The organism is Streptomyces sp. NPDC001156 (assembly GCF_053598275.1).
In genome coordinates this window covers 1-47,178 of sequence record NZ_JBSFJX010000061.1, presented here as the reverse complement: position 1 = coordinate 47,178, position 47,178 = coordinate 1, and the positions used below count along the sequence as shown (strand labels likewise).

General features: G+C 68.1%; 35 protein-coding genes and 3 pseudogenes. 14 read left to right on the top strand and 24 right to left on the bottom strand.

The genetic code is table 11. From position 1 onward, the window contains the following. Window positions 1–242 precede the first annotated feature (242 nt). Complete coding sequence (merB, locus tag ACWDA7_RS26125) at window positions 243–599, bottom strand: organomercurial lyase (protein ID WP_450606748.1); 357 nt, start codon at window positions 597–599, stop codon at window positions 243–245. Between the two features lie 111 nt (window positions 600–710). Here merB and ACWDA7_RS26120 point away from each other — a divergent pair. Together ACWDA7_RS26120 and ACWDA7_RS26115 are read left to right on the top strand one after the other, a co-directional pair. Beyond that, window positions 711–1,521: pseudogene (locus ACWDA7_RS26120) on the top strand (aldo/keto reductase). A gap of 48 nt (window positions 1,522–1,569) precedes the next feature. Further along, entirely contained in the window at window positions 1,570–2,502 is a 933-nt protein-coding gene (locus ACWDA7_RS26115) for an aldo/keto reductase (protein ID WP_450606743.1), read from the top strand. Between the two features lie 298 nt (window positions 2,503–2,800). On the opposite strand, the gene ACWDA7_RS26110 is transcribed toward ACWDA7_RS26115, so the two are convergent. The 3 genes from ACWDA7_RS26110 to ACWDA7_RS26100 form a co-directional block, all read right to left on the bottom strand. Beyond that, a complete protein-coding gene (locus ACWDA7_RS26110) occupies window positions 2,801–3,007 on the bottom strand; it encodes a hypothetical protein (RefSeq protein WP_450606742.1) in 207 nt (68 codons plus the stop codon). Window positions 3,008–3,029: 22 nt separating this feature from the next. Further along, a complete protein-coding gene (locus ACWDA7_RS26105) occupies window positions 3,030–3,350 on the bottom strand; it encodes a DUF6368 family protein (RefSeq protein ID WP_450606740.1) in 321 nt (106 codons plus the stop codon). A gap of 848 nt (window positions 3,351–4,198) precedes the next feature. Next, window positions 4,199–4,471, bottom strand: a complete 273-nt coding sequence (locus ACWDA7_RS26100; protein ID WP_450606738.1) for a hypothetical protein — start codon at window positions 4,469–4,471, stop codon at window positions 4,199–4,201. A gap of 243 nt (window positions 4,472–4,714) precedes the next feature. Here ACWDA7_RS26100 and ACWDA7_RS26095 point away from each other — a divergent pair, with 243 nt between their 5' ends. Next, complete coding sequence (locus ACWDA7_RS26095; protein WP_450606736.1) at window positions 4,715–5,956, top strand: PP2C family protein-serine/threonine phosphatase; 1,242 nt, start codon at window positions 4,715–4,717, stop codon at window positions 5,954–5,956. Window positions 5,957–6,016: 60 nt separating this feature from the next. Continuing rightward, window positions 6,017–6,376 (top strand): hypothetical protein, encoded by a 360-nt coding sequence (locus tag ACWDA7_RS26090; RefSeq protein ID WP_450606734.1) that lies wholly within the window; start codon window positions 6,017–6,019, stop codon window positions 6,374–6,376. A gap of 33 nt (window positions 6,377–6,409) precedes the next feature. Here the strand turns inward: ACWDA7_RS26090 and ACWDA7_RS26085 are convergent, their stop codons facing one another. Genes ACWDA7_RS26085 through ACWDA7_RS26065 form a run of 5 tightly spaced genes read right to left on the bottom strand, consistent with a single transcriptional unit; the run spans window position 6,410 to window position 13,631 of the window. Further along, complete coding sequence (locus ACWDA7_RS26085; RefSeq protein WP_450606732.1) at window positions 6,410–7,336, bottom strand: ROK family protein; 927 nt, start codon at window positions 7,334–7,336, stop codon at window positions 6,410–6,412. After that, a complete protein-coding gene (locus ACWDA7_RS26080; protein ID WP_450606730.1) occupies window positions 7,333–10,392 on the bottom strand; it encodes an alpha-mannosidase in 3,060 nt (1,019 codons plus the stop codon). The genes ACWDA7_RS26085 and ACWDA7_RS26080 overlap by 4 nt, the downstream gene beginning before the upstream one ends. A 28-nt stretch (window positions 10,393–10,420) precedes the next feature. Continuing rightward, window positions 10,421–11,338 (bottom strand): carbohydrate ABC transporter permease, encoded by a 918-nt coding sequence (locus ACWDA7_RS26075; protein WP_450606728.1) that lies wholly within the window; start codon window positions 11,336–11,338, stop codon window positions 10,421–10,423. Further along, a complete protein-coding gene (locus ACWDA7_RS26070) occupies window positions 11,338–12,261 on the bottom strand; it encodes a carbohydrate ABC transporter permease (RefSeq protein ID WP_450606726.1) in 924 nt (307 codons plus the stop codon). Before ACWDA7_RS26070 ends, ACWDA7_RS26075 begins: the two co-directional genes overlap by 1 nt. After that, a complete protein-coding gene (locus ACWDA7_RS26065; RefSeq protein ID WP_450606724.1) occupies window positions 12,261–13,631 on the bottom strand; it encodes an extracellular solute-binding protein in 1,371 nt (456 codons plus the stop codon). The genes ACWDA7_RS26070 and ACWDA7_RS26065 overlap by 1 nt, the downstream gene beginning before the upstream one ends. Before the next feature lie 412 nt (window positions 13,632–14,043). Here ACWDA7_RS26065 and ACWDA7_RS26060 point away from each other — a divergent pair, with 412 nt between their 5' ends. Together ACWDA7_RS26060 and ACWDA7_RS26055 are read left to right on the top strand one after the other, a co-directional pair. After that, window positions 14,044–15,285 carry an ROK family protein gene (locus tag ACWDA7_RS26060; RefSeq protein WP_450606722.1) on the top strand — a complete coding sequence of 414 codons (1,242 nt, stop codon included), beginning with the start codon at window positions 14,044–14,046 and terminating at the stop codon, window positions 15,283–15,285. A gap of 266 nt (window positions 15,286–15,551) precedes the next feature. After that, window positions 15,552–15,761, top strand: a complete 210-nt coding sequence (locus ACWDA7_RS26055) for a hypothetical protein (protein WP_450606721.1) — start codon at window positions 15,552–15,554, stop codon at window positions 15,759–15,761. An 884-nt stretch (window positions 15,762–16,645) separates the two neighbouring features. Here ACWDA7_RS26055 and ACWDA7_RS26050 read toward each other — a convergent pair. The 8 genes and pseudogenes from ACWDA7_RS26050 to ACWDA7_RS26015 all read right to left on the bottom strand — a co-directional run bounded on the left by ACWDA7_RS26050 (window position 16,646) and on the right by ACWDA7_RS26015 (window position 29,426). Then, entirely contained in the window at window positions 16,646–18,232 is a 1,587-nt protein-coding gene (locus ACWDA7_RS26050; RefSeq protein WP_450606719.1) for an APC family permease, read from the bottom strand. A 578-nt stretch (window positions 18,233–18,810) separates the two neighbouring features. After that, window positions 18,811–20,074 (bottom strand): annotated as a pseudogene (locus ACWDA7_RS26045) (beta-ketoacyl-[acyl-carrier-protein] synthase family protein). A 126-nt stretch (window positions 20,075–20,200) separates the two neighbouring features. Next, on the bottom strand, window positions 20,201–21,121 hold the full coding sequence (purU, locus tag ACWDA7_RS26040; protein WP_450606717.1) for a formyltetrahydrofolate deformylase: 921 nt from the start codon (window positions 21,119–21,121) through the stop codon (window positions 20,201–20,203). A 100-nt stretch (window positions 21,122–21,221) separates the two neighbouring features. Next, window positions 21,222–22,550 (bottom strand): beta-ketoacyl-[acyl-carrier-protein] synthase family protein, encoded by a 1,329-nt coding sequence (locus tag ACWDA7_RS26035; RefSeq protein WP_450606715.1) that lies wholly within the window; start codon window positions 22,548–22,550, stop codon window positions 21,222–21,224. Window positions 22,551–22,782: 232 nt separating this feature from the next. Further along, complete coding sequence (locus ACWDA7_RS26030; RefSeq protein WP_450606713.1) at window positions 22,783–23,235, bottom strand: SRPBCC family protein; 453 nt, start codon at window positions 23,233–23,235, stop codon at window positions 22,783–22,785. Next, on the bottom strand, window positions 23,222–27,241 hold the full coding sequence (locus ACWDA7_RS26025) for a non-ribosomal peptide synthetase (RefSeq protein ID WP_450606711.1): 4,020 nt from the start codon (window positions 27,239–27,241) through the stop codon (window positions 23,222–23,224). Before ACWDA7_RS26025 ends, ACWDA7_RS26030 begins: the two co-directional genes overlap by 14 nt. Then, the gene (locus ACWDA7_RS26020) at window positions 27,241–27,531 is read right to left on the bottom strand and encodes an acyl carrier protein (protein WP_450606709.1); all 291 of its coding nucleotides are present in this window, start codon (window positions 27,529–27,531) and stop codon (window positions 27,241–27,243) included. Before ACWDA7_RS26020 ends, ACWDA7_RS26025 begins: the two co-directional genes overlap by 1 nt. Before the next feature lie 50 nt (window positions 27,532–27,581). Continuing rightward, complete coding sequence (locus ACWDA7_RS26015; protein ID WP_450606707.1) at window positions 27,582–29,426, bottom strand: acyl-CoA dehydrogenase family protein; 1,845 nt, start codon at window positions 29,424–29,426, stop codon at window positions 27,582–27,584. 738 nt (window positions 29,427–30,164) lie between these two features. Here ACWDA7_RS26015 and ACWDA7_RS26010 point away from each other — a divergent pair. Together ACWDA7_RS26010 and ACWDA7_RS26005 are read left to right on the top strand one after the other, a co-directional pair. Next, window positions 30,165–30,662: a MarR family winged helix-turn-helix transcriptional regulator gene (locus ACWDA7_RS26010; protein WP_450606705.1), complete on the top strand. Its 498-nt coding sequence runs from the start codon at window positions 30,165–30,167 to the stop codon at window positions 30,660–30,662. Window positions 30,663–30,880: 218 nt separating this feature from the next. Beyond that, complete coding sequence (locus ACWDA7_RS26005; protein WP_450606703.1) at window positions 30,881–32,485, top strand: MFS transporter; 1,605 nt, start codon at window positions 30,881–30,883, stop codon at window positions 32,483–32,485. An 88-nt stretch (window positions 32,486–32,573) separates the two neighbouring features. Here the strand turns inward: ACWDA7_RS26005 and ACWDA7_RS26000 are convergent, their stop codons facing one another. From ACWDA7_RS26000 to ACWDA7_RS25985, 4 genes and pseudogenes are all read right to left on the bottom strand, one after another. Continuing rightward, entirely contained in the window at window positions 32,574–32,921 is a 348-nt protein-coding gene (locus ACWDA7_RS26000; protein WP_450606701.1) for an IS66 family transposase, read from the bottom strand. Window positions 32,922–33,038: 117 nt separating this feature from the next. Then, a pseudogene (locus ACWDA7_RS25995) lies at window positions 33,039–33,340 on the bottom strand (kinase); the annotation flags it as partial. Then, entirely contained in the window at window positions 33,337–34,119 is a 783-nt protein-coding gene (locus tag ACWDA7_RS25990) for a hypothetical protein (protein WP_450606747.1), read from the bottom strand. The gene ACWDA7_RS25990 and the pseudogene ACWDA7_RS25995, both read right to left, overlap by 4 nt. Before the next feature lie 988 nt (window positions 34,120–35,107). Continuing rightward, window positions 35,108–35,803 (bottom strand): alpha/beta fold hydrolase, encoded by a 696-nt coding sequence (locus ACWDA7_RS25985; RefSeq protein ID WP_450606699.1) that lies wholly within the window; start codon window positions 35,801–35,803, stop codon window positions 35,108–35,110. A gap of 193 nt (window positions 35,804–35,996) precedes the next feature. Here ACWDA7_RS25985 and ACWDA7_RS25980 point away from each other — a divergent pair, with 193 nt between their 5' ends. Both ACWDA7_RS25980 and ACWDA7_RS25975 read left to right on the top strand, forming a co-directional pair. Further along, window positions 35,997–36,611, top strand: coding sequence for a hypothetical protein (locus ACWDA7_RS25980; protein ID WP_450606697.1), 615 nt, complete (start codon window positions 35,997–35,999; stop codon window positions 36,609–36,611). A 634-nt stretch (window positions 36,612–37,245) separates the two neighbouring features. Next, window positions 37,246–38,475 carry an IS110 family transposase gene (locus ACWDA7_RS25975; protein WP_450606695.1) on the top strand — a complete coding sequence of 410 codons (1,230 nt, stop codon included), beginning with the start codon at window positions 37,246–37,248 and terminating at the stop codon, window positions 38,473–38,475. A 780-nt stretch (window positions 38,476–39,255) separates the two neighbouring features. Here ACWDA7_RS25975 and ACWDA7_RS25970 read toward each other — a convergent pair. Beyond that, window positions 39,256–39,534, bottom strand: a complete 279-nt coding sequence (locus ACWDA7_RS25970; protein ID WP_450606693.1) for a hypothetical protein — start codon at window positions 39,532–39,534, stop codon at window positions 39,256–39,258. Between the two features lie 1,199 nt (window positions 39,535–40,733). Here ACWDA7_RS25970 and ACWDA7_RS25965 point away from each other — a divergent pair. From ACWDA7_RS25965 to ACWDA7_RS25950, 4 genes are all read left to right on the top strand, one after another. Further along, window positions 40,734–41,942, top strand: coding sequence for a hypothetical protein (locus tag ACWDA7_RS25965; RefSeq protein WP_450606691.1), 1,209 nt, complete (start codon window positions 40,734–40,736; stop codon window positions 41,940–41,942). 239 nt (window positions 41,943–42,181) lie between these two features. Next, window positions 42,182–42,337 carry a response regulator transcription factor gene (locus tag ACWDA7_RS25960; protein WP_450606689.1) on the top strand — a complete coding sequence of 52 codons (156 nt, stop codon included), beginning with the start codon at window positions 42,182–42,184 and terminating at the stop codon, window positions 42,335–42,337. Window positions 42,338–42,700: 363 nt separating this feature from the next. Beyond that, window positions 42,701–44,476 (top strand): hypothetical protein, encoded by a 1,776-nt coding sequence (locus tag ACWDA7_RS25955; RefSeq protein WP_450606687.1) that lies wholly within the window; start codon window positions 42,701–42,703, stop codon window positions 44,474–44,476. A gap of 975 nt (window positions 44,477–45,451) precedes the next feature. After that, on the top strand, window positions 45,452–45,778 hold the full coding sequence (locus ACWDA7_RS25950) for an ANTAR domain-containing protein (RefSeq protein WP_450606686.1): 327 nt from the start codon (window positions 45,452–45,454) through the stop codon (window positions 45,776–45,778). Between the two features lie 191 nt (window positions 45,779–45,969). Here ACWDA7_RS25950 and ACWDA7_RS25945 read toward each other — a convergent pair whose 3' ends face one another. After that, the gene (locus ACWDA7_RS25945) at window positions 45,970–46,404 is read right to left on the bottom strand and encodes a GntR family transcriptional regulator (protein WP_450606684.1); all 435 of its coding nucleotides are present in this window, start codon (window positions 46,402–46,404) and stop codon (window positions 45,970–45,972) included. A gap of 134 nt (window positions 46,405–46,538) precedes the next feature. Further along, on the bottom strand, window positions 46,539–47,159 hold the full coding sequence (locus ACWDA7_RS25940) for an aminoglycoside phosphotransferase family protein (RefSeq protein WP_450606745.1): 621 nt from the start codon (window positions 47,157–47,159) through the stop codon (window positions 46,539–46,541). Window positions 47,160–47,178 lie beyond the last annotated feature (19 nt).

Genomic DNA, 47,178 nt, shown 5'->3' with positions numbered 1-47,178 from the left:
GGGCGTCAGGGAGGTACCGAGCAGAGCAACGAGCGCGCGTCGGCCCAAAATCTCAAACCACCGCCTGACATCCATCGTTGACATCAACGAACGCGGACAGTGGCGCACCTCCTGGATAACCGGCGTACGGCGCGCACCAGTAAGACGCCGAGTCCGCAGAGGCCGGACCGAACTCCTAAAGAGGGTGTCGCAGGTTCGAATCTTGCCGGGGCACACGATAAAGGGCCAGTTCAGGGGCTCGATCATTCGAAGGGCTCCGGATAAGTGAGCTGTGCGGCGGGCTCTGATGCTGCCCGCAGGGAGCCCAAGATGGAGCGCCCCAGCGCCTCAGCTTGGGCATGATCGACGGCCTTGCCCGTGTAGTCGGGGTGCCGTTCAGCCCAACTGCGAACCGTCCCGGGACTGGTGAAGAAGTTCAGGGCGCCGCAGGCAACGTCGGCCGCGGGACCGTCGCAGGAACATTGGCCGAAGCAGGCCACGGCGGTGGTCGGACGCCAAGTCATGCGCCCCTGGGTGGAGGGGACGGTGATGGTGTCGCCAGTCACCGGGTCAGTGCATCTGCCGCAGATCCATTCATCTATTCCATTTCTCAATGTCATGACCAACAACTGTTGGACTTCTGGATTAGCTGTTCCTAGGCTCGGGCAGGACCGGCCTTCCGTGCGAGAAGACCTCGACCACCCGTCTTCCACTACCGGAGCAGATATCCGATGAAGCAACGCACGATCGGCGGACAGGCCGTTTCGGCGATCGGGCTCGGTGGCATGCCGATGACCATCGAAGGACGCTCCGACGCCCGCAGATCGATCGCGACGATCTACGCGGCGCTCGACGCCGGTCACGCTCCTCGGCAGGGCGGACGCATCTCACCGCGACGTCGGCGAGGTCGGACACAACGAGGAGCTCATCGCCCTGGCTCTGCGCGCGTATGGCCGGGGCCCGGACGACGTGCTGGTCGCGACGAAGGGGGGCCACCAGCGGTGCGGCACCGGCAGCTGGACCGTGAACGGCGATCCGGCCCATCTCGAGCAGGCCGCGAAGGAGTCGGCCAAGCGCGTGGGCGTCGAGGCGATCGGTCTCTACCAGTTCCACCGCCCCGACCCAAGTGTGCGGTACGCCGATTCGATCGGTGCGATCCGTGACCTGCTCGACGAGGGCGTGATCCTCATGGCGGACATTTCGAGCGCGCCTGTGGACCAGATCGACGGGGTGAACGAGATCCTGTCCAGCCTGCGCGAGTTGGAGCGCTGCGCCGAGCTGGGCATCGCGTTCCTGCCATGGAGCCCGCTGGGCGGCATCGCGAACGCGCCCGAACTCTCGGCGCGCCACGTCGCTTTCCGCGAGGTCGCGGACGAGGCAGGCGTCAGCGTCTACTTCGTGACCCTGGCCTGGGAGCTTGCCCTCACGCCCGTGGTCGTCCCGATTGCCGGGTTCTCTCGCCCCGAAAGCATCCGTGACTCGGCGGCCGCCACCGGCGTCATGCTGACCTCCGAGCAGATTTCCCGTCTGTCGGCGGCCTGAGGCGCCCCGTACCTGCACCGAATACCACTTACCGACAAGGACCCTACCGTGAAGACTTTCAACCTGCCCGGCACCGACATGGTCGTCCCGAACATCGTGCTCGGCCTGATGCGCATCCAGGACAAGAGCGACGAGGAGGTGCGAGAACTCCTCGCCACTGCGATGGACGCCGGCATCACGTTCCTCGATCACGCCGACGTGTACGGCAGTGAGCTGCACGGCTGTGAGCGCCGCTTCGCCGAGGCGATGGCACTGAGCCCCTCGCAGCGCGAACAGCTGATCATCCAGTCGAAGGTGGGCATCGTCCCCGAAGGCCCGTACTTCGACTTCTCCTACGAGCACATCGTCGAGTCGGTGGACGGTTCGCTCAAGGCTCTTGGCACCGACTACCTCGACATCCTGCTGCTGCACCGCCCCGACGCCCTGGTCGAACCCGAAGAAGTCGCGCGTGCGTTCGACCAGCTGGCCACGGCAGGCAAGGTACGGGCCTTCGGTGTCTCGAACCACACCCCCCGGCAGATCGACCTGCTGCGCCGCCACGTCAGTCAGCCGCTGGTGGTGAACCAGCTCCAGCTGTCGATCACGCACGCCCCGCTCGTCGCGCAAGGCGTCGCGGCCAATATGCAGGGCATGGAGCAGTCGGTCAGCCGTGACGACGGGCTCCTGGACTACTGCCGGTTGCACGACATCACCGTGCAGGCCTGGTCACCGTTCCAGGCCGGCTTCTTCGACGGCCCGTTCCTCGGCTCGGCGCGCCACCCCGAGCTCAACGCCGTCATCGACCGCCTAGCGGCGAAGTACGGTGTGCCGTCCCTGGCGATCGCGACGGCCTGGATCACCCGGCATCCCGCCCGGATGCAGGTGGTCATCGGTACCACCACACCGCAGCGTGTCGCGGACGCCGCCCTCGGATCGGACGTGCCACTGACCCGCGCAGAATGGTACGAACTGTTCCGCGCCGCCGGCTACATCGTGCCCTGACCGCCGTCCCGGCCTGACGGCCCTGCCGGCTCGGGGCCGGGCTCAGTTCACCCAAGCGGATCGCCGCAATCACGCCGCCGTCGATCGGGCCCGAGAGCAACGGTCTTCGCGGATATGAAAGACACGACAATCCTGGTCTGATTACGCACAGCCGAGGAGTGACCAGCTCACCGCGAAGGAGTTGGTGTGCAGGGACCGCGTCACTCCTCGAGTACGGGGGCATAGCCTTGGTGGACGGTCGGGCCCGCTGCCTCAGGGCTCGCGGTCCCCTACCGTTGGCAACCGTCCCGCCAACGATTCAGCCGTCTATCGGGGCCGGATACGGCAGGCGCGGCACCGGCCAGGCCGGGCCCCACCGCCAGGACATCCACGTGGTGGCGTGGGCGAACGGGCCGGTGCGGTCGATCGCGAAGTTGCTCGGGGTCTCCGGTACGACCCTGTACAAGTACGTGCCGGAGTTGGCGGCTGGCCGGCGCTCCCCGGTGACCAGTGACGCGCCCGCCACGTTGCCTGCTCCGCGCTGACCGTCAGGACCGAGAACACGGGAGCCCCGGCATCCTGATGCCGGGGCTCCCGTGTGTGCCGTTCCAGTTGCCGCGGGTCCGGCGAGGGCTATTTGACCAGCCGAAAGGCACAGTGCCCGACCAGGCCCGCAGGAACTCCGCTGTTCCCAGCGCCATCCAGTCGTCGTCCGCGATCCCCAACACCCCCGGAAGGCCAGCGACGACCGACGCCTGCCCCTCCAGCAGCTCGGCTTTGGCCACGCCCCCGATGACGTCCATGAGAGCTGCGGTCAGGCAGGACCGTGGCGACGTGGTCGATCTCGCGATTGCAGCGGGCGCTGACATGGACGGCATGGGTCAATAACGTCACACGCCACCCCGACCGCCGCTGTCAAGAAAGCTGCGACCAGCGCCGGAACCGAGCGTGACCTCCCCGCCTCCTGGATCTCACCGCTGGCGGTACGGCTTTGTCAGGCTGCCGCCGCCGGGCGGTGAAGCGCCCGACGGCGGCCCGCCACGCCGTGGCCCGCCGAACAGGCCACGGGGGGCACCCCGGTGCGAGACCGGGCCTTCGTCGGCTGGGCGTAGCCATCCAGCCCGGATGGACCGCGCCTACACCGGAATGTCGTGTCCACGCCTCGGCCCCGTCGACCGCGGCAGCGCACGACCAACAGAATGAGCCATTTGGAGGCTGCGAGGCCACGCTGAGGATGGTGGACGTCGCGGCTGCGGGCGCCGAGTGCGCGCCCCTGACCAGCTGGGCCTGCTCCTGGCCTCTGTTCGAGTCGCTGACCTGCTCCGGGTCGAACTGTTCGCGCCGACGCTGGAGCTCGGCGTTTCGCCACGTCACGCCGTGCCGGATCTCGTCGGGAGTCAGCCCGGTTTCCTTGGCCAGGTCTTCCTCGCTGATTCCCTTGGGATGCTGCCGCAACACCCGGGTGATCTTCCCGGCCCACAGTTCGGCGTACATGAACGGTCGGCGTTTGTACTGCTCGACCAGTTCCACCAGATGCTCGCACGAACACCCGACCACCAGGCGCTTCCCGTCGAACCTGCATCACCGGCGTTGACCGCTGACGAGTCCCGCACCAGCGCGTTCCACTGCGTGCCATCCAAGACCAGCGTCCCGCACAGATCACACAGATCTGCCTGAGCGCCTTCCCCACCGTCGATGTCCGGCCCACCGTCCATACTCACTGACCGCCGGCCTCGCTCGCCGACGGCGGGAGTTCGCTGGACGCCCGCACCACCACCGGCGCCACCGCGGACGCATCTCCGCTGGCCACCCACCGGTAGCGGGCCACCAGCATCAGGCCGTCGACACTCTCCCGCACGAACCCGTCCATAACACCGAACCCGCCCGGGCGGTCACGGAACACGACCTCGCCCGGCTCTTCCTCACCTGCGCTGTCCTCGAAGTCCCCCGTGTCCGGACCACCTGCAAACTCGTACACCCAGTGAGTCATGCCTGCCATCCTCCCCGGATCAGCTATCGGTCTCTGATAAGACGCGGAGGTGGGAGGGGATCCGCCCTAAAGGCTCACAGACCGACGGCGGTGGAGGTCGCACGACAACCCTGCCTCGGATGTCCCAGCATCGTCCCGACCAGCGGCTCTCCGACACTCCGGGCGCAGCAAAGCAGTGTGGCAATCGGTAACGCGCATAGTAGGAGTGGAGAAGGGGCCACCGGACGGGAGCGGAGTGCGCCTGTGACCACACCGCCGATCGACTATCGAGCGTTGTTCGCCGCCACACTCAGTTCGTACATGGTGCTGGGCCCCGAACTAGTGATCCTCGATGTCAACGAGGCGTTCTGCCGTGACGTCCGCCGCCCTCGGGAAGACCTGGTCGGGCGGTTTCTCTTCGACGCGTTCCCCGAGAATCCCGCAGACCCCGATCCCGAGGGGCTGCGAAACCTGCGCGTTTCCCTGCACCGGGTTCTGTGCACGGGGAAGTCGGAGACGCTGGTGGTGCAGAAGTTCGACATCCCCGTGGCCGACCGCCCAGGGCTGTTCGAGGAACGGTGGGGGTCCCCGACCAACGTCCCCGTGCGCGGGCCGGACGGACAGGTGGCGTGGATCCTGCACCGGATGGAGGACGTGACCGACTTCGTACTCTCCCATGCCGACCGCCCGCGGCCGGATCAAGCGCTCAGCGAGCTTCAGGCCATGGAGACCGAACTCTACGTGCGGGCCCAGGATCTCCAGCGGCTCAATGAGCAATTGCGGCAGGCGCATGCCAGAGAACGGAAGGTCGCTGTCACCCTCCAGGAGGCCATGATGCAGGCCCCGGACCTGGCCCGGCATCCCAACATCGCGGTGCGCTACCTGCCCGCCGCCAAAAGCCTCAACGTATGCGGCGACTGGTACGACGTGGTGGACCTGCCCGACAAGTGCTTCTCCGTCGCGGTCGGCGACGTCGTCGGGCACGGCCTGGAGGCCGCCGCCGCCATGGGCATGCTCCGCAGCGCCCTGTCCGCCGCCGTCCGCGCCCTGTGCGAGCCCGCCCCCGCCATGAACGCCGTGGGCCTGTATGCCCGCTCGGTGGAAGGGGCACTGGCCAGTACCGCGGTCAAAGCCGTCATCGACACCCACCGCCAGCACATCACCTACAGCAGCGCCGGGCACCCCCCACCGGTCCTCACCCACGCCGACGGCACCTTCGTCCTGCTCGACCAGGCCACCGATCCACCATTGGGAGCCCGCCCGCAGCATGTCTCGCGCCCCCAGGCTGCCGTGCCCTACACCCCCGGCGACACCCTCGTGCTCTACACCGACGGACTCGTCGAACGCCGCGGCGAGGACATCGACGCCGGCCTGCACCGGCTCTCCGATGCTCTCGCCGCCAACGTCCGCCTCGACCCAGAACCCTTGGCCGACGTCCTGCTCTCCCGCCTCGGCGTGAGCGGCGGCGGAAACGACGACATCGCCCTGATCGTCGTCCGCCTGTAAACCTATTAACGGCATTTTCTGGATCCAGGCGGGCCCCCTGAGGCCTCCGGGTGCGGCGCAGTGAAAGCCAAGCTGCTGCTGCACGTTCGGACCTACGAATGCGACGTCTGCGGCCTGGTCCTCGACCGGGACGGCAATGCCGCACTCGACCTCGCCGCTCTCGCAGCGGCCAGTACCACCGGTACCGGAGTGGCCGGAGACCGGGACACCCCGCAGGCGGTGTCGAAGCCTCGTGGAGCCGACCGTATGACCCGCGCCACCCGCCCCCGTCGCAAGACGGAGACGGGGCGGGCAGCGGCGCAACCCTGCCGCACCAGCGGCGGGCAGAAGCGAGAGACCGTCCTCAAGCCGAAGCCCTCACGCTTTGGTGATGTGATGGACCTTCCGGGCCGAAATGCCTGGAATACTCAGAACCGCTGAGGCTCTGAGCAACGGAGCGCAGCTCTGGTCTCCCTAAAGATCGCGGGCCAGGGCTGCAGCACCTATAATGCCGGCCTGCTCGCCCAGAGCTGCCGGGCGGACGGTGACGCCACGGACGAAGCTGAGACGCGTGACCCTGTCGATGTGCGAGCGGAGCGGGCGGAACAGGACGTCACCGGCGTGCGCCACACCACCGCCGATGACGGCGAGCCGGGCCTCGGTAAGGTTGGCAACGGCACCGACGGCGACCGCAACGGCTCTGGCGGCGCGGTCGAAGGCCGCGAGGGCGACGGGGTCACCCGCACCTGCGGCTTCGGCAACCGCCGCCGTGGTCGCAGCCCCCGGATCATGGGGGCGCCAGCCGCGACGCAACGCCCAGGCCAGGATCGCCGGCCCCGCGGCCGCCGTCTCCACACACCCCCTGGCTCCGCAGGAGCACGGCTCGCCGTCGGGCTCGGCGATGATGTGGCCCAGGTGACCCGCGTTGCCGGTGGGCCCGGCACACAGGGAGCCGCCGAGGATCAGGCCGCCGCCGACACCTGTGGAGACCACGAGGCAGACCGCGTCCTGGGCCCCGGCTGCGGCACCGCGCCAGTGCTCGCCCGCGGCCATCGCCGCACCGTCCCCGACGAGACGGACCGGACGCTCGCCGACGAGCGCCCGCACGCCGTCGACCAGCGGGAAGTCACGCCAGGCGGGAATGTTGATGGGACTCACCGTGCCCCGCGAGGCATCGAGCGGTCCGGCGCTGCCGATGCCGACGGTCCGGACCGCCGCCCATTCCGGGCGGGCGGCGAGTTCACCGATCACCTCGCCCAGAGCGGCCATCACGACGGCGGCGTCCTCACCGGCCGGGGTCGGGCGGCGGGCACCGAAGAGAACGGTGCCCGCCATGTCGGTGATCCCTGCCGCGATCTTGGTGCCGCCGATGTCGATCCCGGCTACCAGGGTGGGCTTCACCGCAATCCTCGTACGCTCAGCCGCAAGGTGACGATCTGGAACGGACGCAGCGCCAACTGGATCCCCTCGCCCGTGACTTCGTAGGCTCCGGGTTCGTCCAGCGGGCGTTCCAGCAGGTCCGTGGAGACCGCCGATTCCAGCTCGAACCCGGTGACCAGTCGTGCCCGGGCACGGCCGCCGTGGGCTTCGTAGAGTCGGACGACGACATCGCCGGAGAGGTCGTCGGCGAGCTTGACCGCCTCGATCACGACCGCCTCGTTGTCCACGGAGACGAGCGGAGCGACCTGTGCGGTGCCGGGGAGGGTCCGCTCGGGCAGGTTGAGGTGGTAGCCCTCGCGCACCGCGTCGGCGATGTCCGAGCCGATGACGAACGCGTACCGCAGCCGGTGGCTGCCCTGGTCGGCCTCGGGGTCGGGGAAGCGCGCCGCACGCACCAGCGACAGCCGGACGGTGGTGGTGGTCCCGCCGTCGGCACGCATGTCGCGGGTCACGTCATGGCCGTACGTCGAATCGTTGACCAGGGCCGCTCCCCAGCCGCGTTCACCGACGTGCAGGAAGCGGTGGGCGCAGATCTCGAACTTGGCCGCGTCCCAGCTGGTGTTGGTGTGCGTGGGCCGCTGGATATGGCCGAAGGGGATCTCGGCGCTGGAGTGGTCGGCGCGCACATCGAGTGGGAAGGCGGCCTTGAGCAGCTTCTCCGTCTCGTGCCAGTCGATGCGCGTGTCGATGTCCAGGCGGCGGGCACCGGCGCGCAGGCTGAGCCGCTGCTCGATGCGTGAGGCTCCGAAGGTCCGTACGACGTGCACGGCCGAGCCGGTGCTGTACACCTCGTCGGCGTCGGTCAGGTCGCGCACCGAGTTGCGGTAGAAGGCTTCGATGTCCCAGGCGTCGTACTGGTTGGGGAAGTCCTGGTGCAACTGGAGCAGGTTCGCGACGCTCCCGGGTGCGAGGGCCTCCCGTTCGGCGGCGAGGTCGTAGGCGGAGGTCACCAGGCCGCGGGCGTCGATCGCGATGCGCACCAGGCCGTTGTCCAGGACGAAGCCGGCGTCCTCGCCTGCCGAGGGAGCGACCGCGTCGGTGTCCGCGGCGGCCTTGCGGGGCGCGGCTGCGAACGCGGCGATGCCGCCGCGGGCGTGCGGTGCGCCGTTGAACACCACCACGCTGTCGTCGGAGGCGGGCCCGGCCAGGGCGCGCTGGGCCGTGTCGATCAGCCCGTTCAGCTCTTCGGTGACCTCGGCGTAGGTCTGCTCAGCCTCCTGGTGGACCCAGGCGATGGAGGAGCCCGGCAGGATGTCGTGGAACTGGTGCGTCAGCACGATCTTCCACAGCCGGTCCAGGGCCTCGTACGGGTACGGTGCCCCACTGCGCACCGCGGCGGTGGCGGCCCACAGCTCTGCCTCGCGCAGCAGATGCTCACTGCGCCGGTTGCCCTGCTTGGTGCCGAGCTGGCTCGTCAGGGTGCCTCGATGGAATTCCAGGTAGAGCTCGCCGACCCAGACCGGCGCGTCGGGGTATTCGGCATGGGCCTGGGCGAAGAAGTCGGCCGGCTTCTCGATGGCGATCCGGGCAGAGCCCTCCAGGTCGGCGAGCCGGGCGGCACGCGCCAGCATCTCCCGGGTGGGGCCGCCACCGCCGTCCCCGTAGCCGAAGGGGATCATGGAGCGGTTCGCGGCACCCTTGTCCTGGAAGTTGCGGACGGTGTGGGCGATTTCCGCACCGGACAGTTCGCTGTTGTACGTGTCGACGGACGGGAAGTGGCTGAAGATGCGCGTGCCGTCGATGCCCTCCCACCAGAAGGTGTGGTGCGGGAACTTGTTGTTGGTGTTCCAGGAGATCTTCTGGGTGAGGAACCAGCGGACACCCGCGAGCTTCATCAACTGCGGCAGCGCCGCGTTGTAGCCGAAGGTGTCGGGCAGCCACATCTCCTCGGTCTCGACGCCGAACTCGTCGAGGTAGAAGCGCTTGGCGTGCACGAACTGGCGGGCGAGCGACTCACCGCCGGTGATGTTGGTGTCGGGCTCCACCCACAGGCTGCCGGTGGGCAGGAACTGCCCCGTTTTGGCCTTCTCCACCGCTCGGGCATACACCTCGGGGCGGGACTCCTTCAGCCAGGCCAGTTGCTGGGCCTGGGACATCACGAAGCGGAATTCCGGGTGGTCGTCCATCAGCGCCGTGACGTTGGAGACCGTACGGGCGACCTTGCGGACGGTCTCGCGCAGGGGCCACAGCCACGCGGTGTCGATGTGGGCGTGTCCGATCGCCGAGACGCGGTGCGCACTGGCGTGCGCGGGTGCGGCCAGAGCCGGGGTCAGAACCCGGCGGGCGGCGGTGGCGCTGCCGCTGATGTCCTGCAGGTCGACGGCATCCATCGCGCGGTCGAGGGTCTTGAGGATCTGCCAGCGCCGCGGGGACTCCAGCGGCAGCTCACGCATCAGCTGGGACAGGACCTCGATGTCCTGCACGAGCTCCCACACCTCCTCGTCGAAGACGACGAGGTCCATCCGGCTGAGCACGTACTGGGGTTCACCGGTCGGGGCGTTCTCGTCGAGGAGCCAAGCCGCCCGGTCTCCGGCCCGCGTGGGGAGGAACTCGTTGCCCCAGGGTGGCAGGATGAGCGGGTTGGCGGCGGCCTCGATGAAGTACGTGAACGTCTCGCCACCGGCCGCGGGCGCGGCGATCGGCACGTGCGTGTTGCGAGGGTTGAGTGCCTTGACCGCGCTGCCGTCCGGCCGGTAGATGAGCCCTTCGGCGGACATTCCCGGCGAGATGGTGTCGAAGCCGAGGTCCAGGATCGCCTCGACGGTTCGTCCGGCCCACTCCTCGGGGACGGTGCCGCTGACCTTGAACCATCGAGTGGCCCAGGCGGGTCCCCACGGCTCACCGATCCGCGTGGGCCGGTAGGTCGCCGCCAGACCGGTTTCGACCGGGACGGGTTCGCCGGGTACGTCCCACACTCCGACGTCGAGCGGGAGGGACCGGGCGTGGACGGCGGGCCGCATGCGCTGGTTCAGCACCCGGTCGATGCGCCGCTCTGTGACTTCGCGCTCGTCGTGCAAGGTCGTGCTCCGTTCCTGGTGAGGATCGTCAGCCCTTGAGGGCTCCGCCGAGTGCGAATCCACCGCCGAGCTTGCGGGCGAGCAGCAGGTAGAGCATCACGACGGGAATGCAGTAGAGGATCGAGAAGGCGGACAACTGCCCGTACTGGCTCGAGGAGTGGGAACTGAGGAAGGTGAAGACGCTGATCGACGCCGGGAGCTTCTCGGGGGACAGCAGCAGTGCGAAGGGGACGAAGAAGTTGCCCCACATCCCGATGAAGGTGAAGATCGTCACCACGGTGACGCCCGGCCACATCAGCGGCAGCACCACGCGCCACAGCACCTGCATGGTGTTGGCCCCGTCGATCCGGGCGGCCTCCTCCAGGACGATCGGCACCCCGTCCATGAAGCTCTTCATCAGCCAGATGCCGAACGGAAGCGCCGACGCCGCCAGGAACAGCGTGGTGGCCGGGATCGAGTCGATGAGGTTCACCTGCACGAACATGCTGTACACGGGGATCATGACCGCCGTGATCGGCAACCCGGTGGAAAACAGGATCGTGTAGAGGAACGGCCGCCGCATCCGCGACCGGTAGCGCGACAGCGGATAGGCGGCCAGGATCGAGCACACCACGCACAGCAGGGTGCCCCCGCCGCACAGCAGAAGGCTGTTGAGCATGGGCCGGAACGTGGTGTCCACGTTCAGCACCGCGTCGAAGTTGGAGAGCGTGAACGGCGAGGGCAGTGAGAGCTGGAAGGTGGCGTGCTCGTTCACCGATGCCAGCACCATCCACAGCAGCGGCAGGACGTACACCAGGGAGATGGCGAGCAGCACGGTGTTGGCGGCGATGCGGCCGAGACGGGAGCGCCGTGCGCGGCTGGAGGCGGGCAGGATCCTGACGGGCGTCTTTCCCGTGCCGGCCGCCTGCGTCGCGGAGGCGGTGCCGGGGGCGTCGGTGAGGGCCATCAGGAGTCCTCCAGCTTGAGAATCCGGACGTAGATGGCGGAGAACAGCGCACCGACGACCAGCAGGACGAGCGCGATGGCCGTTCCGTAACCGATGAGGCTGTTCTGGAACGCCTGCCGGTACATGAAGATCGGCAACGTCTCGCTCTTGTTGCCCGGTCCGCCACGGGTCATGGTGTAGATCAGCCCGAAGACCGAGAGGGTCTGGAGCGTGATCAGCATCAGGTTGGTCGTGATGGTGCGGCGGATGACCGGCAGGGTGACCAGCCGCAGCCGCTGCCAGGGGCCCGCGCCGTCCATCTCGGCGGCCTCGACCAGCTCCCGCGGGACGTCGTTGAGAGCGGCGGTGTACACCATCATCGAGAACGCCGTCCCCCGCCAGACGTTGGCGAGGCACACGGCCAGGATCGGCAGGTTGACGAGCCAGTCCTGCTGCGGCAGGTGCAGACCCGAGAGGATGGCATCGAGGGTGCCCTGGTCGTAGAAGAACGCGTACATCAGGTAGCCGGAGACCACCTCGGGCAGGACCCAGGCGGCGATGACGACCGTGTTCGTCACCGCTTTGACCGGCTTGGAGGCCTTCTCCATCAGGACGGCCAGGGCAAGTCCCAGCGTGTTCTGCCCGATGACGGCGGATCCGACGGTGAACACCACGGTCAGGACGACCGAGTTGATGAAGTCGGGATCCGCGAAGGCGCGGCTGAAGTTGTCCAGGCCCACGAATTGGCTGGACGAGGCGCCCGTGAGCTGGAGGTTCGTGAACGCGTAGTAGATGCAGTAGGCGATGGGTCCCGCCATGAAGACCAGCAGCAGGACGACCGAGGGAAGGACCGGTATCCCGCGCAGCAGGTTCTGCACGAAGGGCGGGGCCTGCCCGGCCGTCGTCCTGGGACGACGGCCGGGGGCCTGGGTTGCCGCACTCATCACGAACCCTTGACCGTGCTGTCGCCTCCGACCGCGGCCGCGACCTCACTGTCGTACGACGAGGCCGCCTTGTCGACCGAGCCCTGGCCGCTGGCCACGGACTCCATGGCCTTCTGGGTGGCCGTGGAGACCTGGTTGTACGCGGGCAGGCTGGGCCGGTAGAAGGTGTCGGGCACCAGGTCGGTGAAGAACTTGTTGCTCGGCAGGCCCTTGATGAAGGTCGGGTCCGCGGCCACGTCCTTGCGCACCGGGATCTGGGCGTTCACGACGTCCCACTTGGCCGCGGCGGACTCCGTCTGGATGGACTTGAGGAACTTGAAGGCCAGGTCGGGGTTCTTGGCCTTGGCGGGAATGGACCAGGCGAAGCCGCCAGACATGCTGATCTTGCCACTGCCCTGGCCGTGCTGGGTCGGCATCGGCGCCACACCCAGCACCGAGCTCCACTCCTTCCACGGCGCGCCGCCGGACGGCAGCCAGTTGTTCGGCATCCATGAGCCGTCGATGTCCATCGCGAGCTTGCCCTGGGGCAGCAGCTGGGTGGCGACGGTGTCGCTGAAGTTGGCACCGAGCGCCTGCTGGAGCGAGGGACCGAGGCCTCCGCCGTAGACGCTGTGGACGAAGTCGAGGGCATCCTTGAAGCCCTGGCTGCCCGTCACCCACTTCTTCTTGGTCCAGTCGTACTGGGAGTTCTTGGCGGCGGGCGTGCCGTACAGGAGCATCTCCATGCCCTGCATGGAGGACGCCTCGCCGCTGGCGACGCTGCTGTAGAGGTTCAGCGGGGCGACGCCGGGGACCTTGGCCTTGACCTGCTTCGCGGCGGCCAGCACGTCGTCCCAGGTCTTGGGCTGCCACGGGACCGATATGCCAGCCTTGGCGAAGATCTGCTTGTTGTACCAGATCCCACGGGTGTCGGTGCCGTCCGGCACCCCGTAGGTCTTGCCGTCCGAGAAGCCCTTGACCGAGCCCTTGGAGACGTCCTCGAACTGCGCCCAGTCGGACCACGTGGAGACATAGGGGTCCAGCGGCTTGAGCAGGCCGGCAGCGATGTCGGAATTGATGACCGCGGTGTCCTCGTAGACCAGGTCGGGCGCCGTGGCCGGGGACTTCATCAGCAGGTCGATCTTGGTGAAGTAGTCGCTGTCGGAGGCCGTGACGGGCACCAGCTGGACGTGGGTGCCCGGGTTGGCCTTCTCGAACGCCTTGACCATCGGGCCCAGGTAGTTCGCCTGGACCTTGTTGCCGTTGTTCGGGTTCTGCTTGTAGACGACCTTGATCGTCTTGGAATTGCTGCCACCGGAGGTACTGCAACCCGTAATGGCCAGGGCTGTGGCGGCGGCGAGGGCCGCGCCGGTGAGAAGCCTAGAACGCACTGCAATCCTCCGAAAGGAGTGGGATGCGGGTGGGAAACAGCGTCGAACGCGTGCACGGACGACTCTCGGGCGCACGCCGGCCGCCGGGGGCCGTCGGGGCCGGGCGGGTGTCGGCTAGCTAAATCCAATGGATTGATGGAGTCAACACCTGGGGTTGAATTGAATACTTGTATGCAAGCCCTGAGCGGTGCACCGGGATGGATGCCTGGCGGCCGACACCCCGATGAGCTACGGTCCGCTTGGCCCTGGATGCAAAACGTGCGCCCACCGCCGGTCGGCGATCACGGCCTGCTTCCGCCTGCACCACTTACCGCTTCCGCACCGGCCCTGACCAGCCTTGCCACACGAACCCATACCCGACAGGCCGGCGGCACCTGTCACCCCAGACAGACCCAGACAGAGGAGACGACGAGTGATTCCAGGGGGGACGAACCTGCCGCGGGTCGGGGGGTACAACCAGACGGTGGTCCTGGACGCGATCCGCGCACGCGGGCCGATCAGCCGCGTCGAACTCGTCCCGCTCACGGGACTGACAGCCCAGACCATCTCCAACGTCGTCCGCCGACTCCTCAACGAAGGTCTGGTCGAAGAGTCGGGCCACTCCTACTCCGACGGCGGCAAGCGCAGGACCCTGCTGTCGATGCGCGCGTGCGGCGCCTACGCCGTGGGCGTGCATCTCGACCCGGACTTCGTCGTGGTCGCTCTGGTGAATCTGGCCGGCGAAGTGGTGCGCAGCCGTCGCATTCGGCTCTTCGGGCCGGTCGACCCCGCCGATCTCGTCGAACAGGTCGCACGTACCGTGAAACGCCTGGTCAGGGACGCCGCGGTGGATCCGGCCCGGGTCCTCGGGGCAGGCATCGCCACCCCCGGCCCGATTGACGGCGCCCGGGGCGCCATCGTGGATCCACCCAACTTCCTCGGCTGGGGTCAGGTCCCGCTCGCAAAAATGTTCGGGGAGGCGACAGGCATGCCGGTCGCCATGGACAAGGACGCCACCGCCGCGGCCATAGGTGAGCGCTGGATTGGGGGCGCCGAACGCTCCGGCAGCTTCCTGTTCATCTACATCGGCACCGGCATCGGCGGTGGCGTCAGCCTGGACAGCGCCATCCTGCACGGCGAATCGGGCAATGCGGGAGAATTTGGCCATATCGTCGTCGAACCCGGAGGTCGCAGCTGCAGCTGCGGCGGCACAGGCTGCCTGGAGACCTACTGCTCCCCCGCCGCCATCCTCGCCGACCTGTCCCAACGCCATGGAGAACAAACGGTGTCCCGCCTCGGACTCACCGCCACCCCCGAGTCCCTGCACAGCGACTGGACACTGCTCCGACAAGCCGTCCGGCAGGGCGACCCGGCCGCCACCGACACCGTGCGCCAGGCCGCTCGGCGGATCGGCCAAGCCTCCCGCAGCGCCGTCAACCTGCTCGACGTCGGCCGCATTATCCTCGGCGGCGAAGCCGTCAAGGGAATCGAACCCATCCTGTCCGAGGAGATCGACGCCGCGGTCAATGGCGCGTCCATAGCGCGCGTCGTCCGCCGCGTCAGAATCGAACCCAGCCTCATCGGAGACACAGTCGGCGCCGTGGGCGCCGCCTCCCTGGTTCTGCACGGCAACTACGCTCCGGGTTGGCAGCAACTCACGGAAGCCCCGAGGTAACTTGGCCTCATCTGTGTGACCGCGCCGAGACGGCAGAGGCCGGCCCTGTAGATGTCAGTAACTCCCGTGCGAGGAGCTGCACATCGATCGGCCCTGCCTCACTTCAGGTGGTAACACGGCCTGGTGTCATCCGAGACGGATGCGGTGGCGGAGGAGGGGAAGCCGGCTCTGCCGTACATCTGTCGTGCGAGCAGTTGGACTTGGTGTTGACGTCGGGGAGCCGAAACCCCTTCCGTGGCCTGGACGTGCAGGAGCCTGGCGCCTCGATGCCCACGGCAATCCATGCGGCGAACCGCGCCGGTTCCTCTACGACCTGTCCCGGACGCGCCTGCTACGGCTACACCGGCCGCATGGGCGACGCGGAATATGACCACCTGATCAGCCTGCAGCTGGGGCGGGCCCGGCTCGTCAGCATGGCGGCCGAACCGGGGGTACACGCCGGGTCCTCCAGCGGCTCGCCCTTCTCCGTGCGGTAGTGGCAACTGCCCGCCGGGGGCTGCTGTTGCACGGTGAACGTCTTCTGCGGCCCGGGACCGACGGGGATTTGCCGATCGGAGGTACCTCCTGCGGCTGCCGAACCTGATGATCCTGCCGCCGGACTCGCCTTCCCGGACGAGGTCGTGCCGCTGATGGAGGTGATGGATGAGCAGCTGACCAGAACGAGGCAGGCGAGCAGTACCGAGGAAGCGGCTCTGTGGGTGGAACGCACAACGCCCCTCTAGTAATAACGCGGTTGCTTGAGCAGATGCTCCCCCACCGAGCTGACGGTCTACCGGACAGGGTGCAGCGCGGAGGCGCACAATGGCATACAGCACTGCGCCCGCGCGCACAACAGACGCCCCCAGGGCCCAGGGCGAAATAAACGAGTCGGGCTGGCTGTTCCGCCCGCTGCACGTCACCACTCCATTGGTCGTTGAGCCCCTGGCGGCGGGCTGACGGTCGCATCGACCGTGTGACGTCCAGCCGGTCCGCCCGCACCCTGCTCACTCATGCTTCCGTCAACAACGGCGCGGTCGTTAGCTCTTCCGGTTTCCTGGCTGTGCAGGGAACCGTTGATGATCACGATGGTGTGGTGGGACCGGGCACGGTGGCATGCACGTCGACGTTCGACGCCCATCGTGGGAGCCAGGGCCGTACACGACGGGTCGCCAAAGCACCCACAACGGACCCCCTCAGGTTTGGCATTCGGTCGCGCGTATACGGTCAGGGTCGGGTGGCCGTGTCCTGTTGACGTGGTGCGGCCACCCGACCGTGTGAGGATGTGAAGTGGCGGACCGGGTGTGCGGATTGGCTGCACAGGCCAGGGCTTTTCCGGACCATCACTGAAAAGGGGCGTGAGGCGCTTGCTGTGGAGTATGGCTCACAGTTTGCGCTGTGCACCGTCGAGATGCTCGCGGACGTGTCGGTCGGGGTGGCCGAGGAGGAAGCAGATCCCGCCGACGACCGCCACCGCGGCCATCACCAGCAGCGTGATCCAGTCGAGGTTGAAGTATCCGCGCGGGCTGGTCAGCCCTGTCGGCGCCACCACGTTGACCAGCATCGCCACCAGGTACAAGGTGGCCAGCACGGTCACCGGCCAGCCCCAGCGGCCGAGACGGAACCGGCCCTCGGGAACCCAGCCGCGTTTCCGCGCCACGATCGCACCGACGACGGTGAGCAGGAAGGACAGGTAGATGCCGCTCACCCCGAAGGACACCAGAGAGACCAGAACGTTGGTGTTCGCCGGGTAGGTGATGAAGCCGAGCTTGATGTCGTGGCTCGGCGAGGCGAACTCCAGCAGCACGAACAGCGCGGTCACCACCGCACCGGCGAGTAGCGCGTTGACCGGCGTACGGAAGCGGGAGTGGACCTTGGAGACCCAGGCCGAACGGGGGAGCGCGCCGTCGCGCGCGTAGGAGAACATCAGGCGGCTGCCCGCGCCCTGCACCGAACTGCCGCAGGAGAAGAACGCAAAGACGATCAACAGCAACAGTACGTCCTGCAGCCAGCTGGGCAGCTGGCCCAGGACGAAGGGGACGCCGCCGCCCTTGACCGTCGCCGTGACCGGATTGCTCGCGGGCATCGCCAGCAGCAAGGCGGCGACCAAGACAAAGGACGCAACCCCGCCCCACATCAAAGACAGCCGCATCGAACGCGGGACCTGCCGCCCAGCGTCCGCGGTCTCCTCGGAGATGTCCCCGGCCGACTCGAAGCCGTAGAAGATGTAAACCGGGGCGAGCACGGAGATGAGGGCAGCGCCGGTCAACCAGTTGCCGTGGAAGTCCAGCCCCAGCGGATTGGCTGCGGCATGCTGCACGTTCTCAGTGGAGAACAAAAAGCCCAGACCGTGGTGGAAGCCGTGCACGGCCAGCACTATCGCGATACCGACCGTGCCGATCAGCTCCACATACACACCGAATTGGGCCACCCGCCCCATCACCCGCGCGCCAGTCACGTTGAGCGCGGTCTGGATGGCCAGCAGGACCACGGTGACCACCAGAATCACCATGTGGGAGGCGGGATCGAAGGTCCAGCCGAACCAGTTGTGGCCCAACGCCACGGCGTAGCTGACCACGCCGGTGTCCACCGAGGCCACGGTGATGAGCAGGGCTATGCCGTAGAACCAGCCTACGAACCAGCCATAGCGGGAGCCGACGGAGAACTTGCCGTACTGGTACAGGGCCCCGGCGACCGGATAGTGGCTGGCCAATTCGCCGAAGACCAGGGCGACCAGGAGCATCCCGGCCACCGGCAGCCAGGTCAGCCACACATACGCCGGGCCGCCCGTGCCGACGCCGAGTACGAACAGGGAGTAGATCCCCACCATGGGCGACAGGTAGGTAAAGGCCACGGAGAAATTGGCGAAGAGCCCTAGCACACGGCTGAGTTGGGGTTTGTAGCCGAGACTTTCCAATCTGGCGTCATCGCTCAGCGGGTTGCCGGCGTCCACCGGCGTGGGTGCAGTCATGACGGATATCCTCAGGGAGAGAGCGGCACGGATCGCCCGCACAGCGGATCGAGGCTGCGGGTGGGGGACGACTGTAGGGCTCCAACGTTCAATCATGAAGTAGACGGAACGTCGTTTCCTCAGCCGCGATTGGACGAAACGTCGCGACCACTCCACGCAGCGAGCTCGCCCCTGCAGGCACAGCCGTACAGCAACCGCGACCCCCTCAGGCACGAGGGGACGGGACCACCGGCAGGCACACGCCCCGGCACGCACCAACCGACCGTCCCGGCCGGGAAAATGTCAGGGCAACAGCGCATACCGGCCCGCAGACACGCGAGCCGCGCCGTCGACAGAGCCCGGGCCTGCGAGGCACGCAGCGGGAGAAAGCAGTGGGTGCGGCGGCACGTGTGGGACTTCTCCGGGGACTCTGCGCCCGGGCGGGGGCTGCAGCGGGCCGCTGTCTGGGCCTCGGCCCTGGCAGGGCCGCGGCCACGCGGAGAGCGGCGGCCAGTCGTGGGAAGCCGCACAGGGCCGATCGCCGGCGGTGCTCCGGCGATCGGCCCGGTCGGCGTCCGCGGCACGCGCGGCGCCGCCCGTCACACGGAACGGAACGCCAGCACCACGTTGTGGCCGCCGAAGCCGAAGGAGTTGTTCAGCGCGACGATGTCTCCCTCGGGCAAGGGTCGTGGCTGGCCGCGGACGATGTCGGCATCCGCGTCGGGGTCGAGGTTGTCGAGGTTGATGGTCCCCGGGGCCAGGCGGTCCCGTAGGGCGAGGACGACGGCAACGGTCTCGACACCGCCGGCTCCCCCCCATCAGATGGCCCGTCATGGACTTGGTGGCGGACACCGCGATGTGATCGATGTCGTCACCGAACACCTTGCGCATCGCACGGAGTTCGGCTAAGTCGCCCATCGGAGTCGAGGTGGCGTGCGCGTTCGCGTGGACGACTTCCGAGGGCTTCAGGCCCGTGGCGTCCAACAGGTGCGTCAGCGCGGCCGCGATGCCGCGACCCGTCGGCTCGGGCTGAGTGATGTGGTGGCCGTCGGCGGAAAGGCCCTGCCCGACGACCTCGGCGTAGACCCGCGCACCGCGCCGGGCGGCGTGCTCGGCGGCTTCGAGGACGACCACACCGGCGCCCTCGCCCATGACGAATCCGTCGCGATCGACGTCGTAGGGGCGCGAGGCCGCAGTCGGGTCGTCGTTGCGCTTGGACATGGCCATCATGTTGCCGAAGGCCGCCAGGTTCAGTGAGCAGATGGCAGCCTCGGTGCCGCCCGCGACGACGACATCGGCGCGGCCCGTGCGGATCATCTCCAGCGCGAAGCCGACCGCTTCGGCACCCGAGGCGCAGGCGCTGACGGGCGTGTGCACACCGGCGCGCGCATTGACATCCAGGCTGACGGCGACCGAGGGACTGCTGGGCAGCATCATGGGAACGGTGTGCGGAGACACCCCGGCGGGGCCCAGCTGCTTGAACATCTCGTATTGGGTGAGCAGCGACGACACCCCGCCGATGCCGGAGGCGATCACCACTCCGAGCCGGTCCGTGTCGACGTCGGCACCCGCGCCCGCCGGGCCCTTGAACCCGGCATCGGCCCATGCCTCGCGTGCCGCGAGGAGAGCGAACTGGGCCGTGCGATCGAGTACGGGGGACGGCGGATCGGACAGAACGTCGGCCGGTTCCACCGCGGCCTCGGCGGCGATGCGCACCTCGACCTGATCGGCCCACTCATGCGCGAGGCGCCGGACCCCGGAGCGGCCGGCCAACATCCCCTCCCAGGTGGAGGCGGCGTCGCCGCCCAGCGGTGTGGTGGCCCCGACACCGGTGACGACAACGGTGCGGTCGATCGCATTCACAAGAATCACTCCAGGTCCAGAAATAGGTGGAGGCGGGCCGACGGGGCAGGCCTGCGGATCGCTGGTGGGGTGGGGCTCCTGCCCCGATGGGCGCGAGGCGTATGCAAGGTCGTGTTCGTGGGCCTGTCAGGCGAAGACGATGGTGTGGTTTCCGTGGCGGATCACGCGGTCCTCGCTGTGCCACAGCACCGCGCGGGAGAGCACCGCCCGTTCCACGTCCGCGCCGCGCCGCTGGAGTTCGGCGGCAGTGTCCGCATGGCTGACGCGGACCACGTCCTGCTCGATGATGGGGCCCTCGTCCAGCTCCTCGGTGACGTAGTGCGCGGTGGCGCCGATGAGCTTGACGCCACGCTCCTTGGCCTTGGCGTAGGGACCGGCTCCGATGAACGCGGGCAGAAAGGAGTGATGGATGTTGATGATCGGCACGCCGACCTGCTTGATGAAGCTCCCCGACAGGATCTGCATGTAGCGGGCCAGCACGATGCAGTCGACGTTGCCCTTCAGCAGACGCAGGTGCTCGGTCTCGGCGGCGGACTTGTCCGAGCCCATGGACGGGACGTGGAAGAAGGGGATGCCGAAGGAGCGGACCTCGCGGGCCGTGTCGGGGTGATTGGAGATCACCATCGAGATGAAGACGGGGAGTTGGCCCCGGCGATGACGCCACAGCAGGTCGAGCAGGCAGTGGTCGGACTTCGAGGCGAAGATCGCCACCCGTTTGGGTACGGACTGGTCCCGGAGCGTGAACTCGAGGTCGAAGTCCCCGGCCGTCTTCTCGGCCAGGTCCTGCTCGATGGACGGCAGGGCCGCCTGCAGGTCGTCGAGGCCGAAGACGGTGCGCTGGAAGAACGCGCCGCCCTGCGGGTTGTCCGAGTACTGGTCGAGGGAAACGATGTTCGCACCATGGTCGCTGAGAACCGAGCCAACGGCCGCGACGATGCCTGGCCGGTCCTTGCCCACGACGATCAGCGAGGCGTGGCGGTGCCCCGACTCGCGCTGCCCGGACTTGCGCGTAGCGACGTACGCGGATGCCCCCCGGGTGAGTGGCATGTCAATTCCCTTTCCTCATACCGAATGTGACGTGGGCGGCATCGGTGACCCACTGCACGGATCTCTGTGAACAAGGGCCCGAAGCGAGCAGGAGCACCGGTCAGTCGACGGGCGCGGGGGCCCCGCGAAAGGTCAGGGCCACGTTGTGGCCGCCGAATCCGGCGGAGTTCTTCACCGCGATGACCTGCTCGCTCTCCAGCTTCAGTGGAGTGCCGTGCACTACGTCGACCGAGAGGTCCTGATCCGGTTTGGTGAAGTTCCGGGTGGGCGGCACCATCCCGTGGTGGAGGGCGAGGATCGTGGTGATCGACTCGATCGCGCCGGCCGCACCGAGGCTGTGACCGAGCATCGACTTGTTGGCGGAGACCGCCGGTCCCTGGGAGGCATGCCCGAACACTTGCTGTATCGCGCGTGCCTCGGCCGCGTCACCGGGAACGGTCGCCGTGCCGTTGGCGTTGAAGTGCGCTACGTCCGCAGGCGAGACAGCGGCGTCGTCGAGCGAGGCCCGCAGGGCCATGGCGGTTCCGGCACCGTTCGGCTCCGGCTGCACCATGTGGAAGGCGTCGGAGGAGATCCCGACTCCGGCGAGCTCGGCGTAGATCCGGGCACCGCGTTCCCGCGCGTGCCGTTCGGACTCGAGGACGAGGATGCCTGCGCCCTCGCCCAGCACCATTCCGTCGCGGTCCGTATCGTACGGGCGGGACGCGGACGCCGGCTCGTCCACTCGCTGCGACAGCGCCCGCATCGCCGAGAACGACCCGAGGACGAGGGGGTGCAAAGGCGCCTCCGCGCCACCCGCCACCACGACGTCCGCCTCTCCGCGGCGGATCAGCTCGGCCGCCGTCGCCAGGGCCTGAGTCCCGGACGAGCAGGCATTCACCGTGGCGTTCACACCAGCGCGCGCGTTCACGAGCAAGCTGACGGCGGCTCCGGAGCCGTTGCCCATGGACATGGCCACCGTCAGCGGGGGTATTCGGTTCCAACCCCGGTTTTTCAGTGCCTCCCAACCATTGATGATGGCGTTCATGTCGCCCAGTGCGGCTGAGACGACCACGGCCACCTTCGCCGGGTGGACCGAGGCGTCGTCCAGGCCCGCGTCATGCCACGCCTCCGCTGCGGCCGTCACGGCCAGTTGGGCGGACCGGCTGAGCCGCCGACGCTGCTGGTGTTCGAGGGCGGGGCCGGGCTCGACTCGCACCCGCCCGCCGAGCAAGGGCGGCAGGTCTTTCGCCCAGGGCTCGTCGTCCAGCCGGTGTATGCCGTTCTCACCGGCCAGCATGGCCTCCCATGTACTGGCGACATCACCGCCGAGCGCGGTGGTCTCCCCGAGGCCTGTGACGACGACCCTCGTCCGTTCCGGACCCGCAGCGCTCTCCCTGGTGCGGCCGGCATACGGCGTGGTCTGTTCCCGACGGTTTTCTCCTGACATGACTTCTCCATTCCAGGACACTGATGTGGTCGGCCGCGGCACGAGAGGTGTCGGGTTGCCACGGAGGTGAGGTGGTGCGTGCACCCGGCCCGTGTCGGGGCACCGATGAGCACCTCGACGGCCAGGGTCGTGCCTGTTGGTCGACGAGGGTCGGTGTGCACCCCGCCGGCCGGAGGCTGTCCTGCCTCCGGCGAACGGGACGGCAACAAACACAGCACACGCGTATGGCCCCTCAGGGCCGGGGCCGCGCCGTCTGCCCGAGGGTTGCGGCCAGCTTTCCCGAGTCCTTCTTCACCTGGCTGACGAGCAGCTTCTTCACCAGGGACTTCGGCATGATGCCGAAGAAGTCCCCGGGCTCCACGTCGAAGGTCCAGTGCACGCCGGTGGTCCCGTCCTCGTGCTCGGTGTAGTCGTAGGTGCCGAGGTAGTGGAACGGTCCCTCCAGTACCTGGAACCGCGAGCGGTGGCCCGGATCGAATTCGGTGATCTCGACGGTGAAGGTCATCCGCTTGCCGATCAGCTGGAAGGTGATCTCATAGCGGCCGCCCGCTCGCGCAGGCCCGTCCAGCAACCGCGTCTCCACGCAGGCCGACTGCCAGTCGGGGTCCCGGGCCGGGTCCGACAGCAGTGCGAACGCCTCCTTCGGCGGGACCGGCAGGTCGAACGTGTGCTCAGCCTTGATCATCGTTGCTGCCCTCTCCCATGTGCGGTGCGATCGCCTCGGCGGCGACAGCGGCGTGCGGCGGGTACATCACCGAGTTGTGATCACCGGAGACGTCGACGACCTGCAGAGATCCCTTGATCAGCGTTTCCCAGCCGAGCCGCGGCCCGTAGTCGGTCGGCTCGTCCACCGCGCGCAGCAGCAGCAGGTCGAGCTCGTTCGGTTCGGGGAGGTACGTCTGCAGGGCGATGCCGTTGGCGAGGTACGCCTCGAAGTAGCGAAGGATCTGTGCGCGGTCCGCGTCCTGGGCCAGGACGCCGATGGCGGCGGCCCGTTCCAGGATGTGGTCGAACGCGGCGTCACCGCCGAGTGCCCGCAGTTCATCCGCGGGGATGTCGAGGGTCTTTCCGTAGGGCACCGCGAGGTCCCGCGCGAACCACGAGAGGATCGTCGAGTCGTCCGCGGTCTCCGGGATGTTCTCCTCGATCGGGGCGCGGCTGTCGATGCCGACGAGAAGCTCGACCTCTTCGCCGGCCTCGCGCAGCTGCCCGGCCGCCTCGTAGGCGATCACGCCGCCGAAGCACCATCCGCCGAGGGCGTACGGGCCGGACGACTGGATCTGCTTGAGGTATTCGATGTAGCGCGCGGCCATCCCCTCCACGCTCACCTCGGCCTCGCCCTCGTTCTCGATGCCGGGGGCCTCCACCGCCAGAACCGGCCTGCCCGTGGGGAGGTGGCGCGTCAGCTCGAGGTAGCAGAAGACGGTGCCACCGAAGGGGTGGAACAGGAACAGCGGCCGCCGGTCCGGTTCCCCTTCGCGCAGCGTGACGATGGGGACGCGTGGGCTTTCCTGACCGCCGCGACGCACGATGGTGGCCAGTTCGGCGATGGTGCCGTGCCTCAGCATCTCGGAGATCGGGATCTCCACGTCCCACTCCTTGCGGATGGCCGCGCTGAGCCGGACGGCGAGCAGGGAGTGACCGCCCACGTCGAAGAAGTTGTCGTGGATGCCGATCTCGGGGATGCCCAGGATCTCGGTCCACATCCGCGCCAGCGTGATCTCCGTGGCGTCGCGGGGCTTTTCGAAGGTGGCGTCCGAGGTGACGGTGGGCACCGGCAGCCGGTTGCGGTCGATCTTCTTGTTGGCCGTGAGCGGCAGCTCGTCCAGCACGACCATGATGCTCGGCACCATGTACTGCGGAAGGAACACGGCCACCTCCGACTTGACCTCTGCGGGCCTCAACTCGACCCCGGGCTCCGCCACCAGGTAACCGACGAGCCGGTCGTCCCGGATGACGACGACAGCCGCGGACACCCCGTCCACCGCCTGGAGGGCGGCCTCGACCTCGCTGAGCTCGATGCGGTAGCCGCGCAGCTTGACCTGGTTGTCCAGGCGACCGTGGTGCAGCAGGCGGCCGTCGCTGGTCCACCGTGCCCTGTCTCCGGTGCGGTACAGCCGCTGCTGCGGAGCGGCGGGGAGGCCCGTGACGAATCGTTCCGCGGTCAGCTCCGGCCGGTCCCAGTACCCGATGGCCAGCCCGTCGCCGCCGATCCACAACTCACCGGGGAAGCCAGGTTCGACCTGGCGTCCCCTCGGGTCCAGCACGTACAGCCGCGTGTTGGCCAGGGGTTTGCCGATGTCAATGCCGCAAGCAGGCTCTACGGGACCTTCGGTGGACCAGATGGTCGTCTCGGTCGGCCCGTACACATTGCGCAGGCCGGCCACCCGCCCGGCGAGGTACTCGGCCAGTTCGAGGGGCAGTTCCTCGCCGCCGCAGAGTACGTTCAGGCGTGGGGCGCCCGCCCAGCCGGCGTCGCGGAGCATGCGCCACGAGGTGGGGGTCGCCTGCATCCACGTGGCGCCGGAGACCTGGATCCGGGCCGCTAAGGCGGCGCCGTCGGCGGCCGTCTCGCTGTCGCACACGATGACGCGCCCGCCGGCCACCAGAGGCATGAACAGCTCCAGGCCCGCGATGTCGAACGAGATCGTGGTCACCGCGAGTAGGCTGTCCGAGGAGGAGAACCCGGTGTTCTCCCGCATCGACAGCAGCAGGTTCACCAGGGCGCGGTGAGGAATCGCCACGCCCTTGGGTCGCCCGGTGGAGCCGGAGGTGTAGAGGATGTACGCCAGGTCCGCGGGCCCGGTCGCCGCAGGCTGCTCGCTCCGGCCGTCCCCGGACTCCCGCGGTGCGTCGCTCAAGACGCCTTCCTTCAGGGCGTTCAGGTTCAGCACGGGAAGGCCGGGCAACCAGCTCTTGCGTAGGCTCTCCTGGCTGAGCAGCAGCCGCGCCCGAGAGTCCTCGGCCATGTAGGTCAGCCGCTCGACGGGAAGGTTGGGGTCCAGCGGTACGTAGGCGGCGTCGGCCGCCAGGACGCCGAGGAGGGCCGCCACCAGCGGTGCGCCACGCTCCGCCATCACCGCGACGCGATCGCCCGCGGCGACGTCGGCAGCGCGCAGGGCGCTCGCGACTTCCTCGGCCTCCGCCAACAGCCGTGCGTAGCTCCACTCCTGGCCGTCGGCGACGAGAGCTGTCGCGTCGGGCGTCCGCCGGGCCTGCTCCCCGAAGAGCTCCGGCAGCCTGGCCGGAGGCAGTTCGCGCTCGGGCCCGGACCCCCAGTCGGCAAGCCGGGCCAGCTGTCGCTGGTCGCCCCGGACGAGGTTTTGCAGTGGCTCGTCCGGGTGGTGGACCAGGGTCTCCACTGTGGCGACGAAGGTGGCGGCGAGTTCACGGGCCGTGCCCGCCCGGAAGATGTCGGTGTTGTAGCGCAGGACGCCCGCATAGGCGCCGTCCTGCTCCGCGCCCATCTCGATCCACAGATCCGTCTGGCCCTCCTGCTGAGGCAGGGGGTACGGCCGTACGGTGGCGCCGGCGATGTTCAGCTCCGCGCCCGGGCCCGGTCGCAGCAGGAAGAACTCGTCCATGTCGGTCAGGAACGGCAGCCGGTCCCAGGCGAAGCCGGCCTGGTACAGCGGTGTCCGGCTCGGGTCGCGCGGCGGCGCCAGTTCCCGCACCAGCCAGGGGAAGGGGAGCTCCTGCGCCCGCATCGCCTCCAGGGCCCGCGCACGGACGGACGACAGCAACTCACGGTATGTGGCCTGCTCGTCGACCTCGCCCCGTACCACCACAGTGTTGACGAAGTTCCCGATGGCGTTGCGGAACTTGCGTTGCAGGCGGCCGGAAGTCGGGGTGCCCACCAGGATGTCCGACTGGCCGCTCAGCCGGCTCAGCAGCACGAAGTAGGCGGAAAGCAGCACCATGTACGGCGTCGCCGATGTCTCGCGCGCCAACTGCCGCACCACTTCGGTCGCGGCGGCCGAGAGTTCGAAAGGCGCCGAGCCACCGTCGTACGACTGCGCCGGCGGCCGCGGCCGGTCACCGTACAGGTCCAGGTTGGGCGGCGCGTCTGCCAGTCGCTCCGCTTCGCGGCCGAGCAGCGCCTTGGCCTTCTCGGTCGTCAGAAAGGAGTCCTGCTGCTCGGAATAGGCCGCGAAGGCACTGCCGTCGAGCGTGAACTGACTCGGCGTGCCCTCCAGGCGGCTGCGCACCTCGGAGAGCAGCAGTGCCAGCGACCAGAAGTCGGCCGCGATGTGGTGCATCACGGCCGTGAACACCCAGGTGCGCTCCGCGGTGCGATACAGGTGTATGCGCCACAGCGGCGGCCGGGACAGGTCGAACGGCGTCCGGCTGTCGGTCCTGATGCGGTCCCGCAGCGTCTCCGGAGCCAGGTCCCGCGCGTCGGTGTGCCGTAGGTCGAGCGGCACGGAATCCTGGACCCACTGCGTCGGCCCGTCCTCGCCGGGGCGGAAGCAGATCCGTAAGGCGTCGTGCTCGCGCATCAGGTCTTCGAGGATGTCTTTGACCCTGGCTCCCAGCTCAGTGTCGGCGGTGACCTCCGCGCCGAACACGATGTGATAGGCGGAGCACCCCGGGTCGGTCTCGTGGATGAACCAGAGTCCGGCCTGTTGCGCGTTCGCGAGAGTCGGGGCGGCTGGGGATGTCCCCGTCGTCTCTGTCGTCTCTTCCGTCATCACTGGCCATCCGTGGCATCGGGCATGGGCTCGGTGTTCATCAGCTTCCAGAGCGCTTCGGTCAAGGTGTCCACCGTCGGGTGGTCCCACAGCAGGTCCGCCGGCAGGTCGGAAAGGCCGCAGGCGTCCTCGATCTCCATTCCGACGGAGAGTGCCGCCATGGAATCGAGTCCGTACGAGGTGAAGGGCTGGTCGGTCGCCAACTCGGCCGGGTCGATTCCGGCTTCGGCCGCCACCGCATCGGTGAGGATTGTTTTCACATCGTCGATCGTCATGTTCTTCGTGCTCATATCAGTTCGAAGCCTTTCCGGTGGTCCGATGTGGAGAGGGTTGGTCCGGCTCAGGCGGCAGGCGACTCGTTTTCCGGTTTCGCCTCGCGTGCGCCGGGATCGGCTTGGCGCACGGTCCGAATGGAGAGGAATTCGTTGTTGTTTCGCTGGGAATTCATCTGCGCGAAGAGCTTCCAGGTGGTCGAGGGCTCGAGGTTGCCGACCTCGTACTGATGGATCTGCTTGCGGGCCAGAGCGGCCTGCAGCCATTCGCCGTCGGCGAAGAATTGACCAAGGTGGTCCCGGTTGAACAGCCACATACCGAGCGCGGCGACCTTGGCATGCAAGGCGCACACTTCCTCCGCGAGCCGCATCAACCGGGGCGGGGTGGTCTTGGTGGTCGCCGACTCGCGAGGTTCCTGAGCCGCCGCCCACCGGCGTACCTCCTGGACCCTCTCGAATACCGCGTCGAGCTCCTGTCGCAGCTGTTCGGCCTGGTCGCGCAGGGTTGCGAGCCGGTCCTCGGCGCAACCGGCGGTCGGCGACAGCTCGGCGAGGAGGCGGATCAGCGCGGGCAGGCTCGCGAACGTCGCGTCCCTGCCGCGGCCGAACATGCTCACCCGGGCCGGCTCGAAGGCAGGCAGTTCGGCCCGCAGGTCATACAGCGTGCGCCAATCCTCGTCCCGCTCTTGGCGGTGAGCCTTGGCCATGGCGGGCAGCTGAAGCGCAATGCTGTCGAGGCAGACCGGCTCACTGCCGTCGAAGACCGACACGACGGCACTGTCGCGGAGCATTTTCTGGAGGATGCCGGCGTGCTCCGGGGCACGCAGGTAATACCGCGCGCCCAGCGCGCGGGAAAGCACCTTGCTGTTGAAGTCGACAAGGCGGGCAACCTGCACCTTGGCCAGGTTCCCCCAGATGCTGAATTCCTCGGTGTACAGATGCAGCCCACGCATGGCCACCAGGCTCTCGCATTCCGCGACCAACATGCTCAGGTACGCATTCGCGAGAGATTCCGAGACGTACGGGATTTCGCTCGCCGGGCCGTCGTACAGGATTCGTTGGGAGAGAAATCCGCCGACCGTCCGCAGCATGGTGTCGCCCGTGCCGAGCGACAGTCCGGTGCAGAGGGTCCGGGTGATCAGCAGGCCCCGCAGGGACAGTTCGAGCCCCTCCCCCTCGGCGCCGAGTCGCGCCGAGGCATCCACCCGGGCGTTGTCGAAGGCGACTCCGCTGATGTCGCACCCGCGCAGGCCGTAGGTGGGAACGCGGGGGACCCCGGATACCTCGCCCGAGACGACCTGCGACCGATCCACGAGGAACATGGACTGCTTGCGCTTGGCCGGCGTGTCATTGTCCCCGGTGGTGCCGAGCAGCACCACGTGGGTCGATGTCCGGCCCCGGTTGATCGGCCACTTCTTGCCGGACAGGACGTACTGCCCACCGTCCGGGGTGGCCACGAACTCGTTGGCGGCCAGGTCGGCACCGTGCCCGGGCTCCGAGTACGCCAGGCAGGGGACGACCCCGCCACGCAACATCGTGGCGGCGTACTTCGCCCGCTGCTCGGCATCGCCGCCGATCCAGGCGAGCATCATCCACACCTGCGTGCTCTCGCTCACCGCGACATTCATGTCCCGACGCGCGATCGCACGAGTGAGCATCAGGAGTTCCTCCGTGGACCGGAGATCCCCGCCCAGCCGCTCAGGAACGAAATACCGGTTGAATCCGAAGGCACGCAGTTGATCGATGCCGGCAGTTGGTAATTCATCACGCTCGTCGAGCTCCAGAGCCCGAACGAAGGATGTGGAGTTGGACTCCAGTTCGGGGTCGCCCAGCCAGTCCTCCAGAGCCTCTGTCAAGGCAACGACGGAAACCGGGTGTGCACCTAAATTCGTCATTGACCGCTCCAGTTCCATGCTTGAGAGGACAGGGCGGCCCCGTCCGACAAATACTGGCAGTGGAGAAAGGGTTCGATCGGGAATCACGCGCAGCACAACGCGTAAAGGGCGCGGTGCAGCGCAGTGGAAAGAGAGTGGGCATGGCCCGGTCGTCATCGCCGGCAATGCAACAGCGAGAAGGACGTGAAGGTGCGCCTGCGGACGCTACCTCTGGACGCCGGCGCTGCCTACAACAACCGTCGAACGAAAAATTGAATCACGTAACATCCCCCGTGCCGCGAATGCGGAGACTCGACCCGAACCCGGCGAACTCCATTTTTGACGAGCCTCGCTGAAGCCCGTCCCCCGTTGCGTCAACCGGCCAACCACAGGCAGTACTTGGCCCGGCGCTCACCGACCTTAGCAGCACGCAATCTCCGTGGCACGTGACGTCGATCACATACTCGCTTCTCGCCCTGGAGTGGATATGCGGTCCTGTAAACCTGCAAGCCCTTGCTTCGAGGCTGACCTCGGCAATCTGCCGTGAATGGCTGACTCTCTTTCCCGTCGCCAAAGTTGTGGTTTCAATTTTCGGATGCGTGAATTCCACGTGACTCGCCACCTCAGGGGGTGCGGCCCGGTCGCGGCCCTCCGCCCCCGACTGACGCCTCAGCCGCACGGGCCCCGCCTCCTCGTCACGGACCCGGTGGGTTACGGTCCAGGAAACGTTGGTATCTTCGATGATGGAGATTACGGGCGATTGATGGGAGTCTGCTCATGGCGCGCAGCAGCAACGCCGAGCCACAAGGGGCGAACCTGTCGCCGCGCAAGGACTTCCTCATCGCCGAGCGCCCCGGCTACCTGCTCCACAAGGCGGGGCTGTTGCTGGTGGAGGACGTGGAGAAGGCGCTGGGTTCGATCGGCATGCGCAGTCGGTACTTCTTCGTGCTGGCCGCCCTGGCCGGCGGACCCGAGCTCTCCCAGCAGGACCTGAGCCGACTGCTCAACCTCGACCCGACCACGGTCGTGACGGTGATCGACGAGATGGAGCGCAATCAGCATGTCGAGCGCAGGCGCAACCCGGCCGACCGGCGGCGTTACAACCTGATCCTCACCGAGTCCGGCCGTGAGGTGCTCGCGACGGCGGACCGGGTGGCCACGGAGGTCGAATCGACCTTCTTCGGCGCACTCGCGGAGGGTGAGCGCGAGGTCCTGCGCGAGACGCTCTCCAGGATCCTGGCGGGCCGGTGGCCCGCCTCCGTCTGTTCCGACTGAGGCGCCCACGGCGCAGCCGGCTCGGGCCGTGATTCGATCCCGGGCGGGCTTTGTCATGTCCGGTTTCATTACTTTCCGTGACCAAGCATGCGCGAGCAGTGGAGGTGGCTGATTCCGTCCCCGTGAGGCGCTACCGACCGTGACGGGTGTTGACTCCTTGATTTCCAATCATCTAGATTCCAATCATCGATAGACCCCGCTGATTGGAGAGTTCCCGCATGTCCGCAGAACGCGCGCCATCGCCCACGAGGTGGTGGACACTCGGGATCGTCGCGTTGGGCACGTTCATGCTGATGCTCGATCTGAGCGTGGTGTCCATCGCGCTTCCGCAGATCCACAAGTCCCTGGGCAGCAGCTTCTCCGACCTGCAATGGGTGTTCGACGCCTACGCCCTGACGCTTGCGATCTTCCTGGTGGCGGCGGGCTCGTTCGCCGACCGGATCGGCCGCAAGAAGGTCTTCCTGGTGGGCTTCGCCCTCTTCACCGTTGCCTCGCTGGCCTGTGGCCTGGCCGGTGACGCCACGGCGCTGAGCTCCTACCGCGCCATCCAGGGTGTCGGGGCTGCCATCATGTTCGCGGTCGGTCCGGCGATGCTCAGCCACGAGTTCCACGGCAAGGAACGGGCGACCGCCTTCACCGCCTTCGGCGCCGCGGTCGGTCTCGCCGTCGCCACCGGCCCGCTCATCGGCGGCTCGCTGATCAACACGCTGTCTTGGCGCTGGATCTTCTACATCAACGTGCCGGTCGGGGTCATCGCCATCCTCATCGGCGCCCTGCGCGTCCGCGAGTCGCTCAACAGGCGGGCCCACCCCACCGACTGGGGCGGCCTCGTCACCTTCAGCATCGCGCTCGCGGCACTGGTGTTCGCCACCATCCGCGCCCCCGAGGAGGGCTGGACCAGCGCCGCCACGCTCGGTCTCTACGCACTCAGCGCGCTCTTCCTGGTCCTGTTCGTGCTCATCGAGCGGCAACTGGGCGAGCGCGCCATGATCGACCTGGCGTTCTTCCGCAGCCCCACCTTTGTCGGCATCTCCCTCGTCGCCATGATCGGCAACGCCGGAGCCCTGCCTTCGGTGTTCTTCGAGACCAGCTACCTGGAGAACATGCTGCATGTGGACGCCTGGGGCACCGGCCTGCGCTTCCTGCCGCTGACGGGCGCGATGTTCGTGGCCGGGGCGATCGGCGGCAGCCTCATCGGCAAGGTTCCCTTCCGGGTGCTGCTGGGCGGCTCGACCGCCGTCATGTCCATCGGCATTCTGTTCCTGAACATGACGAAGGCCGACTCGTCCTGGACCGTGCTCATCCCGGCGCTGGTCATCGCCGGCTTCGGCATGGGTGCCTTCAACCCCGCCCGGGCGGCGCTGGCCATCGGTGTCGCGGAGCCTGCCAAGTCCGGTGTCGCCTCCGGCATCAACGAGACGTTCCAGCAGGTCGGCATCGCTGTCGGCATCGCCGGCGTGGGCGCGTTCTTCGAGCACCGCGTGGCGAGTGTGTTCACCTCCTCCGCGGCCGGCAAGCAGCTGGGGCACGATGCCGCGGAGCAGGCAGCCCACGGCATCAGCGCCGGATCCGTCGACGCCGTCGCCCAGGCCGCAGGGCCCCTGCACGACGCGGTGCTGGCCGCCGGGCAGGACGCGTTCATGAGCGCCTTCCACGGCGCCATGACCCTGAGCGCGATCCTCGGGTTCACCGCCGCGGTGATCGGTTTCCTGATGCTCCGCACGAAGGACCTGCACGCCAGTGCGCTGTCGACGATCCCTCCGGACCTCGACGAGGAGGACGGCGAGGCACTGCCGGACACGGTGGTGGGCGCGACCGCCTGACGCACCACGTCGGGCCACATCCGGGACGGCTTGGGCAAGACCACCCGACGGCTCCCAGCCCTCCCGCTCCAGTCACCGTCCCGGTGGTTCATCCCCCGTACCACCGGGACGGTTTCCCGGCATGCGTCTCCAGCGATATGGACGGGTGCTGGAACCGCGTCGAGATCCCTTGCCGAAGGTCAGCGACTGAGCGCACCTTCGGTGCGCGCCGGGGCGTGGCACATCCCCTGGCGTGCGCCGGAGGTGCTTCTGTCTGCCCTGACGTGGGCACCAGCAGCCCAGCGAGGTCCTCGGGGCGGCCGGCGGAGGCGTTGTCCGCCACGGCGGCCAGTTCGCGCAGGTGGTGCGCGTTGCACAGGGCGTGGACGGCACTGGTGTAGGTCTTGTACGGCTTCCAGCCGTCGTGGACGGCGATCCCGGTGAAGGCGGGCAGCACGCCCAGGGCTTCAACGCCTACACCCGGCGCTTGGCCTGCACCTGGTACGGCGTCAGTGAACGGGTGCAGGCGGTGTGCACCCAGCACCTCAGCCCGGCGATGCGGGTGCCGGTCTCACGCTTGGGGCTTTGTGGTGTGCCGGGCGACGGTTTCCTCGAACGGCACGTGCAGGTAGTAGCCGTGGGTCGGGCCACGATGGACGGCGCGCAGCTGCGCAGCATCTCGCCGTAGTGGTCGGCGTAGAGGATGCCCTCGACCACCACGTGACACCCAGGGTCCAACGCGTAGCGGGCAACGGTGTCGATCAGGCCGATCTTCGCCGCGCCGGGCCGGTCCCTCTCACGCAGCACGATCCGGCGAAGGTTGTCCTGGCCGACCAAGGCCGGGCGCCGGAAGTCATCTCGTCGAGAGGCGGTCAGCCGGTCCGTACCGCCGTGATGGTGAAGCGTTCGACGTCGGCGACGTGCCCTCCGGTGGATGCGACAACCGTGAGCACCGGGTCGCGGACGCCGGAGAAGGACACCGACACGCTCCAGGGCTGGTCGTTGCCGCCCGCTGAAGTGCAGCATGGGGAAGTGCCCAACGGCGCCGCGGACGACGGCTGACGCACCTGGACGCGGATGCTCTCATCCACTCCGGAGATCCGCCCGCCGGTCACCATCGGGGAGCGCACAAGCGACCCGTACGCGGGCCTGGTCAGGGAGAACGTCGTGTCGTCGGTACCCACGACCTCCCACGGGGCATCCGGGCCGGTACCGTACCGCACGAGGTGAATCACCCCCGCGGTGCCGCCTTCGGGCCCCGTCGGTGCAACGCCGATGCGGGCATGTCGGCCACTGACCGTGCGCGAGGAGACCCGGTCGATCCCCTTGAAGCCCAGGTAGTCACGGGTGAAGAACAGGGCGGTCTGATCCGGGTCAAGATGCCAGGGCTGGTGGCCGCTGGAGCGGTAGGCACGTTCCCACACCTGAGCCTGGGCGAGCGTGACGAACGGCCACACCGGCTGCAGACTCCAGGAGCCGAGCGGTGGTGTGCCGTGGGGGGCGGGCGTGGTCGCGCCATGCGTGGCCACCGGGGCGGCCGTCGACGGCGCCACCGGTCTGGGCGTTGTGTGCGACTGCGACGGCGCGGGCGATCCCCGTACCGCGGACGGCGATACGTTCGGGGACCCGCCAGAACCGCTGCAGGCGGTGAGCATCAGGCCGGCCACGGCCGCTGCGGCGAAGCGCCGGAATGGGAGCCAGATGTTCATAGGTGCCCCAGGAGAGGTGGAACCGACCGCCGACCGGCCTATCCGGCTATCGTTCCACCAATCCGGTCCACGCCACAGGGGTTGTGTCGTACTGCTCGAAGGTGAGGGGCCCGTAAGGTGATCGCCGCAGGTCGGGACGGTAGAGCGGTCTTGGCTGGGACCATGTCCTCGTGATCCCCTCGATGCTGTACAAGGCAGCTCGCAAGCCGCTGCCCGACGACCATGCGGATTCGACAGGCAGGCACCGATGACGCCTCGGCGGTCGCCGGTGTCTACATGCGCTCCGGCAGGTGGCCTTTGCCGGTCTTGGTCCGCAACACCACCTCAACGCCATGGACCCAAGCCACGAAGAGTCCGGCTGGAAGTCACGTATCGCAGAGACACGGTGGCCACCGTTGGGAGTGCTGGTAGCCGAAACCGAGGCGGGGATCGTCGGGTTCGCAAGGTTCAGCCCGTCTGAGGAGAGCTCTGCCATCGCGGAAATCGCGCATTGACGACTCTCGGACAGGCCGACTAAGCACAGGCCGCCCTGTGGGTACTCGAAGACAACGAACGAGCCCGGCGCTTCTACGAGGCCGGTGGTTGGCGCCCCGACGGCGCGGCCGTGGTGGACACCACCGGCGGGGCCACTCTCAACAAGTTGCGTTACGGCCACCCTCCTGATTGACCCGCTACCCTCTCGGCCGCCTGGAAAGCCGGGAAGCGGCGTGGGCGCGAGTCGGAGGCAAACTCGCGGAACCAGCCGTGAAGCACGGCGACGAACCCTTGGGATCCCACCAAGAACCCTTCAGTTTGCGTGAACCCTAGGGACTCTCGGCCCCTTGGTCGCATAGCTACGGCGAAGTGACAAGGGGCTCAGAGTGATGATCGCAACGCTCTGCAATGACGGCCTCCTGGGCCTCGGATCGCCGGACCGGCTCGTCCGCGGCTGCCGTCACAGGCTCAGCAACAGGTCCCTGACCGCTGCAGGCTGGGACAGGAACGGGTGGTGGCCGGTGTCGAGCTCGACGACGCTGTCGGCCCGGCGAGCGAACTCGCGCTGCATCCGCGGCGGGGTGCCCCGGTCCCGAGCGCAGACGAGGTACGTCGAGGGCAACTGCTGCCATGCGGCCGCCCCGACCGGCTGTCCGGTCACCTGCACGCTCTGCCGGGCGAGGTGGTCCGTCGCCTGCGCCTGAACCTCGGGGTCGCAGTCCTGCAGGAACGTGTCCACGAGGAGCTCGGGGCGGACCCCGAACGTGCCGGCGTCGGGGTCGACGTCGAGGAACGGGGCGGGGCTGTCGTCCCCGAACTCCGACAGGCTCTGTCCGACCTCGGGCAGGTAGCTGGCGACCAGCAGCAGTCGGCGCACCGACCCGATTCCCGCAGCGGCTTCCGCGGTGACGACACCGCCGTAGCTGTGGGCGACCACGACGGTCGGCTCGTCGCCGGCCTGCAGTACCTGACGCACCGCGGCAACATCCTCGGGCAGCCCCGGACCGCCGACGCCGCCGGGCAGGCCCGCCTCGCCGCAGCTCGGTAGTGCCGGGGCAACGCTCGGCACCCCCCGCTCCTGCAGCAGCTCGGCGGTACGGTGCCACCACCACGACCCGTCCCGCACGCACGCCCCGTGCACGAACACGACTCTCATCGCCACCTCCACGTCGGCCACTCTCGAGGAGAACAGACCTGCGATCACAGGCTCCCACCGGAAGCTATCCAAGGAGTCCCCCCGCTGGCTGCGCCTGGTCCGGTCCGCCGACCGCCTCACCGGTTACACCTCCACCGACGGCTCCCACTTCACGAAGATCGGCGGCGCGAGGCTGCCCGGGATTGCGCGCGGCGTGCAGGCCGGTCTCTTCGCCACGTCACCGGAGGCGAAGGAGGACACCGCGGCGGGCACGGGCTTCGGCCCTGCCGTGGCCACCGGCACCTTCGGATGCCCCGGCCTTACGGGCATCTGGTCCGGCGGCAGTTGGAGCGGCACGCAGATGGGCGGCAACGCGGGCACCTCCGGCAGCTACACGAACACCATCAAGGGCGGCTTCACCCAGAACGACGGCGGTGGGTTCACCATGACCGGGGCCGGTGACATCGCACCGTTCGTCGGCGGGCCCGTCATGGGCGTCGGCTTCTCCGTCGAGAACTTCCTCGTCGGCACATTCGCCGGGCTCATCGTGGTGATCGCCGTGAGCACGGTGTTCATCACCGGCGAGTTCCGGCGCGGTCTGCTGCGCACGACCATGGCGGCAACTCCCCTGCGGGGCTGGGTACTGGGCGCCAAAGGTCTTGTGGCCGGGGGCGCCGCGTTCGCCATCGGCCTCATCGCCGCCGCGATCGCCGTCCCTGTCGGGGAACGCAGCGCGCGCGGCAGAGGCTTCCAGTACAGCTCCCCCAGGCCGGGACGGCTCCCTGAAGGTGGTCACCAGCAAAAGTCCGGCCCCTCGACATATCGTTGAGGGGCCGGAGTTGGTAGCGGGGGCGGGATTTGAACCACGCGACCTAATTCCTTTCCAGCGGCCCCGGGGCGTCTGGTCGAGTCACCGGGGTGTTCGAGCAGTGAGGGCTGTCACGCCTACTTCGAGCTGGGCCTGTGATGCCTCTGGTTAGAGCGTGCGGGCGGCCCTCCTGCTTGTGGTGGTGGCGGCCGCGTGGGTGTCGAGCGGATGTCTTCACGCGACTTGGTCAACAAGACCTACCCAGAGAACGGCGGCGCTCGACGCCTTCGCGGCCACCACCACCGAAGCGGGTGGGTGGTGATGCTCCACGGGCGTCGAGCGGACGTCTCCGTTGGACCTGGCCGCGATGCCTTGAGCCAGAGCGACGAGGCTCGGCGCTCGTGAAGCGTCAACACTCACCGCTTGATCACTCGTTGGAGTTGGTGGCGCGAGCCCTCCGCACGGTGACCTCTTGATGCACCCGAGCCGTCCGAGCTCCCGAGTAGACCGAGGCCCGCGCGGTGCGCTGGTGCCACGAACACGGCTAATGAGGTGTCGGACCAGCCCCCGCGGCTGAGTCCTGGAATTAGGTCGCTGCGTGGCCCGCATGCGCTCGTGACCAGCGCAAATACCCGTACCTTGGGAAGGGAACATCTTGATCTACTGCGGAATCGACTGGGCGGAACGGCACCACGACGTCGCCCTGGTCAACGACACCGGCGAGTTACTCGCCAAGCGCCGCATCACCGACGACGCGACCGGCTACCGGCTCCTGCTCGACCTCCTCGCCGAGTACGGCGACACGGAAGACGCCCCGATCCCGGTCGCCATCGAGACCTCCCGGGGCCTGCTGGTCGCCGTGCTGCGGACCGGGAAACGGCAGGTATTCGCCATCAACCCGATGGCCGCCGCCCGCTACCGCGACCGGCACAGCGTCTCCCGCAAGAAGTCCGACCCAGGCGACGCCCTAGTCCTCGCCAACATCCTGCGCACCGACATGCACGCCCACCGGCCCCTGCCGCAGGACACCGACCTGGCCCGCGCCATCGCCGTCCTGGCCAGGGCCCAACAGGACGCCACCTGGAACCGGCAGCAGACGTCCAACCAGCTCAGGTCGCTGCTGCGCGAGTACTACCCTTCCGCCCTGGACGCCTTCGCACCCTGGCAGAACGGTCTGTGCCGTCCCGAGGCCCGCGAGCTTCTCAAGCTCGCGCCGACACCGGCCAAGGCCGCGCGCCTGAGCCGCACGCAGATCCAGGCCGCGCTCAAGCGCGCCGGCCGCAAGCGGGGCATCGAGACCGAGGCCGACCGCCTCCGTGACGTCTTCCGGGCCGATTGGGCCCACCAGCCGCCCCTGGTTGAGGACGCACTCGGCAAGCAGATGCTCGCCCTCCTCATCCAGGTGGAAGCCGCCTGCACCGCGGCCGATGATCTCGCAGGGGCGGTGGAGGAGGCGTTCCCTCAGCACCAGGACGCTGAGATCCTCCTCAGCTTCCCCGGCCTCGGCGTCCAGCTCGGCGCCCGGGTGCTGGCCGAAATCGGGGACGACCGCAACAGGTTCGCCGACGCCCGCGGGCTCAAGGCATACGCAGGCTCCTCGCCCATCACCCGGGCCTCCGGCAAGAAGTCGAGCATCACCAGGCGGCGAGTGAAGAACGACCGTCTCAACCACGCCGGCTACCTATGGGCTTTCGCGGCTCCGAACGGGTCACGCGGCGCCAAGAGCCACTACCGCCGTCGACGCGACGAGCACGGAGACTGGCACGCGGCCGCCCTTCGGCATCTCTTCAACCGGATGCTCGGACAGCTCTACCGCTGTCTACGTGAGCACAAGTTGTTCGACGAGCAGACCGCGTTCCCTGCCCCGATGGCCGCTGCAGCTTGACTCTTAGCTTCATGAGGTGTCTCTGGGTTATGAGCCCAGCGAGCTACCGAGCTGCTCCACCCCGCGTCGGTGCCCCAACCGTACGCCACGCACGCCCGTGCCCGCAGGGTTTTTCCGGGCGGCCCCACCTCAGGCCGCCAAGAGCCGGTCCCCCGCGCAGCCGGGATCCGGGTGAACACGGGCGCTGAAACCGCTGAATCGACCAATACTGCGGCCAACGGTGGCTGCCGGACCGGCAAGCATCTGAATAGCCGCCGACTGAGGGCCGATCTTGGCGGAGAACATCCGCCAGACTCTCTACAGATGACGGACTCTCTCTGCTTCACGGTCCAGTCTCGCCAATCGCCCATTTCCCAAACGCCAATACCACGTCAAGTGGCCAGCCCCTCATGCAAGTTGAAAACAGTTCACTGCCCAAAACGGAACTTTTCGGCTCATTCATCTCATGCTACGTGTGTAAGCAGCCTGCCGAGCTCTCATCGGCCAACCTGGAAGGAGACCGGTGTGCGCGTGCACCGACCAGCCCCAGGCCCGAGCCGTGGACGCCGACCCGACTTCCCGCCGGTCCTCTCGCGGGGGCAGGATGCCTGATCACGGACGAGCACGCGAGAGATCCCATGAACGATCAAGGCACCCCTGGCTCGGCAGATGGGTTCAGCGTCTTCGCCGTCGACGCCAACTGGCCGGAATCACGGCAGGTCACGGGTCACGGCTACAACCCACCGCGAGCACGTCTCCCCAGTTCATGACTGAGCCATAACCAGGCACACTGACAGCGTCTCAGCGCTCCCACACGTCCGGCCCGCCGCCCCGCCACTCGATGAGGTCCGCGTAGGACTCGACGATGTCCTCGACCAGCGGGTTGACCTCGGTCCAGCCTTCAATGCCCGCACGCCAGAGGAACACGCTGAGATCTTGCAGACTGTACGCCGTCCCGAGGATCACGCCGTCGACGCGCACGCGTCGACCGCCGGTCTCGGACGGCGGGTAAACGATCACGCGGCGCTTCGCCATAGCTCCAGCCTCGCCCGCATGCGCCGGATGCGCATGTTCCTCCATCAGCGCGATGCAAGGCGGCTTCCGTCATGCTTGCCTACCCGTCTGGCAGCGCCGGGTGGCCGTCGTGCTGCTCCCCGGTCAGGCTGGGCGTGGCTCCGCGCGGCCTGGTGTCCTCCCCCTAGTTCAGGCTGCCGAAAGCCCATGGGGGGCACGCCTCCCACCTGACGGCACCGGTGGGAGGCGTGCTCATATGCGAGGGCCGAGTGAAGAACGTCGCGTCTTTGGTTTGCGGGCGTCTGTCACGGCGATCGTGCCGTGACAGGCTGTGCCTGTCCGCCCGTTTGGTGTGCCGTTCGATGGCCTGGCCGTGGGGGCACAGGATCTGGGCGCCGCGCCCGTAGCGGCAGGTGAGCCCCTGGCATCGGGCGCACGAGCCCTGTGCGGGTGAATGATCGCGGGGCACGGTCCGTGGCGGGGGCTTATCCGCATGCCTCCGCGCGCGGACACACAACGCAAATGACCTCGTGGGTGACCTCCACCGCTATGAGGGGGGCATGAGAGGCGCGAGCTCCGCGAGGAGAGGGAGGCCAGCGGACTCATTGCGCATCACGTCTCGTTCCGACGAACTGCGGCCCGGCTCCAGAGCGATCCGCAAGATCCCCGGCCGTTCCTGACCAGCGACGGCGACGCAGAGAGTCGTGTTGTACAGCCCGGCGCCGAGTGCAGTGGCGGAGAACACCTTCGTAGGCCTCTGAAGACCCGGCGCCGCATTGCCTCGATCGCATCACCGGTCATGGCTGCTGAAACACCTTGGGAGCACGCGCGATCAGCCGGAACTCCATGAACATCCTCCCTTGGCCGATCTTCCAGCGCACCGTATCGCGGACGCCCGCGGGAGACGGTGATGTCGCGCCCGTGTGCCCGACAGATGTGGTTCGAGGGGGCACCGCCGTCTTCGACGTGAGGGGAGAGCGTGGTACGGGTCTCAGCATTGGGCAGGCGGCGCGCCTGTTGTACGGCTTCGAGTTCGGCGAGTGGCGAGCCCGTTACGGTTCGAGGAACAGCGCTCGGTGGCGATGCGGACCTGTGCCGGTCGCGTTCTCGTTGAGCGACATCTGCCTCTGAGGGGCGACACAGCGAAACTTGCATAATGCGGCATTAGCGTCGAATATCACCGGTTCTTGTGAAGTAAGAGATCTCTTATCAATGGAACCTGGCCTCCGGCCGCTCCCTCCTGCAGGGCAGAGACGGAGGTCGAAATGGGCGACAGCCCCACGAAGACGAGCAACGCGCTCACGCGGCGGTTCGCTCCGAGACTCGATCCACCGCCTCCGCAGCGGCGGTGGCGTTTCGAACTGGGGAAGGCACTGCCGGCACTGACGGTGTTCGCCTCCGTGCGGCTGACCGGGGTAATCATGGCGGCCTTGTGGTCGCTGCACCTCGGCAGGCACCCGCGGACCGTGCTCGGCCTGGAATGGGACGGCCACTGGTACTGGCATATCTCCCAGTACGGCTACGGCTTGATCGTCCACCCTGAAGGGAGCCACCGCGTCTACAACGACCTGGCGTTCTTCCCCCTCTTCCCGGGCCTGATCCGCGCAGTGAACACGATGCTGCCGATCGGCCCGATCAACGTGGCGCTGCTCATCGCGTGGAGTGCCGCCCTGGTGGCCGCCTGGGGCGTGTACGCGGTCGGCGAGCTGCTGCACGGACGACGCGTCGGGATCATCCTCGTGGCGCTGTGGGCGCTGCTGCCGCACGCGATCATCCTGACGATGGCGTACACCGAATCCCTCATGACCGCCTTCGCCGCCTGGTCGCTCTACGCTGTGCTGACCCGCCGCTGGCTGACCGCGGGAACGCTGGCGGTGCTGGCCGGGCTGTGCCGTCCCAACGGCCTTGCCGTGGCCGCCGCCGTCGTCGTCGGCGCCGTCGCTCATCTCTGGCAGCTGCGCCGCGTCGGCATGCCCACCACTCCGCGCGCCTGGGCGGCCGCCGCGGCGGCGCCCCTGGGATGGCTGGGCTACATCGGCTGGGTGGGGCTCAGGACACACACCCCCGTCGGCTACTTCCACGTGCAGAGTCTGTGGGGCTCACGGTTCGACTTCGGCCACTACACGGCCCACACGTTCAAACACCTGATCGTCGGGCACGACACCCTCGTCGTCTATGTGACCGCCGCGATCGTCCTCGGTTCCCTGCTGCTCTTCGTCTTCTGCGTCCTGAACAGGATGCCCTTGCCCCTGCTCGCCTACTGCGCGGTCCTCATCGTGATGGCCGTCGGCGGCACCAACTTCTTCACCAGCAAGCCGAGGTTCCTGCTGCCGGCCGTCCCTCTGCTGCTTCCACTCGCCCTGCATCTGGCGCGGAGCCGCCTCCGTACCATTGTCGTCCTGCTCGCTGCCCTGGCCGGCGTCTCCCTCTTCTACGGCACCTACCTACTCACCGTCTCCCATCGGGCCCTGTGACGGGTGGACCGCCCGCCCGGTTCAGGAGCTTCAGGGGGTGCGCCGCCGCCCCTCCTGGCTCGTCGATCTCGCGGCGCAGGTAGGCCACGCACTGGTCGACGACGTCGGACACACCGTCGTAAGCGAAGTCCCACGTTGATGCGGTACTCACCCCGCGCATCACCCGTGACCTCGTCGACCGCGTCGCCAAGGCCGCGCCCTGGTCGCGCGACGAGGCGGCCGGCGCGCTGTTCGCCCGGTTGACGGCCAGAGAACGGGACGTCTTCCACCTCATCGCCACTGGCCTGACGAATGCGGAGATCGCCCAGCGCCTCCACCTCACCGAGGCGGCCGTCAAGACCCACATCACGCGCATCCTGGCCAAGCTGCAGCTCCGGACCGGGTACAGGTGGTGATCTTCGCCTACGAGCACCAACTGCGCCCGCACGGAGCCTGACTGCTCTCGCCCTCGAGGCGGCGGAGATGGGGGCCCCTTCCACGTCCGGCAGTCCCGTCTCGGCGGAGGATTTCACGCAATCCGCTTACCGACTACAGCCTTGCAGACGTCAGGTGAACTGGAGATGATCAAACAGGGGCGTCCATTCGTCCCGGTCCTGAACGAGGGGTGCGTGAATCCCTTGCCGGGGCGGTCGGACGAGCCTCCGGTTCGGCGGAACGTCGCCGACCGAACTTACCTCTACGTGATGTAGTAGATGACGCTCGGGAGGCCGACCACATGCGGTTGCCGCCCAGTTGGGGCGAGGCAGAGGAGGCAGTCCTTGGCGGACACCCATCGTGGCGGAACGGGCGTCGAGATCCGTCGTCGTACCACGACGCACCCGGCGGCACCGCCCCCGACCCGGGCCTCAGCCCTCGGTGTCCCGGACGCCAGGCCCCAGCAATGGCATCGGGGTATGACCCTGGTGGCCACGATCAGCCTGTTCATCGGCACACGCGCCGCCTGGACAGCGGCGATGGCGTCGCGCCCAGCGGTCGCCGGTGTCATCTCCGTCTGCTACGCCTCCATCCTCGTCTGCGCCGTCCTCAGCCTCCTCGTCCTCAGCCGACGGGCACTGATCAGGATCGACGCGGCCGTACTGGTCACCGGCGTCGCACTGGTGATCTGCGGCTATCTGCTCGACCACGCCGGCAACGACGAAGGAGTGCTGACCGCCCAGGCCACGAGCGCGATACTGCACGGGCATCCCGTCTACGGCCAGCCGTGGCCCTGGTTGTTCGCCACGCACGGTGTCGGGATCACCAAGACCATGTCCGGTGGCGCCGACTACACGTACGGCTATCCGCCGCTAACCGCCCTGCTCGCCGCACCGGTGTATGCCGTCGTCCACTCGACGGCAGCCGCCACCCTGGTCCCCACTGTCGCGCTTCTCGCCTCCTCACTTCTGCTGTGGTTCCTGCTGCCGGCGCCTTGGCGGTCCGCGGCCACGGCCGTCTGCCTCGGCTTCGGCTTCCTGCCCCACTACGCCTACTCCGGGTACCCGGCCATCACGGCCCTCGCCCTGCTCATCCCCGTTGTGGTCCGCTGGCCCAGCACGGGCGAGGGCGGCCACCTCGGGTCAGGAGGCGTACTGCGGGCTGCCTGTCTGGGTGCCGCCTGCGCCGCCCAGCAACTCGCCTGGTTCCTCGCGCCGTTCCTCCTACTCGGCCTGTACGCCGTCCGGCGCGGCGAACTCGGCCCCCGGCGCGCCCTGATGGTCACCGCCCGCTACACGGCCACAGCCGCCCTCACCTGGTCCGCAGCCAACGCGTACTTCGCCGTCCAGGACTTCTCGGCCTGGCTGAACGGAATCCTGCTGCCACTGGAGCAAAAGGCGATCCTGCACGGTCAGGGCGTGATGGGCATCTCCTACTACTTCACCGACGGCAGCAGTCGCCTCGACTACTACTCCTACGGCAGCCAGTTGCTCCTGCTGGGTCTGCTCGCGGCCACGCTGCTGTTCGTCCGACGGCTGGGCCCGGCTCTCGTCGTTATCCCGTGGGTCGTGTTCTACCTGGCCACGCGTTCCCAGGACGGCTACTTCCTGATGATGACCCCGCTGTGGCTGGCGGCCGCCGCCACCGTCCCGGCCTCCGCGTTCGCCACCGCCTGGCAACCACGCCTGCCCCGCCTCACCGGCCGCCGCGCCAAGGCCGTCGTCGCGGCCGGGTTGCTCGCTCCCGCCCTCGCGTGCGTCGTGATCGCCGCCGCGAGCCCGCCGCCTCTGCGCATGAGCCTCGCGCCGCACTTCGCCAAGCAAGGGTCACGTGTCGGCGTCACCGCCATCGACGTCCGGGTCATCAACACCACCGGTACGGCACTTGAGCCGCACTTCGCGAGCCGTACCGGCCAGGGCGCCTCCAACTGGTGGACGATTGCCTCGGGTTCCACCGTGCTGGCCCCGCACGCCTCCGCGGAGTATCGAGTCGAGCCCGAGGGGGGTTTCCGCGCGATGCCCGGTGGCCACGGGCCCGGGAGCTATCTCATCGCCGTCACCGGCACGCCGATGACGATCACTTCCGCGCACATCCCGGCCGCCAACTCCGCCGTCCGGTAAGAGGGGGCGCCAGGCGGGTCGCGCCTTCCGTGACCCGCTGATCCGGATCTGGCAACTGCCGACGGCTTCGGGTTCCTCCCAGGATCCGCTCGCAGGATTTCGGGCTGACCTGATCAGCGCGGGTGGTCACGCGGGGGCGGGAGCAGTGGCGACTGCCAGCCGACCGACGCCCTAAGCGGAGCGGCGTGGCAGAAGGGCCGCGGTCGCGGCGAGGCGAGCCGGATGCCGAGACTATCCGGGCCAGCCACGAAGCCCAGGAGCGCCGCGACGGCTTGGCATCGGTCCCCCTCGCCTGAACCGCGCCAATCATCTGCTTCGTCGATTACCTGGCCGTCACCCGTCGGGTCGGGACGTGCAGGGCTGAGGCCGTGGGGTCATGCACCGGTCAGCGCGTGATCCGAGGCTCCCCGCCGAATCGCTGCCGTGCGTGACGATCGTTCGCTCCTGCGTTGGAACGGTCCGTGGCGGTGGCTTATCGCATGCCTCCGCGCGCGGACACACAAAGCAGCAGCTCCTGCGGGTCTCGCGAAGGTCAATGGTGCCTGGTCTTCAACAGCATGACCACGAGGGCCACAACCAGGATCGCGAACATGATGGCGTACCACGGGAAGAGTGCTTCCGCTCCATCCGCTACGCAGGGGATCTTTCCGCATACGAAGTTCATTGAAATCGCCTTCCTCTGGAATGCCAGCGGAAACGGCAGATTCCGTCGTCCGGGTACCCTCGACCGGCTTTCCGTCACTTCACGAACTGGGTGCTCTGCTCGATAGCCCGGCAGTGGGGGCACAGCAGCTGGGCGCCGCGCCCGTACCGGCAGGCGAGCACGGCCTGACATGCCCTGGAGAAGCCCAGCACTGGTCTTGTTGCCTCCGCTGGCCTTGAGCGTGAGAGTGGGAGGACAACGCGGGGGCGTACCTGGCATAGGGCTGGACAGAAATACCAGGGATGCAGAGCCCCTCAAATCACGGAGGCAGCGTGGACAGCCACGTGGACAGGGTTCCTGACACAGTTCAGGAGCCGGAAAGCCATCCCGTTGACGAGATCGAGCAACTGCAGGCCAAGGTCACCCAGCTTGAGCATGCGGTGGATTCCCATGCCTTGATCGACCAGGCGATGGGCGTCATTATCGCCGTGGGGCGTATTAGCCCGGCTGAGGCCTGGGACTTGCTCCGTGAGACGTCCATGCGCACCAACATCAAACTGCGACACGTAGCCGAGCTGGTCGTCGCTTGGGGCGAGACTGGCAACCTTGCCGCAGACATCCGCGATGAGCTGGCCCGCAGGCTGGGCAGCACCGGCTGACCCGTACTCCCAGGGCTCGTCTGGCTCGACCTCCCAGAGCCCCCGCGCAGGGTCGCGCGGGGGGCTCGTGCCATTCCAGAATGCCCAGCTCAGACATGGGGCGCCGACGTCGCCCTACGCCCGCCTGGCTCTCCGTTCGATGGCCCGACAGTGAGGGCACACGAGCTGGGCGCCGCGGCCGTAGCGGCAGGTCAGGCCCTGGCAGCGGGCGCACGGGCCGACCTGCGCGGGTGTGCAGCCCAACATGGTCGCTGCGGACACGCGGTCCGTGGCGGAGTCGATGCGTCTGGGCACCTCGTCCAGGCGTCGAATGTACGTCGCCAACGGACGGATCCACCCGGTCGCCACCTACTGGCGTGCGGCGTCCCTGGCCGGGCGTAGACAGGCTCCATGAGTGAAGACACCGCGGCGACGAACGAGCCGAGCCCTGGTGTGGTGACGATCAGCCCCTCTTCGCGGAGCTGCGCCGTGACCTTGCGGACTGTGGCGCGGGCGACGCCGAACTCAGCCTCCATGCGCACTTCGGAGATCAGGCTCTGTGGCGGGTACTCGCCGGACCGGATGCGCTGGCGGATCACCTCGGCGATCTGCACCGACTTCGGCTGAGTGGGGCCAAACTCGATCATGGTCTGACTGCAGGTAGCTGTCTCCGTACAGGCATAGACACACCTATCTATGCCTATGGTCAGAGAAGACCCCGGCGACCGCGCGAACGGCCCCGGGGCGTGGCGCTGTCAGCCGTGCCGGGTGAAGGCATCGACTATGGCTGCGCAACGAAGTGGATCTTCTGTGAAGCCGGAGTCCAGTCCCCACAGCCAGTAGTCGATGAAAGCACCACGGTCCAGGCGTTCGCGACCTCGGGATCCAGCTCGGCGGATTCGAACAACGCGTGGGTGTGGAAGAAAAGTTCTTCTCGTCCGTCCATCTCATCGAGTCGTGTCCACAGCAGTTGCGCCACCTGGTACTCCGGGTCACCGGTGACGACCTTTGGGTCGATGGCCAGCCATGGTTCCCTGTCCGCTGCCAGGACGTTGTCGTAGTGGAGGTCGTGATTGACCAGAAGGGAGCCGGTCCGGTGGCTGAGTCCGCCAGCCAGGTCCCGCGCCTGGTCCACCAGCCTCCTGTGGAACGGGTGGCCGAGTCGCTCCCACCGGTCGAGCAGGCCATCGCTGATCTCAGCGGCGATCTCGGAGACTGGGCGAGGCCCCGCCGGGGCGGGAACTGCCAGCTGACGCAGGAGTGCGCCGGCCACCGGCACGGCCACAGCAAGGGCCAGGCTGCGCAGAGGCCTGCGACTGTCGGCCCGTTCGAGAAGCAGAGCCCCGGGGCCGGGTGGTGGCGCCCTGAGGCCGGCGGCACGGCCGCCCGGGCAGGGTTCCACAGCCACGGGGGCGTATCAT

Excerpts from the sequence above, each read along its gene's own strand:
- purU (WP_450606717.1), bottom strand. The coding sequence starts at position 21,121 with ATGCCACTCACCCGGGGGGCATCCGCGTACGTCGCTACGCGCAAGTCC.
- ACWDA7_RS26015 (WP_450606707.1), bottom strand. The coding sequence starts at position 29,426 with ATGGAACTGGAGCGGTCAATGACGAATTTAGGTGCACACCCGGTTTCC.
- ACWDA7_RS26005 (WP_450606703.1), top strand. The coding sequence starts at position 30,881 with ATGTCCGCAGAACGCGCGCCATCGCCCACGAGGTGGTGGACACTCGGG.
- ACWDA7_RS26035 (WP_450606715.1), bottom strand. The coding sequence starts at position 22,550 with ATGTCAGGAGAAAACCGTCGGGAACAGACCACGCCGTATGCCGGCCGC.
- ACWDA7_RS26075 (WP_450606728.1), bottom strand. The coding sequence starts at position 11,338 with ATGGCCCTCACCGACGCCCCCGGCACCGCCTCCGCGACGCAGGCGGCC.
- ACWDA7_RS25985 (WP_450606699.1), bottom strand. The coding sequence starts at position 35,803 with ATGAGAGTCGTGTTCGTGCACGGGGCGTGCGTGCGGGACGGGTCGTGG.
- ACWDA7_RS26100 (WP_450606738.1), bottom strand. The coding sequence starts at position 4,471 with ATGACTCACTGGGTGTACGAGTTTGCAGGTGGTCCGGACACGGGGGAC.
- ACWDA7_RS25990 (WP_450606747.1), bottom strand. The coding sequence starts at position 34,119 with ATGCTCACCGCCTGCAGCGGTTCTGGCGGGTCCCCGAACGTATCGCCG.
- ACWDA7_RS25965 (WP_450606691.1), top strand. The coding sequence starts at position 40,734 with ATGGGCGACAGCCCCACGAAGACGAGCAACGCGCTCACGCGGCGGTTC.
- ACWDA7_RS25970 (WP_450606693.1), bottom strand. The coding sequence starts at position 39,534 with ATGGAGGAACATGCGCATCCGGCGCATGCGGGCGAGGCTGGAGCTATG.
- ACWDA7_RS26010 (WP_450606705.1), top strand. The coding sequence starts at position 30,165 with ATGGCGCGCAGCAGCAACGCCGAGCCACAAGGGGCGAACCTGTCGCCG.
- ACWDA7_RS25945 (WP_450606684.1), bottom strand. The coding sequence starts at position 46,404 with ATGATCGAGTTTGGCCCCACTCAGCCGAAGTCGGTGCAGATCGCCGAG.
- ACWDA7_RS26105 (WP_450606740.1), bottom strand. The coding sequence starts at position 3,350 with ATGTCAGCGCCCGCTGCAATCGCGAGATCGACCACGTCGCCACGGTCC.
- ACWDA7_RS26030 (WP_450606713.1), bottom strand. The coding sequence starts at position 23,235 with ATGATCAAGGCTGAGCACACGTTCGACCTGCCGGTCCCGCCGAAGGAG.
- ACWDA7_RS26025 (WP_450606711.1), bottom strand. The coding sequence starts at position 27,241 with ATGACGGAAGAGACGACAGAGACGACGGGGACATCCCCAGCCGCCCCG.
- merB (WP_450606748.1), bottom strand. The coding sequence starts at position 599 with ATGACATTGAGAAATGGAATAGATGAATGGATCTGCGGCAGATGCACT.
- ACWDA7_RS26050 (WP_450606719.1), bottom strand. The coding sequence starts at position 18,232 with ATGACTGCACCCACGCCGGTGGACGCCGGCAACCCGCTGAGCGATGAC.
- ACWDA7_RS26020 (WP_450606709.1), bottom strand. The coding sequence starts at position 27,531 with ATGAGCACGAAGAACATGACGATCGACGATGTGAAAACAATCCTCACC.
- ACWDA7_RS26070 (WP_450606726.1), bottom strand. The coding sequence starts at position 12,261 with ATGAGTGCGGCAACCCAGGCCCCCGGCCGTCGTCCCAGGACGACGGCC.
- ACWDA7_RS26055 (WP_450606721.1), top strand. The coding sequence starts at position 15,552 with ATGCCCACGGCAATCCATGCGGCGAACCGCGCCGGTTCCTCTACGACC.